The following is a 57,671-nucleotide window of genomic DNA, read 5'->3' on the forward strand; positions in this document are numbered from 1 at the left end:
CAACGCGGCGTCCGGGTACGGGTGTTGGGCGACGAGCGAGGCGAGGGTCGCCCAGGCCTCGGCGTCGGCGAGGAGGGTCTCGCCGTGGCGCTGGGCCTGCTTTGTGTCGATGTAGGAGACGTCCTTGCCGGTGTAGACCGGGTTCATGTCCCGGGTCTGCGGGGATGCCTTGCGGCCCTCCTCGTCCAACTGGGCGCGGACGGCGGCGAAGAAGTCCCGGGGGATCGCGCTGACGAAGCGCGGCGAGACGTAACGGGCGTTCCAGTCCCGGTGGATGTCCATCACCCAGCGGCACGGGGGCGCGTAGTCGCCGCCGACCGGGAGCAGGACGTTGCGGGTGAGCGCGACCTTCTTCAGCCCCCGGAAGAGCTTCAGCGCCGCCGACTCCGCCTCGGGGAGCGTGGGCGCGTTGTCGATGGCCCAGCCGGCGCCGTAGTGGTTGACCATGTAGGCCGTGAGCAGCCCGCGCCCGGAGGGGGCGATCCAGCTGAACTCGGCCGGGAACTGCATGCGTTGGGGGTCGCGCGGCTCCTCGCCGAACACGGACAGGGTCGGGCCCCACTGGTGGAACGGTCCACGCGCCCATGAGCTGGAGGACACTCCCGCGTCCGCCATCAGTCCGGGGAACTGTGGGTCGTGCCCGAACGCGTCGAGTTGCCAAGCGGTTTCAGGGGTCGCACCCAGGATGCCGCGCTGGAAGCCGTCCCCGTACAGGGCGTTGCGTACGGTCGCCTCGGCGCCGGTGAGGTTGGTGTTGGGCTCGTTGTAGGTGCCGCCCATGATCTCGACCCGGCCGGTGCGGATCAACTCCCGTAGGAAGGCCCGCTCTTCGGGGAAGGCGTCCCAGTACGGCTTGAGGTAGTCGACCTCGGCCAGGACGAAGGTGTACGCGGGGTCGCGGCGGGCCAGGTCGCAGTGGGCGCGGACGAGGGTCATGCCGGACTGGCCGCGGGAGTCGAAGGTGCGGGCCGGGAGGCCGGTGGAGGCGGGGTCGGCGGCCACGTCCCAGGTCTCGGTGTAGGCGCCCTGGGTGTTCCACCAGACGGGGTCGTAGTGGAAGTGGCTGACCATGAACATGGTCCAGCCGGGTTCCGTGGCCGTGAACTCGGCGGTGAGCGTGGCCAGTTGGTCGCCGTCGGTCGCCGTCACCTCGATCGCGCACCGTTCGCCGGGCGCGAGGTCCGTGGTCACGGGTATCTCGACGTGCGCGGTGCCGTCCTCGCCCACGGTGGTCTCCGCGGTGCCGTGCAGGCCGGGGCCCTCGACCGTGAGGCGGACCGGCCGGCCGGGGACATGGGCGAGTTCGGCGGCCACCACCTGGAGCGGATGCTCGGCGGTGCCGACGAACAGCTCGGTCGACAGGGCAGCGGTGACGCGCATGGGTCTCCTACCAGAGGCTCGGCGGAGCGCCCATCCTGACACCGCGAAGATGATTCAAACAACCATCTCCGCGTAACTTCGGTGGTTCATCCATGCAGACTCGGCCGAGATCACGACCCGGTCTCGGCTCGGATCACCGACCCCTGCGGGACTTCACCGTGTGCTCCCCGGCGATGTGGTCGGTGAGGGCCAGCGAGGCGCTCGCGCGCTGGTAGGAGAGCTGCGCGATGCGGACGTAGAGGCAGTCGATGAGGACCAGGACGGAGTGGCGGGCGCCGATGATGCCGGTGGGGAAACTGGTCGCGGAGGACGAGGAGATGAGCCGGATGTCGGCGGCGCGGGCGAGCGGGGAGCGCGGGTCGGAGGTGAGGGCGATGGTGGTGGCGCCGCGCTCCTTGGCGAGTTCGAAGGGCTCGATGGTCTCGCGGGTCGAACCCGAGTGGGAGATTCCGATGGCGACGTCCGCCGGGGTGAGCAGGGCGGCGGAGGTGGCGGCCGCGTGCACCTCGGTCCAGCCGCGCACCGCGCAGCCGATGCGGAACAGCCGCGTTTCGGTCTCCTGGGCGACGGCCCCGCTGCCGCCGATGCCGTAGACGTCGATGCGCCGGGCGCGGGCGGCGGCCGTGGCCGCGCGCTCCACCGCGTCGAGGTCGATCCGGTCGATCGTCTGCTGCACCGCGCGGAGGTCCGCGCTGCCCACGACCTGCACGACCCGTTCGAGATCGTCGTCCGGGGAGATGTCCGGGCCGATCTCGGCGGTGCCCCAGTCGGAGACCTCGCCGCGACCGCGCTCCTGGGCCAGCTCGATCAGCAGATGCTGGTACGAGTCGAGGCCGACCGCCCGGCAGAACCGGGTCACCGTCGCCTGCGACGTGCCGGTGCGGCGGCCCAGTTCGGCGGCCGAGCAGTGGGTGACGGCGGCCGGATCCTCCAGGATCAGCTCGCCGACCTTCCTCAGTGAGCCGGCCAGCCGGGGCAGCTCGGTGCGGATGAGGGTGGTGACGTCTGTCGGGGGCATGTGCAGAAGGTATCAGCCACCCCAGAGGCCATCGATTGAATACCAGGACCGCATGTGATTTATTGATTCATTGATCTAGAAAGAACAGGTGGTTTGATCCACCGGTGGGGAGAATCGAGTGTCCGCCGAGTCCGTAAGCGCCGAGACCTTCGCGCGCGAGAGCCTGGCCGTCCTCCAGCACATCACCGAGTCCAGCCGCGACACCGTGTCCCGCGCCGCCGAACTGATCGCGGACTGCGTCCGCACGGACGGCGTCATCCAGGCCTTCGGCACCGGCCACTCCCAGGCCATGGTCCTCGAACTCGCGGGCAGAGCCGGAGGTTTGGTGCCCACCAACCGCCTGAGCATCGCCGACCTCGTCCTCTACGGCGGCGACCCGCCCACCGTCCTCGACGACCCGCTGCTGGAACGCCAGGCCGGGGTCGCCGAACGCCTCTACGACCTCGCCGCGCCCCGCCCCGAGGACCTCTTCGTCATCATCTCCAACTCCGGTGTGAACAAGGTGATCGTGGAGATGGCCCTGCGGGTGAAGGAGCGCGGCCACCGACTTCTGGCCATCACCTCGCTCGCCCACACCCGTGCCGTCCCGGCCGGTCACCCGAGCGGCAAGAAGCTCGCCGACCTCGCCGACGTCGTCCTCGACAACGCGGCCCCACGCGGCGACGCCCTCCTCGAACTCCCCACGGGCGGTGCCGTTTGCGCCCTGTCCACCCTCACCGGCGCGATGCTCGTCCAGCTGTCGGTCGCGGAGGCGGCGGCGCAACTGCTCGCCTCGGGGGAGCGGCCGCCGGTGTACGTCTCGGCCAATGTGCCGGGCGGCTTCGAGGGCAATCTGGAGCTGGAGAAGCGGTACGAGGGGCGAATTCGCCGTACCGCGAGCTGAGTTGACGTAGAGGTGGAGTGGGACGAGCGGCCGGAGCCCCCGGAACCGGGCCGCGGCCGCTCGTCGTCGTCACGTCCCCCGTCAAGGCGTCTCCCGTCAACGCGCAGGAGTCAGACGGGAATTGCTGGAATCACCGAGTGATGCTAGGCGCGGTGAATGCATCATTCAATGGGGGTTAGCCGGTACTCGGCCACTGGGGGGCGGGAACTCAGCCCGTGCGGAGCACCGCCGGGCCCTCCTCCGCGATGCGGTCGACCACGGCCAACGGCAGGCCCACGTCGGTCACGACCGTGTCGAGCCGGTCCAGCTTCGTCACGTTGAACCGCTCCACCGTGCCCCACTTCGTGCTGTCGGCGAGCAGCGCGACCGAGCCGGCCGCCTCCATCACCGCCTGCTTGAGCAGCACCTTGTCCATCGAGAAGCTCGTGATGCCGTGGGCCAGGTCCCAGGACCCGGCGCTCAGAAAGGCGAGGTCGAGATTGAGCGTGCCGACCGTCCTGGCCGCGAGGGGCCCGCTGCTCGAACCGCTCGACACGTCGACCTCGCCGCCGGTGTGGACCGTGTGCACGGACGGCAGTTCCGCACAGCGCCAGTACGGCGTGAAAGTCGTTGGTGACGACGGTGAGGTCCTTGCGGCCGACCAGGAACGGCACGACCGACTGGCAAGTCGTCCCCGCGTCGAGGAACACCACCATGCCGTCCTCGACGAGCTCCGCCGCCCGCGAACGCGTCCGCGCCCGGGACCGGTCCAAGTTCGCTGACTGGGACACGTTCTGGAAGACGGCCGGGGCGAACGAGTGCCAATGGGCGGACGGGCGGCGGGTGGTGTTCGACAACCGGTCCGACGGTGTCACGGCGGACGCGGTCGCCCGCGCGCTGGAGAGTCTGTCCTGACCTTCTGCGTCATGGCTCAGTCGCGCCGCGCCACCAGCCGGTACGCGTTCGACACCCCCAGCCGGTGCGACAGCCGCCTCACCACGAACCGGTCCAGGAACGTTCCAAGGAGCAGCGCCGGGATCCCCGCGATCAGCACCGCCGCGCGGCCCGTACGGGCCAGTCCTGACGGCGGCTTCGGCAGCCACGGGAGGTTGTCGCGGGGCGCGGCCGTGTCCAGGGCGAGCCAGGTGCCGGCGAGGAGGTCGACCGGGTCGTGGGGCTCCGCGTGCTGTTCGGCGACGACCGTGAAGCCCAGGTCGGTGAGTCGGCGGCGCAGGTTCTCGACCGGGATGAAGTGCAGGTGCTGCGGCTGGAGCCACGGCAGCCACCAGCGGCCCAGGAGGCGGGAGTAGCGGCTGTCGGGGTCCGGGACCTCGATCAGGAGGTGGCCGCCGGGGCGCACGGCCTGGTGCGCGGCGGCCAGTTCGCGCTCGGGCTCCGTGCTGTGCTCCAGGTAGTGGAACATGCTGACCACGTCGTAGTGGCCCGCGAGGTTCGGGGCCAGGTCGGGGAAGCTGCCCCGATAGCCGCGCTCCACCCGCCCTGCCTGCTCGGCGAGTTCGGCGCCGTCCGTGAAGTCGAGGCCGTCGAAGGTGGTGTCGGGATACACCGTGCGGGCCGACTCGCAGAAGTGGCCGTGGCCGGTCCCGACGTCGAGCCAGTTCTTGGGGGTCGGGGAGTGCGGGAGGAGTGACTCCGCGCGCTGCTCGTACATCTTGGTACGGGCCGCGAACGTGTTGCCCAACTGCTTCTCGCCCAGGCCGTCGTAGAAGTCCCGGTAGTAGAACTCCAGCCCGGCCGGGCTCAGTCGGGGGTTCTGGAACGTGTGCCGGCAGGCCTCGCACTGGTCCAGGACGAACGCGCCCGGCTTGTGCTGGATCAGGTCCTTCGTGCGCAGCCGGGTCCGGAGGCGAGGCGAGTCGCACCAGGGGCAGGTCGCGCTCCGGGGTTCGAAGAAGCGGTCCAGGCCCTTGGCCAAGTCGGCCTGGTAGGTGGGCCGTAGGGCCGCCACCTGGTCGTTGCGGTTCGGGGGCTTGGGGTCGTCCTCGTTGCTCACGGGGTCTCCTTGAGGGACGCGCCGGTGGCCAGCCGCTCCAGATGGGTCGCCGCCGCGCGGGTGCCTCCGGCCGCGCGGAACGCCGTACGGATGCGGCCGGCCGCGGCGCGGTGGTCGGGTTCGTGGAGTACGGCGTCGATCGCCGCGCCCAGTTTGGGGGCGGTGACGCGGCCGAAGCGGACGCGGATGCCGGTACCCGCGCCGGTGACCTGCCCGGCGATCACCGGCTGGTCGTCGCGGATGGGCGCCACGACGAGGGGGACACCGTGCCACAGCGCCTCGCACACCGTGTTGTGCCCGGCGTGCGAGACGACCGCGTCCGCCCGTTCGAGGAGCGGGAGTTGGGGGATCGACGGCAGGATCAGCAGGTCTTTGTCCTGTTCGTCCGATGCACCCAGCGTGTTGCCGGGGTCCGCGATCACCGCCTGCACACGGTCCGTTCGCGCCCGCAGCGCCGTCACGCACTCGGTGAGGAAACGGGCGCCCACATCGGTGTTGGCCGTGCCGAGGCTGACCAGGACCAGGGACCGGGCCGGGTCCAGCCAGTCCCAGGGGAAGTCCGGCGCCGCCGGGCGGGGCGCGATCGACGGGCCGACCCAGCGGATCTGCTCGCCCTGCCGGGCCTCGGGGCCGACGAGTTCCGGGGTGCTGAACGCGAGGACGAGGTGTGGGGAGAAGCGGGGGTCGGCGGTGCCCGACGGGTCGCCGATGTCGGTGCGGAGTCCGTGCAGCAACTCGTCCAGCCACAGGGCGACTTTGGGCATGCCCGCCAGTACGTCCGTGAACTCGGCCGAGGTCGTCGCCGAGGTCGCCCACGGCACGCCCAGCCGCTCCGCCACCAGGCCACCGGCCAGGGCCTGTTGATCGGCGACGACCGCGTCCGGCCCGAACTCCTCGACGGCAGCCGCGACTCCGGGCGCCATCTGCTCGGCGAGCGGCGCGAGGAAGGCCTCCCACAGGAACTTCAGCGCCTCGGGGCCACGGAGGTCGGGCGGGCGTACGCCCTCGCCCTCACCCGGTACCGGCCCGGCGCAGGGGAACACGCGCGCCGACTCTCCCGCGAGCCGCCGTACGAGAGCGGGGTCGGCGCAGACCCACGCCAACTCGTGGCCCCGCGACGCCAGTTCGGCCGCCACGCCCACCGCCGGGTTGATGTGGCCGACCAGCGGCGGGACGACGAACAGGAACCGGCTCACCGGGCCGCCACCTCGGCGGCCTCCGGTGCACTCGCCTGGATCAGGGAGAGGATGTGCCCGCCGACCGTGCCCGCCGCCTCGACCAGTACGGAGTGCTCGTGGCCGGGGACGACGACGGTCCGGCAGTCGGGGAGCACCGACTCCAGCCACGGTGCGAGCAGGGCGAGGTCCGAGTCGCCGCCGTAGATGCCGAGCACCGGGCAGTACACCGCGCGGATCTGATCCTCCGTCAATACACCGCTGGCCGGGATGTCTTGGGAGAGGGAGGTCTCCCGGGCCAGCCGGGCCGCACCCTTCGCGAGGCGGGCGGTGTTGTGGCCGCGGTTCGCGCTGATCCAGGCGATCGCGTCGTCCTCGTTGTGCGCCAGCTCGTGCAGCACACGGTCCAGGATGCCGCCGAGCTTCGGCGCCCAGGCCGTGGTCGCCGGTTCCGACTCGATGAGGGAGACGCTGGCGGCCCGCTCCGGATGGCGGGCCGCATAGCCGAACGCCACTGTCCCGCCATAGGAGTTGCCGACCAGATGGACCGGTCCTGTCACCTCCAGGCGGTCGAGCAGCGCCTCCAGGTCGTCGATGTTGTCGTCGAGCGTGTAGCCGGTGGCCGGGCGTCCGCTGCGGCCGTGGCCGCGCAGGTCGTACATGACGACGTCGATGCCGGCCAGCGCGAACGGCGGCGCGATGGTGAAGTAGTAGCTGGCCAGGCTGTCGGTGAGCAGGCCGTGCACGAGCACCGCCGTGGCGGTGACCGGGCGGCCGTCGGGCGGGCTCATACGCTGTACGTGCAACCGGAGTTGACCGGTGTCGACCATCGCCATCGCTCAGCCCGCCTCGGCTGCCTTGAGGCTCTGCACGACGTACTCCACGAGCCGGCCGACGGTGAGATCGATGATCTCGTCGAACTCCATCCCGGCCAGGAACTCGGCGAAGTTGACCTTCGTCCCGTAGTGCTCCTGGAGCAGACCGGCCAGGGTCACCAGGTCGATGCTCTCCAGCTCCAGGTCGCGGTTGAAGGTCGTCGTCATGGTGATCTCGACGTCGTCGACGCCGTACTCGTCCTCAAGAAGCGTGGTGAGCATGCCGGTGAGGTCGGCGAGGACGGTGTCCTCGGTGGTGGGGGTCATCGGTCGTACTCCTCTTCGTGCGCGGGTCCCGTCGTCCAGGCCACGACGTAGGTCCTGTCCGGCAGTTTGGGGGGATTGCCGGCCGGCTCGTAGTGCACGGTGTAGGCGCGCTCCAGGCGCCCCGACACCAACAGGCGTGATCCGGAGACCACTTGGAAGACGGCGAAGTCGCGCGGCCGTCCCCGGAAGCCGGTGCCTTCCGCCTTGGCGACCGCCTCCTTCGCCGCCCAGAAACGGGCGAACCACAGCGCCTCGGACTCGCCGGTGGCCGTCAATTGGGCGCGCAGGAGCGCCAGTTCCTCCTCGCCGAGGGCGGTGGTGAGGGTGCTCGGGGGGCGTTCCACGACCTCCTCGATGTCGATGCCGGGGCCGGGGCCAGGGGCATGCGGCCGTACGATCGCGACCGCCGCCTCGGCACGATGAGCCAGCGAGACGTCCAGCGGGGGCAGCGTCCGGCCGTGCAGACCGGTGACGTACGGGCGGCCCGACTCGTCGTTGTGGACCCGGATCTCCGCCGGGAAGACCGGCCCCTCGCCATGGCTCCACAGCCACTGCCGTACCGCGTCCTTCACCGCGATCCGGCCCAGCAGCCACTGCCTGCGCCCGCGCGGCGGATGCTCGGCGTACTGCGAACGCTCCACGCTGCTCAGGGAGTTGCGCATGATCAGGTCGCGCGAGGCGAGGTCGGGCCAGCGCTCGTTGAGCAGGGTCCGGCCGCCGGGGCGGGCCTCGGAGAGGGTGTTGCGCTCCGGGAAACGCTCGACCGGCTTGGTCTGCGGGTCGTTGTCGAAGCGCCGGTCCTGCCAGCCGGTCAGCTCCGCCCACACCTCGTCGTCGACCGTGAGTTGTACGTCGGCTTCGAGCGTGGTGTCGGTGAGCGAGGTGATCCGCACCAGGCACTCGACCTCCGTGCCGGGGCGCGGATGAGGGCCGTAGAAGCGCATCTCGCGCATGCCGACCGGGAAGACGACGGTGCGTTCGGTGCGGGTCGCCATGATCCAGTAGCCGAGGATCTGGCCGACGTTGTCGAGCAGGGCGCCCGGGGCGGGGGGTGTGGTGATCACGCCGCGTACGTGGCGGTCGCCGATCGCGGTGAGTTCGGTGACGCCCTGGAACGCCGGGCCGTGGAACATCCAGCGCTCGTCGTAGAGATGGGCCGCGGTGTGCTCGGGGACGCGTTCGGTGGTCGGGTCCGGGCGGGGGTGCGGTGGGGGCGATATGCCGTGGGCGGGGGCCAGTTCGACCACACCGCGCGCGTGCGGGCCGAAGGAGACGGCGAGTCGGTCGGGGGTGTCCGCCACCACCCGCACCGGTACGTCGATCGACGGCGTCGCCGTCAGCCACCGGTCGAACCGCGCGTCGTGCACGGCGACCGCGCGCATGCCCGGGGCGGTGCGTTCCGCCGCCTCGATGATGTGCTGGACGATCGTGGTCGCGGGGACCACCGGCCAACGGTCCGCCACATCCGGCCAGTTGGGGCGTTGCGGGAAGAAGCAGTGGTCCATGAGGTAGGGCATGGACTCGGGGGAGACGTGGACCGTGGTCTGCCATTCCCTTGGGGGAGTGGGGAGTTGGGGTGGGGGAACGGGAGCGGGCGCCCGGGGCGCGAGTGTGGGGGCGGTCGCTACAGTACGACGGCTGCCCGCGCTGATGAGCTGGGCGGCCGTGTCCGCGGTGTCGCGCATGAGCGCGTGCAGTTCGGCGGCGGCCGGGAAGCGGTCGGTGAGGGCGTCGAGGGGGGACAGCGCGGCGAGGGTCGGTGTGGTCGCGGCGGCCGGTGTGCGTAGTTCCGCCCGTAGCTTCACCAAGGTCGGGGCGTCGAGGGACACCAGTGCGCCGCCCAGGTCGAGCCGTACCGGGGGCCGTTCCCGTCGTGGAGCCGGTTTCTGCGGGGCCAGTGTCGTCGGGTCCACCATTGCGCCCGCCGACCACAACGCCGTGGCCACGCGCCGGAGTTGGGCCAGTCCGGTGCGGTGGGGCGAGTTGGCGGCGACGACCAGGTGGTCGCGTCCGCCGAGCGTGGCGTCGATGAGGGAGCCGAGTTGGCCGGTGCCGACCTGGACGAAGGCGCGGTGGCCGGCGGTGTACATGGCCTCGACGAGCTGGCGGAAGCGCACGGGCTCCAGCAGGTGCCGGATGAAGAGTTCGCGGACCGCCTTCTCGTCCGCGGGGTACGGCGAGGCGGTGGTACCGGACCACAGGGGTACCGTCGGCGGGTGGAGCCGGAAGCGGTTCGTGGCCTCTTCGATCGGGGCGAGGTAGGGCCTCAACATCGGTGTGTGGAAGCCGGATTGGAACGGGAGGACCTGGCTCAGGACGCCCTGCGCGCGGAAGGACCGCACGAACGCGTCCACGGCCTTGTCCGGTCCGCACACCATCGACTGGCCCGGCGCGTTGTCGTGGGAGAGCACGATCCCGGCGTCCGGCCAGTCGGCGGCGAGCGCCGAGAGCACGCGCTCGGCCGGGGCTCCGATCGCTCCGAAGGCGAGGCCGGGGACCGTCACCGAGTCGGGGTCGAACGCCTCCATGAAGTCGCTGACCTCGTCCGGCGAGTACACCCCGGCGGCCGTCATCGCGGTCCACTCGCCGACACTGTGTCCGGCGACCGCGTCCGGGACGACGCCCATCTTGCGCAGCGCGGCGTCCAACAGCCGCCCGACGCCGACCACATCGAAGCCGTGACGGCCAACGTCCCCCACTTGCGCGGGGGTTGCGGACCGGTTCTCACGGAGTCCGAAGTGCGCGGCGACATCCCCGACCCGGGGCGTGAAGTCGCCCTCCAGGCCCGGGAAGACGAACGCCAGCTTTCCCGCGCCGGGCCCGATCAGCGGGCTCGGCGTGAACCACACATCGCTACGGCCCTGCCACGCCCGCCCCTTGGCGACCGCCCGGCGTGCCAGCGCGAGCCGCTTGGCGTCCGGGGCGACGATGCCGAGCCGGGAACGGCCCGAGGCGGCAGGGGTGTTGTCCGCGGCCAGGAGGGCGGAGTCGTCCGCGTCCAGCAGCGCGGCCAGGGCCTCGGGGCTGTCGGCGGCGAGCATCAGCACACGTTCCGGTTCGGCCACGGAGGCCGTGCGAGCGGGGGCGTTGGTGCGTTCCGGTTCGTCGACGACCACCGCCGAACGTGACGCGCGCGCTCCCGGTGCCTCCTCCAGCACCACATGCGCGTTGATGCCGCCGAACCCGAACGCGTTGACGGCCGCCCGGCGCACGGGTTGTTCGGTAGTGGTCTCCCAGGGCGCCGCCTTCTCCAGCGGACGGAACCGGGTCGCCGCGAGCGCCGGATGCGGGTCGTCGCAGTGCAGGGTCGGCAGGAGCATGCCGTGGTGGACGGCGAGGGCTGCCTTGACCAGGCCGGCGACTCCGGCGGCCGGCATCGTGTGGCCGATCATCGACTTCACCGAGCCGATCACCGCACGGCCCCGGGATGTCCCCGTGTCCCCGAACACCTCGGCCAGCGTGGCCAGTTCGGCCGAATCACCGGCGGGCGTCGCCGTGCCGTGCGCCTCCAGCAGACCGATGGAGTCGGGCAGCGCGGGATCCAACCCCGCCGCCTGCCAGGCCTGGCGTACGGCGTGGGTCTGGCCGGTCGAGTCCGGGTTGACGAGACTCGCGGCACGGCCGTCGCTGGACACGCCCGTACCGCGGATGACGGCGTAGATCCGGTCGCCGTCGCGCTCGGCGTCGGCGAGGCGCTTGAGGACGACGACTCCTGTGCCCTCGCCGATCAGGATGCCGTCGGCATCGCGATGGAAGGGGCGGATGCGCTGGCTCGGGGAGAGCGCGCGCAGTTGGGAGAACACACTCCACAGCGTGATGTCGTGGCAGTGGTGGACGCCCCCGGCGAGCATCAAGTCACAGCGCCCGGAGGCCAGTTCGGTGACCGCCTGGTCGACCGCGATCAGCGAGGACGCGCAGGCCGCGTCCACGGTGTACGCCGGGCCGCCCAGGTCGAGGCGGTTCGCGACGCGGGACGCCGCGAGGTTGGGGACCAGACCGATGACCGACTCGGGACTGTCGGGGCCGAGCCGTTCGGTGAACGCGGTGCGGATGCGGTCGAGTTGGCCGGGGTCCAGGGCGGGCAACAACTCGCCCAGGGTGCGGACGAGTTGGCCCGCCGTGCGGACCCGCTGGTCGAGGCGGACCAGGCCCGGGGTGAGATAGCCGCCCCGGCCGAGGACGACACCGACGCGCCGCCGGTCGGGCAGGCGGGACTCGCCGCCCGCGTCGGCGAGGGCGGCGGCCGCCACGTGGAGGGCGATGAGCTGGTCGGGTTCGGTGCCGGGCACCGAGTTCGGCATGATGCCGAACCGGGTGACCTCGACCTCGGCCAGCGCGTCCACGAAACCACCGCGCCGGCAGTACACCTGGTCGGCCACCGCCGGACCGCTCGCGGAGTCCGGCCGGTAGTAGTCCGCGTCCCAACGCCCGTCCGGCACCTCGCTGATGGCGTCCGTGCCGCCCAGCAGATTCCGCCAGTACGCGTCGAGGTCGGCGGCGCCGGGGAGCAGCACCGACATACCCACGATGGCGACCGGCACTTGACGGTCCGTCATGGCTACCAGCCCGAAGCGGTGTAGACGACGGCCCCTGCTGACTCGTCGCCCCAGGCGAGCTCGCGCAGCAGGGCCGCGGTGCCCTCCTCGGGGTCGATCAGCGAGATGCCGCGCCGGGCGTACTCGCGTCCCAACTCCGGGGTGACCATGCCGTGGTGACCACCGGTGGGCGCCCAGGGACCCCAGTGCACGGTCAGCGCGCGGTGCCCGGTCCGGGCGGCCCAGGCGGTACCGAGGCTCTGGAGCGCGTCGTTGGCGGCGGCGTAGTCGACCTGGCCCCGGTTGCCGAGGACGGCGGATATGGAGCCGAACAGGACGGCGAAAGCAGGGCCGTTGGGGAGTTCCTCCAGGGCCGACAGCAGGGTCTCGGCGCCGTGCGTCTTCGTCCCGTAGACCCGCTGGAAGGACTCGGTGGTCTTCTCGGCGATCAGCCGGTCCTCGATGACGCCGGCCGCGTAGACGACACCGTCGAGGCGGCCGTGTTCGGCGTGGATCTCCTTGACCGCCTGGAGTGCGGCGTCCGGTTCGCGGAAATCGACGGAGTGGTAGCGGGCCTGGCTGCCGAGGGCGGTCAGTTCGTCCAGGGTGGCGGTGATCTCCCGCTGGGCGAGCAGGAGTTCGGCGGTGCGGTTGATCGCGGCGGGCGTGAGTCCACCGCCCTTCGCGGCGAGGGCGGCGCGCAGTTCGGCCGGGGTGCGGGCACCCGCGGTCGCCGGGTCCTCGGGCCCTGCCGGTGCGGCCGTCCTGCCCAGCAGTTCGATACGGCACCGGGAGGCCGCGGCGAGCGCGACGGCGAACTTCGCGGTGATACCCCGAGCGCCGCCCACCAGCAGCACCACCGAGTCACGGTCGAGCCCGATCGCCGAGGCTTCGGCGACTCCGTCACCGGCTGGTCCCGCACCGTTCGTCGCGAGCGCGCCGAGCGGTGTCTCCGTCAGCTCAAGTCCGTGTCGTCCGGCGGCAGTTCGCAGGACGACCGGCTCGATGTCGGGTGCGAGCAGTTCGGCGATCACCGCGTCGGCGACGGCGTCCGGCGCGGTGTCCGCCGGCTCGACGACCCGGGCGACGGTGTCCGGGTACTCGCGCGCAACCGTACGGAACAGCCCGTGCAGCCCCGCCGATCCACCGTCCGCGCCCTGTACCGCGAGGAGTTGGCGCGGGCCGCGCCGCAGAGCGGCCTGGAACACGGGGAACGCGTCCGGCAGCACCGGGGCCGACGCCGTGAGCGGCGCGAGATACAGGACGCCGTCCACCTGGCCGTCCGTGTCGGTGAGTTGGTGCTCGGGGCCTACGGTCACCGTGTCGGCGCCGTACGAGGAGAGCCGCGCCGCGACCGCCTCCGAACTGCCGCTGTCACCGTCGCCGTAGAGGACGAACCGTCGGCCGCCCAGCACGGACGCCGGGTCCGCCGGGTTGTCGCCGTCCTGGTGCGCCAGCAGTACCGGCCGCAGTTGGAGCCGCTTCGGGGCGGCGCCGGTGACCTCGTCCTGCGGGGCGCTCGGGGAAGTGACCTGGGGGGCGTTGGCACTCGGGGGAGTTTCGTCCGTCGCCGCGGGTTCCGTCAGCCGTGCCGACAGCCAGCCCGTGACGGAGGCCGCAGTGCGGGCCTTCGCCAGGTCCTCCAACTCGGCGTCGTCGAGCGTGGCGACGTCCATCCCGCCGCCGATGCCCAGCCGTTGGGCCAGTTCACCGGCGATCTCGGCGCGCTTGATGGAGTCGATGCTGAGGTCCGCCTCCAGATCGAGGTCGGGCTCGATCATGTCGACGGGGTAGCCGGTGCGTTCGCTGATGATCTCCAGGACGACCCGGAGTACGTCGGCCTCGGTGACGGCCTCGGGGGCCGCCGGGGTAGCCGTCAACTCCTGTGCTGCTGTGGGCTGTTGAGTTGTCGGAGTCGCGGCCGCGGGCAGGGCGGGTATCTGCGGCAGCGCCTCGATCACGGCCGGTGCCGGTGCCGGAACCCACGTTCCCTGCGGCACCGCCCCCTGCACCGCGCCGAAGTACGTCATCAGCACATCCCGTTGCGCGGCCACCATCTCCCGGCTGGTGCGCAGGAATTCGGAGATGAGCGCGTCCCTGTTCGCCTCGACGGGGACACCGTCCTGAGGGTTCGTCGTCACAGTCGTCTCCACAACGCGTCGGGCCGGTGCGAGGGCACCGGGCAGGAGTGCTCCGGCGGCGGTACGGACCAGCTGTCCGTCGACCGTCCAGCCGGGTCGCGAGGGCACGGGGGTCCGGGCCGCGTCGACGGCGTCGCGCCCGTTGAAGAGCCATCCGGTGCGCACCGGCAGCCCGGCGACGGCGAGTTGGGCCAGCGCGTCGAGCCAGCCGCGCAGCCCGCTGTCCTGCCGGGGCTCGCACGCGACCGTGCGGTGCGGGCGGTCGCCGAGGATCTGGTCGACCAGCCGGGTCAGTACGGAGCCGGGACCGGCCTCGACGAAGACCCGGGCTCCCGCCTCGTACATGGCCTCGATCTGCGCGACGAAGCCGACCGGCGAGCCTATCTGCGCGGCGAGTTCGGCCCGGACGGCGTCGGCGCCTTCGCCGTACGGGGCGGCCGTGCGGTTGGACCAGACGGGGAACTCGGGTGTGAGCACCGGCCGTTGGGCGAGGGCCTGTGCGAACCGTTCGCCCGCCCCCGCCACCAGCGGGCTGTGGAAGGCGCAGGCCACGGGGATGCGCTTGGCGCCGAGACCGGCGTCGCGCAGGAGCCGTACGGCTGTGGCGACTGCCTCTGTAGGGCCCGAAATCACTGTCTGGCGGGGCGAGTTGTGGTTGGCGACGACGACGGAGTCGGGTGCGTCCGCCGCCTTCAGGGCCTGCTCGACGTCCTCGGCACCGGCCGCCACCGCGGCCATGGTTCCCGGGTCGTCCGCGCCGGTGGCCTCGAGGATCGCCGCCGCGCGCTCGGCGCTCAGCTCCAGCAGGGCCTCCGGCGCGATCGCACCGGCCGCGCACAGGGCGACCAGCTCCCCGTAGCTGTGCCCGGCCGCCATGTCGGGCCGTACGCCCGCCTCGGTGAGCAGGGCGTGGGCGGCCAACCCGGCGATGCCCAGGGCGGGTTGTGCGACCCGGGTGTCGGTGAGGCCTGCCTGCTGGCGGTCGCGGGCGGTGTCGTCGAAGGCGGTGGGCGGGTAGAGCGCGTCGGCGTGGTCGCGGCCGAGGTGCAGATAGTGCTGCAGCTCGGGGAACGCGATGAAGACGTCGGCGAGCATGCCGGGGCGCTGACTGCCCTGGCCGGGGAAGAGGAACGCGACTTTGCCGGTGCTGGTGCCCGTGCCGGCCTGGGTCGCAGCCCCGGACTCCGGCTCGGTCCCCGTCTCCGCCTCTGCGAGATGGACACCCCCGGCCGGATCATGCTCACCTGCCAACGCCCGCCGCAACTGCCCGACCAGCCCCTCCGCATCCCGTGCCACGACCGCCACCTGCACCGGCTCCTGCCGGGCGTCGGAGCGCCGCGACGCGCTCAGCGCGAGGTCGCGCAGCTTCCAGTGCCCGGCCTCCGCGAGCTTCAGGATCTCCTCGATGCCCCGTCGCACCGCCGCCCGGTCCGCTCCACGGAAGGTCAGCAACTCGGCGGGCCACGCGTCCAGACCCTGCGCCGGCGGAACCGCCTCGCCGTAAGCCCCGATCACCGCATGGAAGTTGGTGCCGCCGAAGCCGAACGCGCTGAGGCCCGCGACGCGTTCCTCGGCGGGCGCCGCCCACGGCCGGGGCCGGGCGTGGAAGACGAACGGGCTGCTGTCCTCCTGCCAGGCCGAGTTGGGCTGCTTCATGTGCAGGGTGGGCGGCTTCACGCCGGTGTAGAGGGACAGCACGGTCTTGATGAGGCCGGCGAGTCCCGCGGCGCACTTCGTGTGCCCGATCTGCGACTTGACCGAGCCGAGCGCACAACTGCCCCTCTCCGCACCGGACTCGGTGAACACCTCGCTCAGGATGGAGAGTTCGGTGCGGTCGCCGACGACCGTTCCCGTGCCGTGCGCCTCGACCAGGCCGACCTCGGCGGGGGAGACGCCCGCGTTGCGGTACGCCCGTTCCAGCGCGGCCCGTTGGCCCTCGGGCCGGGGTGCGGTCAGGCCCAGGGAGCGGCCGTCGCTGGAGCTGCCGACTCCCTTGATCACGCCGTAGATCCGGTCGCCGTCCCGCTCCGCGTCCGCGAGCCGCTTGAGGACCACGCACGCGACGCCCTCGCCGAGCGCGATGCCGTCCGCCGAGCTGTCGAAGGCGCGGGAGCGGCCGGTGGGGGAGAGGGCGTGCACGGAGGAGAAGAGGACGTAGTCGTTGATGCCGTTGTGGAGGTCGGCGCCCCCGCACAGCACGACATCGCTGGTGCCGCCCACGAGTTCCTTGCAGGCGACGTCGACGGCGGCCAGCGAGGACGCGCAGGCCGCGTCGACCGTGAAGTTGGCGCCGCCGAGGTCGAGCCGGTTGGCGATACGGCCCGAGATGACGTTGGAGAGCATGCCGGGGAAGGAGTCCTCGGTGAGCGTGGGGAGTTGCTCCTCGACGCCCTGCGGGATCTTCCCGTAGTACGAGGGCAGTACGGCGCGCAGCGTGGTCGCGTTGGACAGGTCGCTGCCCGCCTCCGCGCCGAACACCACGGAGGTGCGCGCACGGTCGAACTCCCGCCCCCGGTCCCCGTATCCGGCGTCCTCCAGCGAACGCCGGGCCGCTTCCAGGGCCAGCAGCTGCACCGGTTCGATGCTGCCGAGGGAGGCCGGCGGGATGCCGTAGCGCAGCGGGTCGAAGGGGATGCGCGGCAGGAAGCCGCCCCACTTCGACGGGGTGGCGCCGGTCTTGTCGGCGGAGTAGTGGACGGCGGGGTCCCAGCGGTCCGGCGGGACCTCGTCGACGGAGTCGCGCCCGCCGAGGATGTTCGCCCAGAACGTGGGGAGGTCGGGCGCCTGCGGGAACATGCACGCCATGCCGATGACAGCGATGTCCAGCGGGGCCGGTGCCTCCGGCTCGACGGTCTCCTCAACTCCCAGGCGGGCGCGGGCGGTTCGAGCGCTCTCGGCCAGGAAGCCGGCGGCCTCCTCGGTCACCGAGCGGTGCAGGGCGTCGATCGTGGTGGTCGCCGAACGCAGCACGGCGACCTCGCCGGCCATGAACATCCCCTCGGCGAGCTGGCGTTGCTCGTCCACGGCGGTCAGCGCGCCGTCCGCGTCCCGCTCGACGCCCTTGCTGGCGATGCGCAGCCGGCCGACGTTGAGTCGTTCCAGCTTCTCCCAGATCTGCCGGTCGGGTACGCCCTGCTCACGCAACTGGGCTTCGAAATCGAGGTAGTTGTCGCTGAACGGGCTTGGCACACAGCGGGTGGCGTGACCCGGCGCGGTCTCCAGCAACGCGGTCCGCGTGGCCCGGACCACCTGCTCCTGGAACAGGGGTTGGACCGCTCCACGCGTCACCGCCTCCTCCGTGAACAGGTAGGCGGTGCCCATCAGTACGCCGATGGCGGCGCCGCGTGCGGTGAGTGGTGCGGCGAGGGCGGCCACCATCGCCGCCGAGCGCTCGTCGTGGACGCCGCCCGCGAAGAACACCTCGATGTGTTCCGCCGTACCCGCTGCCGCTGTCTCCAAGAAGTCGTCCAGGACGGCGAGTTGGGCCTCCCACAGCGCGAAGCTGCCGCGCGGTCCGACATGGCCGCCGCACTCGGAGCCCTCGAACACGAACCTGCGGACACCGGCGTCCAGGAACTGGCGGAGCAGTCCCGGCGAGGGCACATGGAGGAAGGTGGAGATGTTGGACCGTTCCAACGCTTCGGCCTGGGAGGGGCGTCCGCCCGCGATGATCGCGTGCGTGGGCCTCAACTCCCGTACGGCTTCGAGCTGGGCGTTGCGCATCTCCTCGGGCGCGAAGCCGAGCACCCCGACACCCCAGGGGCGCCTCCCGACGGCGGCGCGGGTCTCGGCCAGCACCGCCCGCGACTGCTCGCCGCTCGACAGCGCGAGCGCGACGAACGGCAGGGCGCCGCCCTCGGCGACGGCCGCGGCGAACTCCGCCTGGTCGCTGACACGGGTCATCGGGCCCTGGGCGACGGGGAGTCGGGTACCGAGCGTCCGGCTCATCGGGGAACCGGCGCGCAGCGCGTCGGCCGGGCTCTCGTCCCGCACCGACTCCCGTATGGCGGCGGTCAGTTCGCGCACCGTGCGACCCGCGTCGCCCCAGCGTTCCGCGAAGCGCGCGGCGAGGAAACCGTCCTGGCCGACCGGCAGCAACTGGGTGCGCGGGTCGCGGGCGCCGAGCAGTTCGGACACCCGGTCGGCAGGCACCTGCGGGGCGTCCGGACCGCGTCGTAGGAGCACGCGGTGTCCGGCCACCAGTGTGGTCTCGGAGCCGTCCATCGAGCGGAGCGCGGCGGCCGCCGCCTCCGGCAGGAACGACTCGGCGAGCAGGGCCAGTTGGCTGTCGAGGACGACCCCGGCCGCGCCACCGGCCACGGCCGCCGCGGCCGTACGGGGGCCGATGCCGCCGCAGGCCCAGACCGGGACGTCCACACCGGGCTCGGCGAGCAGGCGCTGGAGTAACACGAAGGTGCTCAACTCGCCCACCCGGCCGCCGCTTTCGGCGCCCCGGGCGATCAGCCCGTGCGCACCTGCGCGGACCGCGGCCAGTGCCTGGTCCGGGTCGGTGACCTCGACCAGCACCCGGTGCTGTGCCGCGACCTCGTCGACCTGCCAGGCGGCGTCCGCGGTGAGGACCACGGTGTGCGGGACCGCGCCGGCGCCCGTCGTCAGGTCGGCGGGACCGATCCGGCAGTGGGGTCCGACCCGTACCCCGAAAGGGCCAGGGGACCAGCGCCGGATTCTCGCCAGAGTCTCTCTTGATCTTCGGTCGCCCATTCCCAGGTCAAGTACGCCCAGGCCGCCGGCGCGGCTGACGGCCGCCGCGAGTCGGGCATCCGGTTCATGGAACGGAGTGATTCCAATGATCATTGCTTCGGCGCGCGCGACAGGCGTCATGATTCTCCGAATAAACGGTGAAACTGCACGGTGGGGGGTTTCGGCAGGGGCGCCGATGTAATCGCAGAGGCGCAAGAGGGCTGATGGAAAGCTAGCCCCCCGGTTACTCGTCGGTCAACAACGGCAAGGCAAGCAATTGGTTGACGGCAGTGATCCGGCCAGCCGGAAACGGGTCCCCAAACAACCGAAAACCCTGCCAATTTCCTTCAGAGGGCACACCACTCGGACCGCAGTGGCTCAAGCGGTCCAAAAGCCCCCGATATTCATCCGGGGCTCACAGTCCCGAAACACCACTGACGGCGGGGCGGAATTATGTAAACGTTGGGTGTCGCTGCCTCCTCGCATAAGCCGCGCTAGGTTGGCACCTATGAGCACACCGCGGGACCTGATGATCGTCGCCATGGATGTCGCACCCGACCGCCCCGTCGAGACGGGTGATCTGTCGCTCGCGCTCGCCGGAGCGGAGGTGGTCGACCTCCTCGCCGCCGAAGCCGTCGTGCTGGACGGCGACCTGATCGTGCCGAACCCCCAACTCCCCTTGGCGGACGGCCTGTTGGACCAGGCCGCGACCGCGCTCGTGCGGGAGACGCCGTACGAGTCGGTCGAGGACTGGCTGTGGCGGCGCGGGCGCAGCCTGTCCTCCGCCTATCTCGCCGCGCTGGAGGCGGAGGGACTGGTCGCCCGGCAGCGCGGGCGCTGGATCCCGGTCCGCACCGGCCGGACGGCCCTGGTCGACTCCCCGGCCCGCAGCCGCGCGGCGGACCGCTGGGCCCAGGGCGAACCCGTCCTCGCCCAGCTCGCCGCGGCCGCCGGGATCCGCGAGGTGTCCGACGAGGACTCCGCGAAGGTCACCGACGAGTCGCTGGACACGGTCATCGCCGTGGTCCACGACGCGGTGACGGAGCTGGAGGCCGTGCGGCAGCGGAAGAGTGTCGAGGACGCGGCCTACGACAACGTGTGGCGCGGTATGTGACGGTGACCTCTCGGCCTTGAAGCACGACAACTGCCGATGAAACAGAGCCAGTTGATGGTCCTGAGCCTCAGGTGACGCCACGTCACCCATGGTAGGCACAAGGCCGTCGCTGAGCTAGACCGAGCGGGGGCGCACGCTACCCGCGTTCACCGGGACGAAGCCGCCCCCGACAGGAACCTCACCGGAACGAAGCCGCCCCCAACGGGATCGTCACCGTGAAAACCGTCGCGCCGGGCTCGGACGTCAGCTCCACGGTGCCGCCGTGCGCCTTCGCCAGCGACCGGGCCACCGCGAGGCCCAGCCCGCTGCCGCCCCGGTCCCGGGTGCGGGCCTTGTCGACCCGGTAGAAGCGGTCGAAGACCCGGGCCCGGTCGTCCTCCGGGATACCGGGGCCCGCGTCGGCGATCCGTACGGATGCCGTGCCGGCGGCGACCGACAGCGACACCGACACCTGCGTCCCGGCCGGGGTGTGCACGGCCGCGTTGGTCAGGAGGTTGTCCAGCACCTGGCGGATGCGGACCGGGTCTACGCGCAGCCACACCGGGGACTCGGGCACCGACACCGTCAGCGGGTGGTCCCGGTGCCCGGCACGGAAGGCGTCCGCCGCCTGCCCCACCAGGTCCACCAGGTCCGCGTCCTCCGGCCGTAGCGGCGTCTCCACGTCCGCCGCGTCGAGGCGGGCCAGCAGGAGGAGGTCGTCGAGGAGGACGCCCATGCGGGCGGCCTCGGCGCGCAGCCGGGCCAGGTGCTTGTCGCGCTCCTCGGGGACGTTCGCGGCCGCGTACTGGAACAGGTCCGCGTAGCCGCGCACCGACATCAGCGGGGTCCGCAGCTCGTGCGAGGCGTCCGCGACGAACCGGCGCAGCCGCTGCTCGGCCTCCGCGCGCACCGCGAGGGAGTCGTCGATGTGCTCCAGCATCGTGTTGAACGCGGTGCGCAGCTCCTCCACCTCGGGCCCGCCGTCGCCCCGCTCGGCGCGCAGCGGCAGCCGGGCCGCCGACTCGGTGAGGTCGTGCGAGGCGATGCCGTGGGCCGTCGTCGCCATGTCGCTGAGGGGGCGCAGCCCGCGCCGCAGCAGGTTCCGCCCTATGACCACCAGCACCAGCAGCGCCAGCGCGAACGCCACCACCTGGACCGTGACCAGCTGCCGTACCGTGCCCTGCACGTCCGCCAGCGGGGCCGCGCTCACCAGGACCACTCCGGGTTCGACCTCGCAGGCGCGCAGCCGGTAGGTGCCCTCGCCGTCGATCGTCACCGTGCGGGAGATCTCCGTCTTGGAGTGCGCCATGGTCTTGGCGAGGGCGGTGAGCGCGCTGGTGTCGTCCGGTACGTCGGAGGGCTCGCGCAGTTTCGGGGTCGTGCCCTTGACGTCGTAGACCGCCGTGTACCAGCCGTAGTACGGCTTGCGCTCGACGATGCCGTGCACCTGGGCGTCCTTGGACTGGACGACCTGGGCGAGCTTCATCTGGTCGGTGACCTGGCGTTGCAGATAGTCCCGCATGTACATCGTCAGGGCCGTGCCGACGACCGCGAACACGATCAGCGAGAGCACGCCGACGCCCAGGGCGAGGCGGGTGCCCAGGCGTACCCGGCGCCAGTTGTGGCGCAGTCGTCGGATCATTCGGCGGCCTGCCGGATCACATAGCCGAAGCCGCGCACGGTGTGGATCAGCGGATCGTGCCCCCCGTCGAGCTTGCGGCGCAGGCGGCTGACCACCAGCTCCACCACATTGGAGCGGCCGCCGAAGCCGTACTCCCACACATGGTCGAGGATCTGCGCCTTGGTGAGCACGGTCGGCGACTTGCGCATCAGATAGCGCAGGACCTCGTACTCGGTCGGGGTGAGCGTGAGGAGACGGTCGGCGCGGCGCACCTCGCGGGTGTCCTCGTCCATTGTCAGGTCGGCGACCCGCAGCACCGAGCGCGGGAAACCGGGCCCGGCGCTGCGCCGCAGCACGGTTCGCAGCCGGGCCATCAGCTCCTCCACCGCGAACGGCTTGACCAGGTAGTCGTCACCGCCCCGCGTCAGCCCCGCGACCCGGTCGGCCACCGCGTCGCGCGCCGTGAGGAACACCACGGGCACCATCGTCCCGGAGTGCCGCAGCCGGTCCAGCACACCGAAACCGTCCAGGCCGGGCAGCATCAGGTCGAGCACCACGATGTCCGGTTTGAACTCGGCGGCCACGGTCAGCGCCTCCTCACCGGAGTACGCGCACGCGGCCTCCCAGCCCTCGTACCGGGCGACCGTCGCGACAAGATCGGCGATCGGCGGGTCGTCGTCCACGACGAGGAGTCGTACTTTTTCCACCTGCTCATAGTGCTTCACGCACCGGTGGACGCCAGACCCGCGGCACCGCCACACCCGCATCGATAAGCACTTGAAAGGTGGCCGACAGGAAAACGACAGCCCCCCGAGGTCAAGCTCGTCTCCCAGGACCCGATCAAGGAGCTGCCGTCCGTGACGACCGTCCAATCACCCCCTGCGCCCCCCACGGCGATACGCCCCAGGGTGGTGGCCCGCACGGGCCTGTACGCCGTGCTGGCCGCGAACGTCGCCGTGGTGACCGTCTTCTTCGCCCAGGCCGGATTCGCCTCCAACGCGCTCATCGTCATCGGCCGCCTCCTCGGCCTCTACGGCGCGCTCGTCATGGCCTTCCAGCTGCTGCTGGTGGCCCGCCTGCCCTGGCTCGACCGCCGGATCGGCATGGACCGGCTCACCAACTGGCACCGCTGGACCGGCTTCGCGCTGCTCTGGACGCTGCTCGGGCACCTCGTGTTCATCGCCTTCGGCTACGCCCAGGGCACCGACACCGGCCCCGTCGGCGAGGTCGTCGACCTCGCCGAGACGACCGAGGGCATCCTGCGCGCGCTCGTCGCGTTCGCCCTGATCCTCGTCATCGGCGCGACCTCCGCCCGCTACGCCCGGCGCCGGCTCGCCTACGAGACCTGGCACTTCATCCACCTGTACACCTACGTCGCGGTGGTCCTCGCCTTCACCCACCAGGTCGCGGTCGGTACGACGTTCACCGCGTCGTCCGCCGCCACGACGTACTGGTACGCGGTGTGGGGCGTCGCGCTCGGCTCGGTGGCCCTGGGCCGGCTCGTCCTGCCCCTGTGGCGCAACCTGCGCCACCAGTTCCGGGTGGAGGCGGTGGTCCCCGAGTCCGACAACGTCGTCTCGATCTACATCACCGGCCGCGACCTCCACCAACTCCCGGCCCAGGCAGGGCAGTTCTTCCTCTGGCGGTTCCTGACGAAGGACCGCTGGTGGCAGGCCAATCCCTTCTCCCTCTCGGCCGCCCCCGACGGCACCCGCCTCCGCCTCACCGCCAAGACCGCGGGCGACGGTACGGCCGCCCTGCGCCACCTGAAGGTCGGCACCCGCGTCTTCGCCGAGGGCCCCTACGGCGCCTTCACCACCCTGCACCGCACGAAGCCGGAGTCCCTGCTCATCGCGGGCGGCGTCGGCGTCACCCCGATCCGCGCCCTGCTGGAGGACCTGGAGGGCCACGCGGTCGTCATCTACCGCGTCGCCACCGACCGCGACGCCGTCCTCTACGACGAACTGGCCGAACTGGCCCGGGCCAAGGGCGCCCAGCTCCACCTGGTCACCGGCCCGCCCGTCCCCGACAAGCTCGCCCCGCGCGAACTCGCCCGCCTCGTACCGGACATCGCCGACCGCGACGTCTTTCTCTGCGGACCGCCGCCGATGATGAACGCGGTGCTGCGCAGCCTCGGCGACATCGGCGTGCCCAAGCAGCAGATCCACTTCGAACGCTTCAGCCTGGCGGGATGAGAGACATATCGTGAAGCGAGTCATACCTGTCCTGGTGCTGTCCGTCGCGGGGCTGATCCCCGTGTGGCGCTACGAGCCGTCCATCGGGACGACGACGAGTTCGACGAGTACGACGACCACGGAGGCGGTCTCGACCCCGACTCCGACCCCCACGGCCACCTCCTCGTCGTCGGGCTCCGCGTCCACGCCGTCCGCGTCCTCGAAGAAGGTCGTCCAGGGCACCGCGATCAACACCTCCAAGGGCACCGTGCAGGTGCAGGTGACCTTCGAGGGCGACAAGATCAGCTCCGTGAGCATGCTCCAGCAGCCGGACCACCCGCAGACCACGGCGGCCGTCCCGGTGCTGATCGAGGAGACCCTCAAGGCGCAGAGTTCGAAGATCGACACGGTGTCCGGCGCCACGATCACCAGCGACGCCTACGTCCAGTCGCTCCAGGCCGCGATCGACGCCAAGGGCGCCTGAAATGAACCGCGTTGAGCATGTGATGGGGTTCCCGGTGTCGCTGCGCGTCGACGACGAGGGCATCGGGGACGAGACGGCGGACGCGCTCTTCGCCTGGCTGCGCGAGGTCGACGCCCGCTTCAGCCCATTCCGCCCGGACAGCGAGGTCTGCCGCTACGACCGCGGCGAGCTGCGACTCCCGGACCTCAGCGCGGACTTGACCGAGGTGCTCGACCTCTGCGAGCGGTACCGGGTCGCGACCGGCGGCGCCTTCGACGTCCGCCTGCCCGGCCGGCCCCTCGACCCCTGCGCGGTCGTCAAGGGGTGGTCGGTGCAGCGGGCGGCGGAACTCCTCACCGCCGCCGGCGCCCGGCGCTTCATCCTCAACGCCGGGGGCGACGTGGTCGTGGCCGGCGGCCCATGGCGGGTGGGCGTACGGCATCCCGAACACGCCGACCAGCTGTGCACGGTCCTGGAGTTGACCGACGGGGCGGTGGCGACCTCCGCGCGCTACGAGCGCGGCGACCACATCGTCGACGGACGCACCGGCGAACCCGCGACCGGCCTGCTCAGCATCTCCGTCGTGGCCGCCTCCCTGACGGAGGCGGACGCCACGGCCACCGCGGCCTTCGCGATGGGTCCGGAGGGCGTCGACTGGGCCGCCGCCCGGCCCGGCTGCGAGGTGTTCGCGGTCGACGCCGGGCGGCGGGTCCGCCGTACACCGGGATTTCCGGTCGCGACGGTCGCCGCGTAGGCGCACGCGACAAACCCGGCGACGTCGGCGGTCGTCCCCGGGATACTGATCGCCCATGGATGAGGTCGAAGTCGTCGTCGCCCATTCCGAGCGCGCGACCCTGCGCGTCGGCGACGTGTTCCTGAAGGTGGACGCCGACCAGGCGCGCATCGACGCCGAGGTCGCGGCGATGGCCCTGGCGCCGGTGCCGACCCCGGAGGTCCTGTGGCACAAGCCGCCCGCGCTCGCGATCACGGCGGTCCCGGGGACGACACTCGGTCGCCTCGGCGGGCCGTCGACCGGATCGCCGGCGGCGTGGGCCGCGGCGGGTGCCGCCATCCGGAAGCTGCACGAGGCGCCCCTGCCGCCCTGGCCCGGCCGGGGAAAGGGCCTCGACGCGTTGAGGGCGGAACTCGACGCCGAGTGCGAGTCGCTCGTGACGAACGGCGTCCTGCCCGCCGACCTGGTCACCCGCAACCGCCAGGTCGCCGAGGCCGCGCTCCGGCCCTGGACTCCGGCGTTCACGCACGGCGACCTGCAGATCGCGCACGTCTTCATCGACGGCGACCAGGTCACCGGCATCATCGGCTGGTCCGAGGCGGGCCCGGGCGACGCCCTGTACGACCTCGCCACCTTCACCCTCGGACACGAGGAGCGCCTCGGCGACCTCCTCGCCGGCTACGGCACCGACGTCGACCTCGACGTGATCCGCGGGTGGTGGTCGTTGCGAAGCCTGCTGGTGGTCCGCTGGCTGAGCGAGCACGGCTTCGACCCGTTCGCGCCGGGCTGTGAGGTCGACGTGCTGAGATCCCGGATGTGAGGCAGTACGGGCCTGTTGCTACGCCCTTCATCGTGCGGATGCGGACGGGCCGCCGGGGTTACCGGCGGCCCGTCCTGTCGGGAAATGTGGCTGGGGATGTTGCTCAGCTGACGTCGGAGGCGTCCAGGCGGTACAGGCCCGTGCTGGTGGAGCTTGTTGAACTGGTGCTGTATGCCGAGGACTTGACCGCCGTGCCGTGGGCCTTGACCCAGGCCGTGATCGCGGAGTTGGTGCCCTGGCCGCCGTCGCTGCTGACGATGATGTAGTGCAACTTGCCGGACTTCACCAGGGACTTGAGCTTGGCGAGGGTCATCGCGTTGTCGCTGCCGGACCAGCCGCCCATGGAGATCACGGGCTGACCCGACTCCAGGATGATCGAGGACGCCGTCTGGTCGGTGGAGACCGCCAGCAGCCAAGTCGCCCCGTCCTGGTGCTTCTTGAGGTACGCGATCATCTCGGACGAGACCTGGGAGCCGCCGCCCATACCGCCACCGGCCTGCTGCGCACCGGACTCGGACGTGGACCCGGACGTGGACCCGGACGTGGACCCGGACTTGGTGCCCGAGGGAGCCGTACCACCTGACGGCGGCGTGCCCATCTTGCCGGAACTTGAGCCCGAACCGCTGGGCGCGCTGCCCGTCTTGCCGTTGGTGCCGCTGGAGCTGCCGCTCGGTGCGCCGCCCATGCCGCCACCGCCGCCACCCATGCCGCCACCGGTGCTGGGACCGGCCGTCGGGTTGGTGCCGTTGGTCGAGGAGGTCGCCGCCGAGACCGAGTAGGCCGCGGGACCGGCGAGGAGGGCGACGACGGCGGCCAGCGCCGCGAAGCCCATCAGACGGTGGCGCTTGGTGAACCGGCCCACCAGCAGGCCGAGTACGGAGGCGATGCCCGCCACACCGACCACGGTCTCCGCGACCGTGTACACCGTGCCGGAGCCGGAGACCCGCTGGAGCAGGACGACCGCCCAGACGGAGCTGGCCGCGATCGCCGCCGGCAGAACCCAGGCCCACTTGGCCGCCGAACCCTCACGGAAGGCGCGGTACAGCAGCACTCCGCCCGCACCGGCCAGGGCCGCGATACCGGGCGCCATGGCGGTGACGTAGTACGGGTGGAACGTGCCCTCGGCGAGCGAGAACGTCAGGAAGTGGAGGACGAACCAGCCGCCCCAGAGCATCAGCGCGGCGCGCTTGGCGTCCGTGCGGGGAGCGCGGCCGCGCAGCACCAGACCGCCGACGAGGGCGATCGCCGCGAAGGGGATGAGCCAGGAGATCTGGCCGCCCATGATCTCGTTGAACATCCGGTACAGGCCCGAACTGCCGCCGAAACTCGCTCCGTTGCCCTGCGAGCCGACCGAGGAGCTGGCGCCGAAGATCCGGCCGAAGCCGTTGTAGCCGATGACGAGGTCCCACACCGTGTTGTCGGTGGAGCCGCCGATGTAGGGGCGGGAGGACGCGGGGATCAGGTCGACGATCACCATCCACCAGGCGCTGGAGACGACCAGCGCGACGGTGGCGACAGCGAGGTTGCGGACGCGCTTGCCGAGGGAGACGTTCGTGGCCCAGAGGTAGACGAGGAAGAACACGGGCAGGACGACGTACGCCTGCATCATCTTGGTGTTGAACGCGAAGCCGATCGCGACCGCCGACCAGACCAGCGGCATCAACTTCCCGTTGCGGACGGCCTTCATGAGGGCCACGGCGCCGAGCATCATCAGCAGGACGAGGATCGGATCCGGGTTGGTGTCGCGGGTGATGGCGACCGTGATCGGGGTGAGGGTGAGAACCAGGGCGGAGATCGTGCCCGCGACCGGACCGAAGTCCCGCTTGATCTGGCGGTAGAGGAGAGCGACCGAACCCGTGCCGGCCGCGACCATCGGCAGCATCAACTGCCAGGTGCCGTAACCGAATACGCGGGCGGAGAGGCCCATCACCCAGAGGGCGAACGGTGGTTTGTCGACCGTGATGAAGCTGCCGGAGTCGAGTGCGCCGAAGAAGAACGCCTTCCAGCTTTTGGTGCCGCTGTAGACGGCCGCGTCGTAGAAGGTGTTGCCGGTGATCGAGGTCAGGTTCCACGCGTAGAGCGCCGTGGCCAGCAGCAGGATGCCCCACAGGGCGGGGCGGGCCCAGCGCGGGTCGTCCTCCGGGCCCGTGAACAGCCTTCTGGCGCGGGCGGCGACGCCGCCGTCGGCGGGCGGGCCCGCCCGGTGCGAGCGCCGGGCGTCTTCCTGGCTGGGGGGCGGGGCGAGGGTCGTCATGACGCGTACTCCAGGTGTTCCGCGGAAGAGGCGGGCGCCCCGACGGGCAGGACAGGGGTGGTGGTGCGGGTGCGGCGGGGTACGGCGGCGATGCGGGCGCGGCCGGTGACGGTCTGCTTGAACATCCGGTGCATGCCCTTGAGGTCGTCGAGGGCGGTGCGGACGATGTCGACGCGGCTGTCGGGGTCGTCGATCCAGTCGACCGGGACCTCGTGGATACGGAGCTTGTTGCGCTGGGCGAGGACGAGGAGTTCGGTGTCGAAGAACCAGGCGGTGTCCTCGATGTGTGGGGCGAGTGCCCGGAACACCTCGGTGCGGACGGCCTTGAAGCCGCACTGCGCGTCCGAGAAGCGGGCCGCGAGGCCTGCCTTGAGGAGGAGGTTGTAGGAGCGGGAGATGAACTCGCGCTTGGCGCCGCGCTGTACGGCCGACTGCCGGTGCAGGCGGCTGCCGATCGCCACGTCGCTGTGGCCGGACAGGAGCGGGGCGACCAGGGGCAGGAAGCCTTCGAGGCCGGTGGACAGGTCGACGTCCATGTACGCGACCACGTCCGCCTCGGACCGGCTCCACACCTGCTTCAGCGCGCGGCCCCGGCCCTTGGCGTCGAGGTGCACGGCGTGCACGTGCGGCAGCCGCTGGGTGAGGCCGAGCGCCTCCTGCCAGGTGGCGTCGGTGCTCGCGTTGTCCGCCACGGTGATCGTGAACGGGAACGGAAAGGACGTTTCGAGGTATGCGTGGAGACGGCCGACACTGCCGGCGAGGACGTGCGCCTCGTTGTACACCGGCACCACGATCTCGACCGACCGCTGCCGGACGCCTCCCGCGTTCTGTTCGTTCATGACGGTGACTTTCCGGTCCCCGTCTGTGCCGTTGCTGAGCCTTCACTGAGCGGCCGATGAGAATCAGCGGACTCACAGGTCGCGCACAGCGTCCTCAGGTCTGACCCCAATGCTGGGGCCCGGAAAGGCAGTTCGGACGGGGTGCCGGGGGCTTCGGTGGGCGTCTTCAGATGGGCTGCGGCTCGAAGTCCCAGCCGGGTGGTTCCTCCGCTCCGGTCGCGAGCGCGTCCTCGCAGGCCCGTACGAGCGGGTGGTCGGGGCCGACGGCGGCGCGGGCCCGTAGCAGGGTCTCCCGGCGCAGTTCGGCCGCCTCCTCGGGCCGGCCCGACAGCCGGCGGACCGCCGCCGCGTTCAGGGCGCAGCCCAGGGTCCACGGATGGTCGGCGCCCACGGCGTTCGTCATGCCCCGCAGCGCCTGCTCGATCAGCCGGGCCCCGGCGGCCCGGTCGCCGGCGAGCCACAGCAGCAGGCCGCGGTTGCCGAGGACGCCCACGGTGTACGGGTGATCGTCGCCGAGGAGATGCCGGTAGCCGTCGGCCACCGCGTCCGTCAGCTCGGCGGACTCGGTGGGGTCGCCGTGCGAGCGCAGGAAGGAGGCGTGGTCGGCCTGGACCATCAGGGTCATCGGATGCCGGACGCCCTGGAGGTTCCGGCACCGCTCGACCAGGCCGCGCAGCAGATCGGCGGCGGCCGGTACGTCGCCCGAACGACGCAGGCACAGCGCCTGGTTGTGCTGGGCTGCCAGGGTCTGGGGGTGGTGGTCGCCCATGGTCTGGCGGTGCAGGAGGGAGTTGGTCTCCTGGAGCGCGGTGGCGTCCTGGTGGCGGCCCAGGAGGCGCAGCGAGCGGGCGTAGGTGAGGCCGCTGAGCAGGGTGGACGGATGGTCCGAACCGAGCGACTCCCGCCGTAGGAGCAGGAGTTGGGCGTGCACGTCGGCCGCTTCCTGATAGCGGCCGAGGAGGCCGAGGGCGACGCCGAGGTTGTTGAGGCAGGCCTGGGTGCGGGGGGCCTCCGGTCCGTCGAGGACGTCGTAGGCCCGCCAGACCTCCTCGAAGAGCTGGTGGGCCTCCTTGAAGAGGCCGAGGGCCATCAGGGAGCCGCCGAGGCCCGCCTCGGCCCGCAGGAGGTCGAGGTCGTCGGAGGGGCGTTCCTCGGCGAGCTGCTCGACGACGGACCTGCCCACGGCCTCCGCCTCGCGGTAACGGCCGCAGCGGCGCAGCATGTTGGCGTGCTGGTGGACGAGGACCAGCATCGACGGGTGCGTCGGGGCGAGCCTGATCCGCCAGCGGGCCAGGACCTGTTCGCACAGGGTGAGTCCGGTGCTCTCCTCGTCGCGCAGCCGCAGGTACTCGATGCAGTTGAGCACCAGGTCGCGCACCGCGTCCTCGGAACTCTCCAGGGCGCCGGACGGGTGCAGATGGGGCAACAGCTCCGCGTACACAGGCCAGTTGGCGACCTCGGACGGCGACCGGGGGTCGGCGGAGACCAGCACCCGGCAGGCGACCGCCGAGAGTTCGTCGCGTTCGCCGGGGGTGAGGGTGCGGCGCAGGAAGCGGTGGTAGAGGCGGTGCATCTCCACGCTGTCGACATAGCCGACGCTGTCCGAGGGCTGAACGTAGTCCATCCGTACGGCGGTCGACTCCGAGAGGCGACGCAGCGCGCCGAGCCAGCGGGCCGGGTCGACGGCCAACTCGGCCAGCAGCGTGGGGAGATCGCCGGGACGGGCCCGCTGGAGCTGGCGTACCGGGATCGAGCCGGGGGAGAACATGGCGAACAGGCGCAGGAGTTCGGTCGCCTCGGGGCTGTCCTGTTCCAGGGAGTCGAGGGTGAGGGCCCAGCTGGTCTGGAAGCCGATCGGGTAGTCCGGCAGGGTCTGGATGCCGATCTCGTCAGCATCGCCCCGGCGCAGCAGCCCGATGTACTCGGCCGCCGACATCCGGTTGGCGTCCAGCCAGGCCGCCGTCTGGGCCAGCAGCAGCGGGAAGTCCTCGACGGCGTCGGCGAGTTGGTCGGCCTCTTCCTCGGTGAGCCGCTCCACGTGCCGGCGGGCGTAGCTGATGCTCTCCGCCCGGGTGAAGCGCTCCACCTGGACCTCCGCGACCCCGCCGGACGCCGTCCAGCCCTGCGTCACGGTCGTCACCGCGACATGGCCGCCGGCCTCGGGGAGCAGGTCGTAGACCTGTTCCAGGTCGTCGGCGCTGTCGAGGACGAGGAGCCAGCGGCGGTGCGGGCGGCCGGTGCGCAGGGCCTCGCGGACCGCGCGGACCCGCTCGGGCAGGGCGCTGCTGTCGGCGAGGCCGAGCGGTTCGGCGAGGTCGGCGAACTGCTGGCGGGCCGTGGCCCGGAAGCTCGCGCTGATCCACCAGACCACGTCGTACTCGTTGGCGAACCGGTGGGCGTACTCGATGGCGATCTGGCTCTTGCCGACGCCCGAGATGCCGCGCAGGGCCACCCGGGCACCCGTGGGCGGGCCGTTCTCGAAGAGGGCGCGGAGTTCCTCCAGGACCGTGTCGCGGCCGGTGAAGCGGAAGTTGCGGCGCGGCACGTTCCACACCGCGGGCGGCGCGTCCGGGAAGCGGGGCGCGACGGACTCGTCCTCGGGTTCCGGCCGGGCGTCCTGCAGATCGAGGGTGGCCAGCAGCCTGCGCAGCGCCTCGGCCGGGTCCAGCTCCCGCAGACTGACCGGACCCAGTACGGCGGTCGCGGCGGGCAGGGTGCGCGCGGAGAGGTCCACGGCGGCGAACCGGTCGGGGTCCGCGGCGACCACCGAGCCCAGCGCCTCGCCCCATTCCAGTTCCGTGCGCTGCCCGAGCCGCAGATACTCCTCGTCGAGCAGCAGCAGCACCCGGCCGGGGGCGCCGAGGAGATCGGCCAGCAGCCGGGCCAGCGGCACCCCGGGCGGCGGGTCCCAGCGCAGCAGGAACGTCTGGCAGCCGTGCCGCTCCAGCTGCCGCGCCGTCCACACGGCCCACGCGCGGTCGGTGCCGGCGTAGCTGACCGTGATGTGGTGCGGCGACCAGACACCGGACACCGGACGCCGTCCGACGCGCTGCCCGGGGACGGTGTGCTCGGCCGGCAGCGTGGCGGCCCTGCCGTTCAGCGCGGGCACGACGACATGCCCCTGTCCCACGACGGCGTCCGCGACGATCTCGCTGGGCAGCTCGACGGTACGGACCGGAACACCCCAGCGGTTGCTGATGGTCAGCCAGATCGTGCCCGGTCCCGGCGCCAGGCCCGCCTTGATCACGAAGCGGGCCGGGCCGTAGGTGCCGCCGAAACGGTGCAGGACGACGCTGGGTTCGTTCACGGCCTCGCACACGAAGCGGCGGGAGCCGTCCAGGGAGACGCCGAAGTCGAACTCCTCCTCCTCGTACGGCCAGTCCTCGGGCGCCGCCGGGCCGTTGAGGTCGACGGTGACGAGATAGCTCTGCCCCGCCTGGGCCCTGCGGGGCCAGCCCACGAGGGGTTCGATCATCAACGCAGCGGGATCGCCGCTCATGTCCTCGCCTCCTGCGCCCGGACGCTGAGCCGGAGCGTGGTCAAGGGGTGTCCGAAGTAGAGGAACATGAAGCTGTAGAGGATCGGCAGAATCTCCCGCTGCCCCTCGGCGTCGAACGCGTCGTCGTCGCCGTGGACGAACGGCAGCGGATCGGGCAGCCGGGCCACGGCCGCGGCCCGGAAGTCGCGCAGGGCGCGTGCCACGGGGAGTCCGGGGTCGGCGCAGAGCCGTCCGACCAGTTCGCGGATCAGGGTGTGCGCCACGTCGTCGCCGACCTTGCCGGAGGTGGCGATGCAGCCGCCCGCTCCCTTGCGGAGGAAGAGCTCGGCGAAGCCGCGCAGGGCGTTCTCGCCGAGCAGCTGGTTGTTCACGAACCGTGCGGAATGGCACGCGTTCAGGCACACCAGGGTGCTGCGGCCGTCCAGCGCGGACATGTCCAGGCGGTTGAGTTCGTTCCAGGTGACCGTGCCCAGCTTGAGCTTGAAGAGGTTCGGGCCGTGCGTGGCGTGACAGCCCATGTAGACGAGGCCGGCGCCGAGGCCCGGGCGGGCGAGTTCGGTGAGGAAGGTGCGGGTGGTGCCGAAGTGACCGCGGTGCTCGAAGTTCTCGAACACCGTGGCGTCGCGGCGCATCTCCTCCGCGTAGTAGCCCAGCACATGGCCCGAGCAGACCGCCGGTTCCCTGAACGGGGTGCGGCCCGCCTCGCGGATGGTGGTCCAGCGCACCACGGTCACCAGCGCGCCCAGGATCCCGTCGGCGACGCCGTCGGGGCCGCCGGTGAGGCGCAGCATCTCCCACGGGATGTCGTAGTCGGTGTCGTCCCAGATGACGAGGTGCAGTTCGGTGCCGAAGCGGGCGCGCAGATCGTTGATCCAGCGCACGACGTCTTCTTGGTGGCCGGACCATTCGGCTACCGCCCGGAAGATCTCGGTGGGCGGGAAACCGTCGGGACGGAGATTGCTGAGCGCCAGTCCGCTCGGGCGCAGGCGGGTGTCCTCCGAGTCGAGGGACAGCTCCAGGTCACCGCTGTGGCCTGTCAGCCAGAACACCTCTTGCCCTCGTTCGTCGTAGGCCCTGTTCACCGCCAACTTGGCGAAGCCGACGGGGAGTTGGGCGTTCGGGTCTACGGGGGTCGCGGCCAGCGGCACGGGTTCGTAGGGCTCTACCACGTGTTCGGGGATGCCGGCTGTTCGCGGGGCGGTGAGGGGCTCTGGGGCGGGGCGGCGGGCCGGGGTTCCTGGTCCCAGGGGGACGGCTCCGCCGAGGGGGCGGGGGCCGGGGAGGTCAGCGGGCACTGGTCACTCCCCGCGTCGTGCGGCCCGCGACCGTTACGCCGCCCAGTGCGTCCGCCAGGAGGAAGGGCAGGTCGGGGTGCGGTTGGCGGGCCGCGTCGATCACCACGGAGTGCAGCCGCATGCGGCCCATCGCGCCGATGCGGGCGGCGGCCGTGATCGCGTCGTCGATGCCTGTGCGGCGGACCGGGCCCAGGAGGCGGCCGCCCGCGCTGGCGTCCAGCGGGACGTTGCCGCGGCCGTCGGAGACGACCACGAGCCATGCCTCGACCAGGTTGGAGCGTTGCTGGAAGGCGCGGCGCAGCAGCTGGTCGGTGAGGGTCAGGCCGTGGGCCAGGGGGCTGCTGCGGCCGGGGCGGCGGTGCAGGGCGCCGCCGACCCTCGGGTCCAGGACGCTGCGGGCGATGAAGTGGTCGGCCCGCAACTCGTGGGCCGCGTCCTTGCTGCCCACCTCCACCAGACAGACCGAGGCCCGTCCCGTGTAGGCCCACTGGAGGTAGGGGGCGAGCGCCGGTTGCCAGTCCCAGCCGCGTCGGCAGGTGTGGTCGAGGAGCAGTACCAGCATGCGTTCGGCCACCGGCAGGCGGGCGTAGCTGCGGAAGTCGCCCGGCAGGACGACCAGTTGGCCGTCCCCGTTCGCGCGCAGCGCACGTCGGCCGGGCAGGTTCTGGTGCTTGGCCGCCTCGACGACGGTCGCTACGACGGCCAGGTCGCGCAGGGTCGTGGCGGACCTGACACCTATCACCGGACCCCGTGCGGAACTCGGCTCCGGACGCCGTTGCCAGGGGATGCGCAGGGGCGCGAACTCCCGCAGGAACCGTGCGTCGTCCTCCGGGAACGGCGAGCCCGGCCCCTCTCCCGTGTCGGCCGTGAAGGTGTCCAGGGCCTCGGCCGGCCCGGCGGGGAGCGCCATCGCACCGCCCGGCTGACCGGTCGACGCGGTGTCCTCGGGGAGCGGCTCCGCCTTCGGCTGCTCGGGTGGCGGAGGCCGGCCGTCGGTGTCGTCGCCGGTGGCGAGAGAAGTGCCGTTGGCGGAGCGGCCGTTGCCCGTCGGGGAAGTCAGGGGCGCGGCCACGCCCAGCAGCCGGGCGGCCTCGTCGACCCGGTCGGGGCCGCAGGTCTCGGCGCCGTTCACCACGGCCAGCACCCGCGCCAGGCGGGCCAGCCCGATCGCCCGCCGACCGCTGGTGTCCCCGCGGAACAGCCCCACCGCGTGCGCCGCCGCCTCCTCGGTCAACGTGCACGCCGGACGCGTCCGGGCCGCGAGCGCGCTGCGCCAGGACGGCGGCAACTCGCCGAGACCCGGCTCGGGTTCACGTCCGTCGAGGGCGTCGAGCACCCGGTCGGGGCCGCTGCTGGTCCGCCGTAGACCGGCCGCGTTGAGGCGGATCGGGAAGCGGTCCAGGAGGTGGGGGGAGAGGCGGCCGATCTCCGCCTCCTGGCAGGCGGCCAGCCAGCGGGCGCGCGGGCGCCAGCGGGCCCGGAAGCCGGACCGCTCGACCGCGGCCACGTCCGCGCCAAGGAGCTGTACGGCCGCTCGCATGCCCGGGAGGCTGAGGCGGACCAGGTCGGGGACCACGACGACCATCGCGGAGTCGGGGGCGCTGTCCACCAACGGGCCCGGTGCCAGAGAGAAGTTGACGCCGTTGCCGTCGTGGCGCAGCGTCGGCCGCAGCCACAGTTCGTCGTCACCGGTGACCGAGCCGAGCGTCGTCCGCCGTACGGGACGCTGCTCGCGGAGCTGGAGCAGGCCGGCGAACGCGTCCGTCACCGGGGCGACCATCTCCGGCTCCAGGTCGAACAGGAGCACCCCGTCGAGGCCCGGGCCCAGCGCGGAGCAGGCCAGGACCTGTAACAGGCGCTGCCGGGGTCCGACCGGGCGGGCGTCGGCGGGCGCGCTCATCCCAGCAGCCCGTCGAGCAGCTCCGACTCCTCCGCCGTCCACTCGACCGGACCGCCGTGCGCCGCCTCCGGCCGCCGGTGCCGCAGGGACAGCGGGACCACCCGGCGCACATGGTCGGCGGTCACGGCGTCCGCCTCCTCGAAGGCGGCCAGCGCGCGGGCCGCCCACGCGGTGACGACCTCGCCGCGATGGCCCACCGCCCGCAGCCGGGTGGCGACGTCGGCGCACAGCTTCGCGATGTCCTCGCTGAGCCGTACGTCCTGCACACCGTCCCGGGCCCGGTCGAGCCGCTCGCGCAACTCCCGGTCCCGGTCGAGGCCTTCGGCCAGCCAGGGGGAGTCCGTACCGGCCGCGTCGTCGAAGCGGAGCACGGCCAGCACCATGGCCCGGCGCTGCTCCTGGTCCAGCTCGGACACGGCGACCATCAGACCGAACCGGTCGAGCAACTGCGGCCGCAGACCGCCCTCTTCGGGGTTCATCGTGCCGACCAGACCGAACGCGATGTTCCGTACCGTGTCGATGGCCTCGCGCTGCACGGACAGCACACCGGTGGAGACGACGTCCAGGATGATGTTGACGATGTGGTCGTCCAGCAGGTTGACCTCGTCGATGTACAGCATCCCCTTCTCACCGGCCTCCTCCAGCAGCCCCGGCTGGGTCCGCGCCTCGCCCCGCATCAGCGCGTCCAGCTCCCAGCCCCCCAGCACCCGGTCGTCGGTCGCGTTGATCGGCAGGGTGACCGGCAGCTCGCCCCCGGTCAGCAGCGAGAAGGCCCGCACCACCGTCGACTTGGCGGTGCCGCGCTGCCCGCTGATGAGGACACCGCCGATCCGCGGCGCGATGTAGTTGAGTTCGAGCGCGAGCTTCAGCTCGGCCTGCCCGACCACATGGCTGTACGGCAGGATGTGCACGTCCGAGCCGTCGACCGCACCGGTCACGACGTGCTGCCCGGTGTCCAGCGGAAGGTCACCTGGAGCTGCGCCTCGGCCCCCGACTTCACCAGGAACGCGCCGAGTTCGGCGTCGAGCTTGATGGACAGCTGCAGTTCCACCTCGTCGGGGGTCAGCCCGTCACCGAGGTCGTGGAGCCGGCCGGCCGCCTGCCGGGCGCAGTGCCGGGCCAGTTCCAGACCGTCGCCGTAGACGTCCCGGGCCACCGCCAGCACGCGCTCCGCGGCGTTCTCCCGGGTGTCGATCCCGTCGTAGAGGCCGTCGAGGCCGCCCGGCGCGAGCGGGGTGTCGACCTCCACGTAGATCGGCACCTGGTGGTCCTGGCCGTCCGCGGCCGCCCTTGTCACGATCGCCATGCGCACTTCCCCCGTTGGAGAGCCGGAATACTCCCCTTACCTTCCCCAATTCTGGCGTGCCATCAACAGCCTTGTGGTCAAAGGGCGTTGATCGGTCCGCGCGGGAAGTCGGCGTCGGCGGCGCTGCGCACCCGGCGGGCGATGTGCGGGATGAGGAGGTGCAGGTCGGCGCAGTACACGGACGGGTTGAGGAATCCCTCGACCGGACGGTAGCGGTGCGCGTAGTTGCCGCCCCCGCACACCTCCGCGAGCGGACAGGTGAGACAGGTGGGGGAGAGGGCGTCGGTGCCCAACTGCCGTGCCACCACGCCCGGATGGTCCAGGACGTCGTCGAAGGAGTGGCCGAAGACGTCGCAGCCCGTCGCGGGCGCACCGGCATACGCGGTCTTCAGCGAGTCGACCTGCTCGATGGTGCCGTCGGTGTCGACGACGACGGCGACCACGGGCGCGTTGCCGACCGCCTCGGCACGGCAGGGCACGCCGAGCAGCAGGGCGATGATCTCGTGGAACAGCCGGACGGGCACGGCCCGTTCACCCGCGTCGAACCACAGGTCGAAGAGCCGGACGAGCCAGTCGCCGTAGGGGTGCGGGCCCTTCGCGGCGGGCGGGAACGCGTGGTTGGCGTGCGGCAGCAGCAGATCCATCGAAGGGGGCTCGAACGCCGTCAACGACGTGTAGACCTCGGCGGGATCGGAGTCCGGGTCGATCACGCTGAGGATCCCGGCGTACGCCTCCGGGCGGCCGCGCAGCACCTGGAGCCCGGCCTCGGTCCTCGCCCACGAGGAGCGGCCCGCGTGGTCGAGCCGGTGCCGGTTGAGCCAGGGGGTGCCGCCGTCCAGGCTCACCCCGATCCGGACGCCCGCGTCGGCGAGTTCGGCCACCGCGTGCTCGGTGAGGAGCGTGCCGTTGGTCTGCACGGAGGCGTCAACAGTGCAGCTTCGGCCACAGCGGTCGCGGACCGCCTCGCGCACGGCGTTGACCTGGGCGACGAGGTTCGACACCCCGGCCAGCAGGGGCTCGCCGCCGTGCAAGTTGATCTGCAGGGAGGTGAGTTGATGGGTCGCCGCGTGCTCGGCGATCCGCGTCGCGGTGCGTTGCACGACGGCGGGGGAGACCCGGTTGGGGCGGTCCCGCCAGCTGCTGTCGGCGCCCTCGTAGACGTAGCAGTAGCTACAGGCGAGGTTGCAGCGGCCGTTGACCTTGAGGACGAACTGCCGGAAGGGCACGGCCCGCAACCCGGACCGCCGTAAGGCCGCGACGTCGAGTTTCTCAAGGGGCCACAGGGCGGTCACAGTTGGTAGGGGCCGTCCTCGTAGAAGGCCATCGCGGGTTCGCCGCGCAGCATCCGGGGCAACAGGCCGCTGGCCACCGCGGCGAGCACCGGATGCGATGACTGACGGGACAGGGTCCTCAGATCCAGATCCGCGAAGTCGGGCAACACGCCGCCCGGCCCCCGCTCTCCCAGCCTGGAGGGGCCGTCCCCTTCTCTTCCCCGCACGATCTACCTCTCAGGAAGGCCGAAGTCCCCCTTGGGCTACGGAACTCGGCCATGCTAGCGGCCCTGGGACCCCGGTGACTCCCGTTGCGGGTGGGTCCGCGGGAGTCACGTCGTCAGGGGCTCGAAATCCCAGTACGGACGTTCCCTGCGGCGCACGGACAGGGTGTGCGGATGCTGTGGCCCGAGGGTGTCGGAGAGCTGCTGGAGCGCCTCGTTCTCCAGCTTCGTGGCCTCCTGGCCGCGGCGCAGCGCACGCTGGTCACCGGCGAGGGCGGCCTTGCAGGACAGGGTGAGTGGGTGGGTCTCGCCGAGGGTGGCGCGCGCCGACTCCAGGACGACACGGCTGAGTTGCGCCGCCCCTTCCTCGTCACCGGCCAGGCTCCGCGCACCGCTCGCGTTCAACGCGGCGCCCAGCGCCCACGGATGCGTGGAGCCGACCGCCGCACGCATCCGCGTCAGCGCCTGCTCGGCGATCCGCAGCGCCTCGTCGCGCTCGCCGTACTCCCACAGCGCGAGCCCGACATTGCCCAACGTGCCCACGGCGTAAGGGTGTTCGGGGCCGACCAGGCGGGCGTAGTCCTCGGCCACCGTGGTGGCCATCTCCCGGGCCTGTTCCAGATTGCCGTGCTCGCGGTTGAAGGTCGCGAAGTCGGCCTGCACCAGGAGCGCGTCGGGATGACGCGGCCCCTGCCGCTGCACGAAGCGTTCCACCACGCTGCGCATCAGCGACTCGGCGCCCAGCAGATCACCGGTGCGCCGCATGCACAGCGCGAGATTGTGCTCGGCGAACAGGGTCTGCGGGGTGAACCGGTCCATCGCCTGCCGGTGGGCGCGGACGTTGAGCTCCTGCCGCGAGGTGGCCTCGGCGTACCGGCCCAGCAGCCTGAGCATCCAGGCGTAGAACATGCCGGAGCGCAGGGTGAGATGGTGGCGCGGGTTGAGCAGCCGCTCCCGGATCAGCAGGATGTCGCGGTGCAGCAGCAGCGACTCCTCGTACCGGCCCAGGAGGCTGGTGACGACGGCGAGGTTGCCGCGGTCCTGGAGGGTGCGCGGGGCCTCGGCGCCCAGGGTGTCGGAGTACGCGTGGACGCACTCCTCGAACATCTGGTGGGCCTCGTCGTAGCGGCCCAGCGACACGAGTGTCCCGGCCAGGCCGTTCTTGGCGCGCAGCAGATCGGGGTCGTCGTCGGCGCGGGTCTCCGTGAGCTGGTCCAGGACGGCCCGGCCGACGGCCTCCGCCTCGCGGTAACGGCCGCTGCGGCGCAGCATGTTGGCGTGGTCGTGGGTCAGGACGAGCATGTCCCGCTCGTCGGGCTGGAGCCGGGTGCGCCAGCGGGCGACGGTCTGCTCGCACAGGCGCAGGGCGGCCCGGTTCTCGCCCCGCACCCGCATGTAGTCGATGCAGTTCAGGACGAGCTGCCGGACCACGGGCTCACGGCTGTCCAGCGCGCCCGCGGTCTCCAGGTGCGGGATCAGCTCCGCGTACCGCGTCCACTCACGGGTGTCGTTGGGCCGGCGCGGGTCGGCGCCCGCGAGCAGCGTGCAGGCGATCGTGGACAGCGCCTCGCGGCGGTCCTCGGTCAGGGTGCTGAGCAGGAAGCTGTGGTAGAGGCGGTGCATGGACACGCGGTCCACGGCCGGCTCGGCCTCCGAGGACTCGACGTAGTCCAGCCGGACCGCGGTCGACTCGGAGAGCCTGCGCAGCGCCGTGTGCCAGCGGATCGGGTCGCCGGCGAGCGCGGCCAGATGCGCCGGCAGGTCGGACGGGTGGGCGGCCTGCATCAGCCGGACCGGGATGGCGTCCGGCGAGAACAGCGCGAACAGGTGCAGCAGCTCCACCGCTTCGGGGTTGTTCTCCTGCAGCGTGTTCAGAGTTATCGACCAACTGGTCTGGAAGCCCATCGGGTAGTCCGAGGAGATCCGGATACCGATCTGGCTGGCCTCGCCGCGCCGGATCATCGCCACATAGTCCTTGGCCGGCATGACGTTGGCGTCCAGCCAGGCCGCCGTCTGCGCCAGCAGCAGCGGCAGGTCCTGTACGGCGTCGGCGAGATCGTCGGCCTCGGCCTCGGTGAGCCGCTGGGCGCGGCGGCGGGCGTAGGCCACGCTCTCGGGGCGGCGGAAGGGCTGCACCTCGATCTCCGTGACGCTGCCCGAGGCGGCCCAGTCCTGGGTGAGGGTGGTGATCAGGACATGGCCGTTGCCCTCCGGGAGGAGGTCCTCGATCTGCTCCATGTCGTCGGCGCTGTCCAGCACGAGCAGCCAGCGGCGGAACGGCCGGCCGGTGCGCAGCGCCTCGTGCACCGCGCGGATCCGCTCGCCCAGCTCCTGCCCGACCGGCAGTTCGAGGCGCGGCGCCAGCTGCGCGAACTGCTCACGCGCCGGCGCCCGGAACCGCGCGCCCACCCACCACACGATGTCGTAGTCGTTGCCGAAGCGGTGCGCGTACTCGATGGCGATCTGGCTCTTGCCGACGCCCGAGATACCGCGCAGCGCGACCCGGGCACCGCCGCGTCCGCCCTCCTCGAAGCGGGCGTGCAGCTTCTCCAGGATGGCGTCGCGGCCGGTGAAGCGGACATTGCGGCGCGGTACGTTCCACACGGCAGGGGGGTCGTTCGGGAAGCGCGGCGCGGTGCCGCTCACCGGGCCGGTCGCGGTGGCCGCGTCCAGGTCCAGGCGGCGCAGGATACGGCGCCGGGCCTCGCGTGAATCGAGGTCGCGGAGATCGACCGGGCGCAGCGGGGCGGCGGTGGCGGGCAGTGCCCGGGTGGCCACACTGACCGCCGAGAACCGGTCGACGTGCGGCGGCACCACCTCGTGCAGCGCCTGCGTCCACTCGGCGTCGGTGCGCGGGCCCAGCGAGAAGTACCAGTCGTCGAGGACCAGCAGCACCCGGCCCGGCGCCTGGAGCAGATTGCGCAGCGCGTCGGCGAGCGACATCTGCCTCGGCGGGTCCCACCGCAGCAGGGTCGTCTCGTGCCCCAACTGCTCCAGCTGGTGGGCGATCCAGGTGGCCCACGGCCGGTTGAATCCCGCGTAGCTGATGGTGAAGTGCTCGTGGGACTCGGCGCCCTTGGACCTGTCGGTCATCCGACCGTCTCCCCTTACACCGAAATGGACTCAATGACTACGTTTAAACCGTCTCGCGTGATTTCGCGTGCACCCTAGTCGATACGCGGTCGGTCCTCGGGCATTACGGCACTCAGCCGTCGGGCCGCGTGCCGGACCAGTTGTTCCAGATCCGCGCAGTAGACGGAAGGGTGCAGGAAGCCCGTCCCGGCGGAGTACCGGTGCCCGTAGTTGCCGCCGCCGCACACTCGCCCGACCGGACACGCCCGGCACTCGTCCGAGAGCCCCTCGACGCCGAGTTGACGGGCCACGATCCCGGGATGGTCGAGCGCCTCGTCGAAGCTGTCGCCGAAGACGTCGAACCCGGTGGCGGTGGCGCGGTCGTAGGCGAGATTGAGGGAGTCGATCTGCTCGACGGCGCCGTCCGTGTGCACGACCACCGCGCAGGTCGGCGACAGCCCCACGGACTCGGTGGCGCTGGGGACGCCGAGCAGCAACGCCACGATCTCGGTGAACAGCCGCACCCGCGGCTGCGTCCCGTCCGGCGGACCGTCCCACCAGAGGTCGAAGGCGGTGGCCAGCCAGTCGCCGTACGGCGTGGGGACGCCCCGTTGGGCGCGCGCGTCGCGGGGCGGACGGGCGGCCAGACCGGGCGGGGGACTGGACCAGTTGGCGTGCGGCAGCAGCAGGTCGAGACGCGGCGGGCGCAGCGCGGCCAGCGAGGAGTACACGTCCTTGGGATCGCTGGTGATGTCGATGGCGCACAGGATGCCCGCGTACAGCTCGGGCCGGTCGGCCAGCAGACGCGCGGCCCGGGCGGCGGCCGGCCAGGAGGAGCGACCCGCGTGGTCCACCCGGCGCCGGTTCAGTACGGCGGTGCCCCCGTCCAGGCTCAGCCCGACCCGGATGTTCGCGTCGGCTAGCCGGTCCAGGGTCCGCTCGGTGACCAGCGTGCCGTTGGTCTGCACGGTGGTCCGCAGCGCGGTGCGCGAGGGTAACGCGGCGCGCACGGCGGCCGTGTAGGCGAGCGCGGCATCGGGCCCGGACAGCAGAGGTTCCCCACCGTGCAGATCGATGCGCACCTCGGACAGCCCGTGTGCGGAGGCGTGTTCGGCGATCCGGCGGGCGGTCTGCCGCATCACGTCCGGACTCACCCGGGCCGGCCGGTCGCGCCAACTGGCGTCCTGGCCCTGGTAGATGACGCAGTAGGTGCAGTCGAGATTGCACCGCCCATGCACTTTGAGCACGAACTGCCGGAAGGGGAAGGCCCGTTGTCCCGCGCGCCGCAGGGCCGCCACGTCGAGCACGGCATGCGGCCACGGCGCGAGTTCCCGGTCCCTGGCCGTCCGTAAGGTGTGCTCCGGTGCCCTGTGCACAGCATCGCCTCCCGTCGGCCGGCGCTCTGCCGCCCCTATCGTTCTGCCCCGGGGGAGTCCTCGTGATACGCGACGAGACCCCCGTCGGCACTGCAGGACCGGGCCAGCAGGGTGGCGAGCACGGCGCCCAGCACGGGGTGGTCGACCTGCGCCCGCAGCGCGGTCAGGTCGACGCCGGTGTAGTCGGGCAGCGGCCCGCGGTCACCGTCCGCGTGCCCCTCGGGTCCGCCCGGCTCGTACCGCACGGCGGCCGGGGCTGCCACCCCGGGCTCCTCCACGTCACGGCGCGTCAGCTCCACCACCCCGTACTCGGGCACCCCGTACTCCTCCACGTCGTAGCGCGCCAAGTCCGCCACCCTGCACTCCTCTACGTCGTCGTCCCGAGCGCGGTCATGCGCTCGAACGTGGACTGTGCCTGCGGTCCCTGCGCCGCCCCGGCGCGCTGCCACAACTCCCAGGCGGCCTGGTACGACTTGAGCGCCCGCGCCGGACCGGCCGTCCGTTCCAGCACCGCGCCGCGCTGGTGGTGCGCCTGTGCGGCGAGCAGCGGTTCGGCGGCCCGGAGCGCGCTGCGTACGCCGTGGTGGTACGACTCGGCCGCCAGGTCCAGCCACTCCGGTGCCCCGGTCGAACCGGCCAGCGTCAGCAGCACCTCGCCGCGTTCCAGCCAGGCCAGTGCGGCCGTACGGTCGGTCCGTGCGCCGCGGGCCGCGCGGGCCAGGATCCACTCGGCCTCGTGCAGGTCGGTCGCCGCCCCGCCCGCCGTGTGGTGCCGGCGCAGCGCCCTGCCGAACAGCAACTGCCGTTCCGCAAGCCGGGGTTCGCCGCCCGCGGTCAGGGCCAGCGCCGCGCGCAGTTCCCGTACCGCCTCGGCGGCCACCGCCAGTCCGCCGCCGTTCTCGACCCGGGCCAGCAGTACCTCGCCGCGGCCCGCCAGCAGCTCCGCCCGGACCGGGTCGTCGCGCTGCACCAGATCCTGCGCCTGGGCGAACACCCGGTCGGCGGCGTCGAGTTCGGCCGGGTCGGCGGTGTAGCGATAGCGGGCACTGTGCGCCTCGGCGAGCCTGCGCAGGGCCAGCGCCCGTAACTCCGGGCTCACGTCCCGGACGTCCGCCACCGCCTCGTGCAGCGCCTCCAGCACCCCGGTCGCCCCGCTGTCCGCGGCCGCGACCGCCCGCGCTTCGGCCAGGTCCAGCAGGGCCCGGCAGCGTACGGCGGAGGTGGTGCCCGCGCCGCCGGTGAGCCGCACGCCCCGCTCTAGATCGGCCGCCGCCCGCAGGGCCAACGTCCGCGCCTCCTCGGTCGAGTCGCGGATCCGCGCGTCCCCGGCGAGGGCAAGGAGTTTGCGTCCCCGGGCGAGCACGGCGGCGTCGGAGGGGGACGTACCGCCGTTCGTCACGTCGCGCTCCTCGTCATCGGACGGTCGGATGCGTGCGTTATGCGTGCTTCATGCGGTCAAGAAGGATCGAGCAGGATCGAGAAGGGTCCGGGACAGTCAGGTCACCGTCCATGACAGTACGCGGCTACCGACCGGTCAACAGCGCTTTCCGGCCGCCGCCGACCGATCACGACCGGTCACACCGAGTCGGATCCCGCCAAGTTCCCGCAACACTCGCGGTCTAGACTCTGCCCCCAGTGGCCTGCGACCGTGGCCGAGAACGGGCAGTTTCTGCCAAACCCGAAGGGTATTCGGCGTTTTGATACGGATAGATTCAGTCACCAAGCGGTACCCGGACGGCACGGTGGCGGTCGACCAACTGTCCTTGGACATACCGGACCGCTCGATCACCGTCCTCGTCGGCCCCTCCGGCTGCGGCAAGACGACCACCCTGCGCATGATCAACCGGATGATCGACCCCAGCGAGGGCACGATCTCCCTGGACGGCGCGGACATCACCAAGCAGCCGGTCAACACGCTGCGCCGGTCGATGGGTTACGTCATCCAGAACGCCGGGCTCTTCCAGCACCGCACGATCGTCGACAACATCGCGACCGTGCCCCGCATGCTCGGCTGGGGCAAGGAGAAGGCCAGGGCGCGGGCCACCGAACTCATGGCACGGGTGGGCCTCGACGCCGCCCTCGCCAAGCGGTACCCCTACCAGCTCTCCGGCGGCCAGCAGCAGCGCGTCGGCGTCGCCCGCGCCCTCGCCGCCGACCCGCCGGTGCTGCTGATGGACGAGCCGTTCTCGGCCGTCGACCCCGTCGTCCGCAAGGGTCTCCAGGATGAACTCCTGCGCCTCCAGGAGGAGTTGGGCAAGACGATCGTCTTCGTCACCCACGACATCGACGAGGCGATCAAGCTCGGCACGATGGTCGCGGTCCTGCGCACCGGCGGCAAGCTGGCCCAGTTCGCCCCGCCCGCCGAGCTGCTCTCCGACCCCGCGGACGCCTTCGTCGAGGACTTCCTCGGCACCGACCGGGGCATCCGCCGCCTCTCCTTCTTCTCCTCGGCCGGTCTCGACCTCAAGACCTCCCCGATCATCGCCGTCGACTCCACCGCCGAGCAGATCGCCGAACGCACCACCCCCGACGTGCCATACCTCCTCGTCACTGACCTGGACGGCAAGCCGCTGGGCTGGAGCGAGCCGGGCGCACTCACCGCGGGGCAGATCGATCCGGCCCAACTCCTTGCCCACGGCCGCCCGTTCGAGGCCGGCAAGGACTCGCTGCGGGCCGCGCTGGACGGGGCGGTGCTGTCGCCGACCGGGTGGGCGGTCGGGGTGGACGGGACCGGGCGCGTGGTCGGTGTGGTGTCGCAGGGGGCTGTGGGCGAGGCGATCCGCAGCGCCCACGCGGCGGGTCGCAGCGGCGCGAAGGTCGCCGGATGAACGACTGGTTCCGCATCCCCAGCGACCTCCAGAACAGCTACCTCGGTCTGATCGGCCTGCACCTGCGCGAGGCCGTCATCCCGGTCCTCGTCGGCCTGGTGGTGGCGCTGCCCATCGCCCAACTGTGCGTGCGGCTGCGCTGGTTGTACCCGCCGGTGCTCTGGGTGACGACGGTGCTCTACGCGATTCCCTCGCTGGCGTTCTTCGTCGTCCTCATCGACTACACCGGCCAGACCGAGACCACCGTGATGATCCCGCTCGGCGTCTACAGCCTCGTGGTGTTCGTCCCGGCGATCGTGGACGGCGTCCGCTCGGTGCCCCAGGAGACCCTGGACGCGGCCACCGCGATGGGCCTCGGACCCGTACGCCGGTATCTCCAGGTGCAGTTGCCGATCGCCGTGCCCGCGATCATCGCCGGCCTGCGGGTGGCGACCGTGTCCAGCATCTCCCTGGTCAGCGTCGGCATGCTGATCGGCAACCAGGGCGCGCTGGGCAACCTGCTCAACGACGGTCAGATCTACCACCAGCCGCGGCTGATCTGGCTCTCCGTGATCACCACGGCCGTCCTCGCCATCGTCGTGGACGCCGTCCTGGTCGGCGTACGCCTGCTCCTCACGCCCTGGATGCCGCGCGGCACCCGCAAGGCCCGCCCCGCCGAGGACCGGCCGGAACCGGCCGAACTCGTACTGGAGGACGCAGCCCGGTGAACGTACTCCACTACATCAACCTGTTCTTCAGCGACAGCAGCCACTGGCACGGCTACGACGGCATCCCCACCCGTCTCGTCGAGCACGTCCGGTACTCGCTGATCGCGCTCGCCATCGCCTCCGCCATCGGCCTCCCGATCGGCCTGCTGACGGGCCACACCGGACGCGGCGGCAACACCCTCTCGCTCATCGCCACCGCCGCCCGCGCCCTGCCCAGCTTCGGCCTGCTGGTGCTGATGTTCGTGCTGATCGGCTTCGGCCTGGTCCCGGTGATGATCCCGCTGGTCGTCCTCGCCGTACCGCCGATCCTGGTCACCACCTACGAGGCGATGCGCTCCGTCGACCCGTCCCCGGTCGACGCGGCCCGCGGCATGGGCATGAACGAGGCGAACGTCCTCTTCCAGGTGGAACTCCCGGTCGCCCTCCCGCTGATCCTCAGCGGCCTGCGCTCGGCCGCCATCCAGATCGTCTCCACCGCCACCATCGCGGCCTACGTCAGCCTCGGCGGCCTCGGCCGCTACATCATCGACGGCCTCTACCAGCGGAACTACGAGAAGGTCGTAGGCGGTGCCACCCTCGTCGCCGGGATGGCACTGGTGACGCTCGGACTCTTCTGGGGCATCGCGCGACTCGCGGTGTCGCCGGGGGTTCGTAGGAGCAACTGAGCCCCGCTGAACGCACAGTTGGGGGGAGCGGCCACAGGCCCTCCCCCCAACTCTCGTTCCACCGCCGTCAGTTCTCCGTGCGCGCCAGCGCCAACTCCAGCACGACCAGCAACGCGTCCCGCACCGAGCCGCGTTCGCGCGCGTCGAACGCGAGGACCGGGACGCGCTCGTTGACGTCCAGGGCCCAGCGGACCTCGTCCAGAGAGTGCTCGATCTTGCCGTCGAAGGCGTTGAGGGCGACCGCGAACGGGATCTGCTTGTGCTCGAAGTAGTCGACCGCGGCGTAGCAGTCGTCGAGGCGCCGGGTGTCGACGATGACGAGACCGCCGACCGCGCCCTCCACGATGTCGTCCCACATGAAGCCGAACCGGTCCTGCCCGGGCGTACCGAAGAGGTACAGCTTCAGCGTCGGGTCGATGGTGATGCAGCCGAAGTCCATCGCGACCGTGGTGGTGGTCTTGCGCGGGGTGTGGGACAGGTCGTCCACGCCCGCCGCGACCTCGGTGATCGCGGCCTCGGTGGTCAGCGGCTCGATCTCGGAGATCGCGCCCACGGTGGTGGTCTTGCCCACGCCGAAGCCGCCCGCGACGACCATCTTCACCGGAAGCGGCGGTCGTACGGCGGTCTGCGCAGCCGCACCGCGGGCGACCGGTTCAGTCGGTGTCACGGAGTACTCCCCGGGAGTTGGGGATGGCGCGGAGGCCATCGATGACCCTTCGCAGGACGGTTGCGTCATGGGTGATGTCGGAGTTGGGCACGTGCACCGTCAACTGCCCGGCGGCACGCAGGTCCTCGGCGAGGACCCGCACCACGTTCAGGTGCAGCCGCAGCCGGGCCGCGATCTCCGCGAGGGACTGCGGCTGCCGGCAGGCGGCGACGATGTCGTGCTGCTCGAAGGAGAGCCGGTCGAGCACCTCAAGACCGGCGGCCGTGGCCACCACCTGGGTCTCGACCGGGATCGGCCGCCCGGTGGCGGCCGCATCCGCGCCCGCCACCCGGCCCGCGGTGACCAGGAACGGCCGTACGGCGGAAGGCGTGCGCACCGGATCGCGACCCGGGGGTGTGGCCCCGTCCGCGCCGGCACCGCTCGGAGTGCGGCCGTCGGGCATGAGTGGCTGTTCCTCTCTCGACCGGTCGGGGACCGGTCACCGAGCCGAAGCGGCGCCGACGCTGTTCTTCAGCTGGAGCACCAGCTGGGGGTTGAGCGCGGAACCGGCACGGTTGGCGAACAGCGTCATCTCGTAGGCGATGTTGCCGAGCTTGGCCTCCTTGTCGGTGACGACGCCGAGGACGGCGCCGCTGCCGATCGCGGAGACGAGGACGTGGCCGCCCTCCAGGTCGATGATGACCTTGTTCAGGCCACCGAGACCGTAGTTGCCGGAGGCTCCGGCGGCGAGGCTGGTGATGCCGGAGACGATGGCCCCGAGCCGCTCCGAGTGGGCGTGCTCGCGCAGTTCGGCCACGGCGATCAGCAGGCCGTCGGAGGACACCGCGATGGCGTCGACGACACCCGCGGTCTCCGTCGCGAAACGGTTGAGCAGCCAGTTGAAATCGGCCGCGGCTGCCTGCAGATCGGCCGGCGTGGTGCCCCCCGTGGGAGTGTCACCTGTCGACGTACTCACTGCTCCGCTCCTTTCGGGAGGTGGTTCGGGTCGTGCGGGTGGTTCGCGTCCGGGGCGCGCAGGCCCGTGAGGGTGTCACTGTCGCGATGCGCTTGCTCTACGGCGGCCTCGAACTCTTCGAGGGCCGAGCGGACGGCGTCCGCGTCGGCGGGCCGGGGGGCCTGCCGCGCGGCTTGCTGGGCGGCGGCGTCGGCGCCCGTACGAAGGGTGGCACCCCGGACCCGCCGACGCAGCGGCCGGGAGCCTCCGGCGTCGTCGTCAGGGTCGGTGGCGGACTCGTCCGCCGGGGCGTGGTGGGTGACGGGCGGGGCCGCCGCGGCGGCTCTCGGCGCCGTCTCGTACCGGGAGACCCTGCGGGGGAGCGGAGTGGGCTCGTCGTCATCGGCGTGCATGTGCTCGGGTGTGCTCGGCTCGGGCCTGCTCAGGGTGATCGACGGGCGCGGTCCGGAGTCCGAGGCGGCCCAGGAGGGCGCCGGACGCTGGTCCTGGTTCTCCGGACGGTGGTCCTGGTTCGAGGAGGCGGACGGCGCAACGGCCACTCCAGTACCGGTAGTTGAGCCCGCTCCCGACCCCAACTCCGTGTATCCGGTGTGGGAGGAACCGGTGGAGGCCAGCGCGCTCATGCGGAGCAGCAGCGTCGCCGGGATGGTGATCTCGGACGTCACACCGCCGCCCGGCGTGCGGGCCAGCGTGACGTCGATGTCCCAGCGGCGGGCGAGCGTACCGACCACGAACAGGCCCAGCACCTTGGTCGGCACCAGGTCGAGGCGCTCGCGGCGGATCAGCCGGGCGTTCTCCTCGGCGATGCGCTCGGCGCTCATCCCGAGACCGTGGTCGGCGACCACGATCAGCGCGTCGTCGCCGTCGGTCCGTACGACCACCTCGACGGGGCTGCCCGCGGGCGAGAACGAGACCGCGTTCTCCAGGAGTTCGGCCACCATCAGCGTGAGGTCGCCGATGATGTCGGGCTCCACCATGACCTCGGTGTCGGCCCGCAGACCCACCCGCTGGAAGCCCTCGATCTGGCCGAGCGCGGCGCGTACGACGTTGGTGAGTTCGGTGGGTCCGCCGTCCAGCACGGTCTCGCGGATGCCGGCCAGCAGCATCAGGCTGTCCGCGTTGCGGCGCAGGCGGACGGCGATGTGGTCGATGGAGTAGAGACGCTCCAGCAGTGCCGGGTCGGTCTCGCCGCGCTCCACCGCGTCGATCAGGGCGAGTTGACGGGTCGTCAGGTTGCTGACGCGGCGGCCGACGTTGCCGAACATCTCGGCGACGTTGCGCCGGCTGACCACCTGGCGGGCCAGCAGCGCGGCGGCCGTGGTCTGCACGTGGTTGAAGGCCTCGGCGAGATCGCCGATCTCGTCCTTCGCGGTGACCGGCATGTCCCGCAGCAGCGGCGGCCCGTCGTCCTCGGCGTCGTCGTCGGCGACGCGGGCGAGCTCACGGCCCGCGACCTCGGCGACCTGCTTCGCGGCCCCGGTGAGGGCCTGCACGGGGCGGACCACCGAGCGGCGCACGATCACCACGAAGCCGAGCCACAGCGCGAAGCCGAGCAGCGAGAGGCTCAGCAGCAGTCCGGCGCGCCAGGAGGCGGCGGAGGACGCGCTGTCGGCGCGGACAGCGATCTGGTCGATGAGTGAGCCGGTGATCTTCAGCCGGCCCGCGGCCTGCTGCGGGTAGGAGGGGTAGTCGCTCATGGCATCCGCGAAGGCCTTGCGGACGGCGCCGGGCGTCTCGGCCTGCAGCCCGCTGGGGTCGATCTGCAGCTCGGCGTAGGCCTCGGCGATCAGCCGCTGTGCCGGGGTGTGCTCGATGCCGGAGAGCTGGTCGGCCTGGTCCTCGGTGGCGAACCGGGCGAACCTGGCGGCCTGGTACGTGTAGAGGTCGTAGGCGCCGACCGCGTTGTTGAACTCGATGAGCGCGTTGCTGTCACCGGTCGTCGCGGAGAACACGCTGGTCTCGAACGAGCTGTGGGCGGCATCGGCCCGCAGCACGGAGTCCAGCAGGTTGCCGGTGAAGGTGGTGGCGAGGTTCGCGTTGTGTTCGAGGTCGAGCCCGTCGATCAGACCGTCGGAGGCGCTGGTGTACGCCGGGTCGATGTTGTCGGCGGGCAGATAGCTCTGCTCGACGGTGTCGCGCAGCGTCTCCAGGCCGTTGATCTCCTTCAGCGCCTGGGCCTCGCTGGCCGGCAGCCGGTCGCCGAAGGTGTCGCGCACCTTCTCGACCTGCTGGTCCACGGCCGACTGGGACTTGCGGTAGGCGCTCTGCGAGGGGGTGCCGCCGTCGTTGGTGGCCTCGAAACGGACGGAGAGCAGGATGGCCTGCTGGTGCTCCGCCTCCACGAGGTTCACCAGCCTGGCGACCTGCCCGCTGTCCCGCACCAGCTGCGCCGCGTCGCTCGCGTCCGTCGACTGCCCGATCTCGTCCGAGATGAGATACGCCAGCAGCACCGCGACCACCGCGAGCGGCACGCCGACGAGCAGATTGAGCTTGCGCCTGAAGGGCCAACGGTCTGCGAAGCCCCGTATGGACACCAGGCCTCCTTCGTGGGGTGTTGTCACGATACGCGCAACGGCGCGTGTGACTGTTTTTGATCGAAGCGGCCCCCGCACACCGCTGTGACCGACGCCAACTCCGGGGAGACTACCGCCTCTTTGAACGATCAAGTGCGTCGCCCTACGTCAAGAATCAATTACAAAGCGACCGTGTTCGTGACCGGTCCGTTTACGTTGCCTTCACAACTGGGCACTCATTGAGGCCAATCGGTGACCAGACTTCTCTTGACTGACCGAGAACCGGCTGGATTGGATCAGCGGAGTGCGGAGTTCACGCCCCGCGCGTGGACGCCACAGCCATGCCTGCACGCCTGTGCCAACATCCAAACCCGGAACGGGAATTGTGACTTCTAAAGCGAAGAACAGCTGGTCCAGCACTAGGTACCCCGGCGCGGCCGCCATCGCGCTCGCCGCGACGGCTGCGCTTGTCACGGGATGTGGTTCGTCCTCCGACAGCAAGTCCGACGACCCGCTCTCGGGCGGCAAGGCCGGCGGCGACACGGTCGTCGTCGGCTCGAACAACTTCGCCGAGAGCATCCTGATCGCCGACATCTACGGCGAGGCGCTCAAGGCCAAGGGCGTCAAGGTCACTTACAAGCCGAACATCGGCAGTCGTGAGACGACGTACGGCCTGCTCAAGAACGGCACGATATCCGTGCTGCCCGAGTACAACGGCGCGCTGCTGGCCTACCTCGACCCGAAGGCCACCCCGGCGACCCTCGCGGCGACCACGGCCGCGATCAACGCCAAGCTGGACTCCAAGCTGACGCTGCTGGACCCGGCGGCCGCGGAGGACAAGGACACGGTCACGCTCAACGCGGAGACCGCGAAGAAGTACAGCCTCACGTCCGACTCCTCCATCGCGGACCTCAAGTCCATCGCCAAGGACCTGGTCATCGGTGCCTCGCCGGAGTTCCAGACCCGGCAGCAGGGCCTGGTGGGCCTGAAGTCCGTCTACGGCCTGGAGTTCAAGTCCTTCAAGGCGCTGGACGCGGGCGGCCCGCTGACGGCGGCCGCGCTGAAGAAGAACACGGTGCAGGCGGCCGACCTCTTCAGCACGGACCCGACCATCGTCAAGGAGAAGCACGTCACGCTCCAGGACCCGAAGAGGCTCTTCGGCTTCGAGAACGTGCAGCCCCTCGTCTACAAGAGCGGCCTCTCCGCGGCCGGTGTCGCCGCCCTCAACGCGGTCTCCGCGAAGCTCGACACGGCGACCCTGCTGGACCTCGACACCCAGGTCCAGTCCCAGAACAAGGACCCGCTGGACGTGGCGAAGGCCTGGCTGAAGACGGCCGGCCTGAGCTGACCTTCTCCGGCGACGACGCGGGTGCCTCCGTTTCTCCGGGAGGCACCCGCGTCGTGCTCAGTACCCGACGTGGAAGGTCGCGTCCTGCTGATCCGTCGTTGTCGAGATCGGGTCGATGCGCAGGACGTAGTTGGAGTGCCGGATGTAGCGCGTCGGATTGTTGTACGACCGGAAGGACGCCCAGGTGGAGTCGGCGAGCCCCGCCGTCCGGTAGAACGTGGCGTCCCCGGCGAACGTCGACGTGCCGTCGTTCACGTCGAGTTGGAGCGCGTAGTCGTAGTGCCGCAGATAGCGGGTCGGGTAGTTGACCGACTGGAAGGACACCCCGGTCGAGTCCGCGAGGCCCGGGACCAGCGTCCACTGGGAGTCGGTGTAGGGGTCGAAGGCGTACTCGTCGATCCGCCCGACGAAGTTGGAGTGGCGGACGTAACGGGCCGGGTAGTTGTAGGACTTGAGCCTGTTCCAGGCGGGCGTGCCCCACTTGGCGATCAGGTTGTTGTGCTCGGCCGTGGTGATCGGCTGGATGCCGCAGTGCTTGGAGTTGAGCGGCTGCGTGTAGAGCTTCTGGTCGACGGCCGTCCAGGTGCCGGCGGCGAGACTGCTGGTCTGCCAGGTGTAGAAGACGCCGTTCGGATCCCAGGTGTCACCCCAGAGGTACCAAGTCGCGCTGGACGTAAGGGACTTGACCAACGTCGGTGCCTCGGTGCCGTTGTGCGAGACCGCCGTGCTGAACTCGGTGAAGCTGCCCGGGTCCAGTGACGTGGACTTCGCGCCGACCAGCGTCGAACTCTTCTTGAAGTAGAGGTAGTTGACGCCGTTCACGCCGACCGCGAGGTCACCGTCGATGACGTCGTACCCGGGGTCGAAGAACACCTGAGGATCACCGGCGGTCACGAAGTCGCTGGTGTAGTTGACCATGATGACGTTGTGCCCGCTGTCGTTGACGGCGGAGTAGATCACGCCGTACTGCCCGCGCCCCGCGTCCCAGAAGGACTCCGGCGCCCAGGCGTGGGTGTCCAGGTCGTGCACCTTCATCCGCCGGTAGCCGGTGAAGGTACGCAGATCGGCGGAGTCCCAGACGTGGATGTACTGGCTGACGTACGTCCAGTCGGTGCCGTTGAGGTCGGTCGCGAGGACCACGAACGTGCCGTCCTGCTTGCGCAGGATGAACGGGTCGCGCAGGCCGAGGGAACCGGCGGTGGGGGTGGCGACGGGGGCGTTCTGGTTGAGCGGGGTCCACTGCAGACCGTCGGGACTGACGGCCAGGTGCAGGCCGTAGTTGGCGCCCAGGAACGTCGGCGACTCGGTGAAGTAGCACATGACATAAGCCGAGTTGGTGGCGGCCTGCGCGCTGCCCGCGCCGAGCGTGAGCGCGCCGGTGGCCGCGAGCGGGACGGTCGCGGCCATGCCGAGGAACAGGCGGCGGGACGGGTGGGGGAGGGGAGGGACAGCCATGTGTTCTCCAGGGGGTACGTGCGGCCCATTGATTCCTGTCGTTCGACATCCCGAACCAGGTTCGGTAAGTCGATCAGAAGGTAGAGATGTGGCGTGTGCGCGTCAATCACACGGTCGTGCTTGGCCGGTACTCGTCGTTCACGTAGGTGTCCGCTACGAGCCTCCTGTGTGGATCAGGAGTTCCGCCCGTGCCCGGGCCGCCGCCCCGACCGCCACCGCGTCCCCGCCCAGCCGCGCCGGCAGCACCCGTACCGGGTGACCGCTCACCGGCGGCTCCAGGGCCAACGTCTCCTGCACGGCCGACTCGACCAGCGCCCAGGACCGGCTGACACCCCCGCCGATCACACACGTCGTGACATCCAGCAGCCCCGCCGTGATCAGCAGCGCACGGGCGACACCGCGCCCCACCGCCGCGTACACGTCCCGTGCGTCCGGATCGCCCGACCGGGCCGCCTCGGCGACCTCACGGGCCGTGAGCGCACGCCCCGTCCGTTCCCCGTACCGCGCCGCGATCGACCGCCCCGACGCCAGCGTCTCCAGATGCCCTCTTCCCCCGCACGTGCACGGCAGTTCACCGAACCCGGGCACATGACCGATCTCGCCCGCCGCCCCGCGCGGCCCGTCGTAAAGGGCGCCATTCAGCCACAGTGCGCCACCCACCCCCGTGCCGAGCGTCATCCCGAGCACGTTCTCCGCACCCGCGACCGCACCCTTCGTGACCTCCCCGCGCAGAAACGCGTTCACGTCGTTGTCGAGGAACGCCGGTACGCCCAGGGCCTGTTGGACGGTCGCCGTCACCTCGAACCCGGCCCAGTCCCGAAAGGAGTCGCTCGCCACGAGGATCCGCCCGGCCCGCACATCCACGAGCCCGGCCGCACCGACCCCGACCCCGAGCAACCGGGCGGGCGTACGGTCCAGCAGCAGCCGTAGCGCGGAGAGCGCGGCACCGACCATCGCCGCCCCGCCCTCGCTCGCGGGTGTCGGTACCTCCGTCCGGTCCAGGACGTCGAGTCGGGGCGTGCACAGCACGACCTGGGTGGTCGTGCCGCCGATGTCGACGCCGACGACCACTTGGGGAGCGTCGATCACGCGCCGGCCCCCGTCCCCAACGCCAACCGACGCTCCCTGCGCTCCCGTTGGAGCACCGGATCGGGCACGGGCACGGCGGCGATGAGCCGGCGCGTGTACGCGGTCTCCGGGTGCAGCAACGTCCTCATGGTCGGCCCCTGTTCCTCGACCCGCCCGTCCCGCATCACGACCACGCGCCCGGCGAACTGCTGCACCACGGCAAGGTCGTGCGACACGAAGAGACACGCGAACCCGAGTTCCGCCTGCAATTCGGCGATCACTTCCAGCACGGTCTGTTGCACACTCACATCCAGCGCGCTCGTCGGCTCGTCCGCGACCAGCAACCGCGGTTCGAGGACCAGCGCCCGCGCGAGACTCACCCGCTGCCGCTGCCCACCGGACAGCTCACGCGGCCCGCGCCGCGCCAACTCCCGTGGCAGCCGCACCAGTTCGAGCACCTCGGCAACCCGCTCGCGCCGTTCGGCGGCGCCCATCCCACGCCGGTGCACCCGCAACGGCTCGGCCACACACTCCGCGACACTCATCCGCGCGTCCAGCGAGGCCACCGGATCCTGCAACACCACACCGACCCCGGCCAAGAGCGCCCGTCGGGCCCGCCCCCGCGCCTTGCGCAGATCGGCCCCGAAGAGCGAGACGCCCCCCGACTCCGGCGAGACCAGCCCAAGCGCCACCCGGGCAGCGGTCGACTTGCCCGACCCGGACTCACCGACAAGCCCCACGGTCTCACCGGCCCGCACGGTGAGCGACACCTCCTCCAGCGCCCGTACGGCACGCGGACCCCGCCCGAACTGCACGCTGACGTCCCGCAGTTCGACCACAGGAGCAGCCGTCTCGACATGCTCGCGTACGGCAGCACCCGCCGTCCCGCTCACCGCCAGTCGAGGCACAGCGGCCAACAACCGCCGCGTGTACTCATGCGTCGGCCGCAACAGCACGTCCTCCACCGCCCCGGTCTCCACGACCTCCCCCTCCAGCATCACGGCGACCCGGTCGGCGAAGTCGGCGACGACCCCCATGTTGTGCGTGACCAGCAGCACCCCGGTCCCGGAGTCCACGGCCAACGCCCGCAGCAGATCCAGGATTTCGGCCTGCACGGTGACGTCCAGCGCGGTGGTCGGCTCGTCCGCCACCAGCAACCCGGGCGAGTTGGCGATGGCCATGGCGATGACGACCCGCTGCCGCTGCCCGCCGGACAACTGGAACGGAAAGGCGGAGGCCCGCCGTTCAGGCTCGGGAATCCCGACCCGGCGCAGCAACGCGACAGCTTCGGCAGCAGCCTCCTGCCGGGAGACGTCCCGATGATTCCGTACGACTTCCGCTATCTGCCTGCCGATTCGGGTCAGCGGATCCAGTGCGGTGGCCGGCTCCTGGAACACCATCGAAGCCGTACGCCCCCGCAGTCGCGCGAGTTCGGCCTCACCGGCCCCCACGACATCCGTACCGCCGACCGAAACGCCCCCGGAAGCACGGGCGTTGCCGGGCAACAGCCCGAGCGAGGCAAGGGCCACCGTCGACTTCCCGGACCCGGACTCACCGACGAGGGCGAGCGTCTCCCCGGGCTCCACCCGCAAGGACACCCCACGCACGGCGGGCACATCACCGCTCTCGGTGGAGAAGGTGACACCCAGATTCGCTATCTCCAGGATGCTGTTCATCCCCGTCCCCTCACGTCGAAGGTGTCGCGCAGCCCGTCGCCGACCGCGTTGAACGCGCACACGACGAGGATGATCGCGAGACCCGGTGGCACGATCAGCCACCAGCGTCCCGAGTAGGCGGCCGTCAGCCCGGCCGAGAGCATGCCGCCCCAGTCGGTCGACGGCGGCTGAACTCCCAGCCCCAGATAGGACACATAGGCGACGAGCAGAATCGCGTCGGCGACCTGGAAGGTGGCCGCGACGACGATCGTCGACACCGAGTTGGGCAGGATGTGCCGGGTGATGGCCCGGCTGTGGGAGCCGCCGATGGCCCGCAGGGTCAGCACATAGTCCCGGCTCTTCAAGGTCAACGTCTCCGCCCGCACCAGCCGCGAAGGCACGAGCCAGGACACCAGTCCCAGAATCACGATCAGCCCCGGCACACCGGGCGTGGTGATGGCAGACACGACCAGCAGGATGAAGAGCGCGGGGATGGCGATCCCAGCGTCCACGACCCGCATCATCACCGCGTCGACCCACCCACCTGCATACCCGGCGACGGCCCCCCAGACCGTCCCGATCACGGTGGCGAGCACCCCGGCGGCAAGCCCGACGAGCAACGAGACCTTCCCGCCGTACATGAGCCGCCCCAGCTCGTCATGCCCGACGGCATCGGTACCGAGCCAATGCGCCCCGCTGGGCCGGAGATTGACCTGCGTGAGGTCGGTGTGGATCTGATCGGTGGAGTAAAGGAGCGGCCCCACAAAGCAGAACAGGAAGAAGAGGACAACGACTACGAGTCCGGCCACGGCAAGCTTGTTGCGCGCGAAGCGCGCACTCAGGGGCGCGGGGCTCTTTCGATTCGCGGCTCCGCCGCGGGGCGCGAGCAACCCCCACCGCCT

General features: G+C 71.4%; 43 protein-coding genes and 1 pseudogene (1 of these 44 running past the window's edge). 11 read left to right on the top strand and 33 right to left on the bottom strand.

The features are described 5' to 3' along the window. Positions 1 to 1,380, bottom strand: the 5' portion of a protein-coding gene (locus tag OG496_RS41745; RefSeq protein WP_405974558.1) for an NEW3 domain-containing protein. 2,865 nt of this gene lie to the left of the window's left edge; 1,380 of the gene's 4,245 nt are visible here — the first part of the coding sequence; it begins with the start codon at positions 1,378 to 1,380; its stop codon lies beyond the left edge, outside the window. A gap of 133 nt (positions 1,381 to 1,513) precedes the next feature. Then, positions 1,514 to 2,398: a MurR/RpiR family transcriptional regulator gene (locus OG496_RS41750; protein WP_200685371.1), complete on the bottom strand. Its 885-nt coding sequence runs from the start codon at positions 2,396 to 2,398 to the stop codon at positions 1,514 to 1,516. 118 nt (positions 2,399 to 2,516) lie between these two features. Between OG496_RS41750 and OG496_RS41755 the strand changes: the two genes are divergently transcribed. Then, complete coding sequence (locus OG496_RS41755) at positions 2,517 to 3,281, top strand: sugar isomerase domain-containing protein (RefSeq protein WP_405974559.1); 765 nt, start codon at positions 2,517 to 2,519, stop codon at positions 3,279 to 3,281. 208 nt (positions 3,282 to 3,489) lie between these two features. On the opposite strand, the gene OG496_RS41760 is transcribed toward OG496_RS41755, so the two are convergent. Next, positions 3,490 to 3,849 (bottom strand): hypothetical protein, encoded by a 360-nt coding sequence (locus OG496_RS41760; protein WP_405974560.1) that lies wholly within the window; start codon positions 3,847 to 3,849, stop codon positions 3,490 to 3,492. A 73-nt stretch (positions 3,850 to 3,922) separates the two neighbouring features. Beyond that, positions 3,923 to 3,976 (bottom strand): annotated as a pseudogene (locus tag OG496_RS41765) (hypothetical protein); the annotation flags it as partial. Here OG496_RS41765 and OG496_RS41770 point away from each other — a divergent pair. After that, positions 3,975 to 4,175: a hypothetical protein gene (locus OG496_RS41770; RefSeq protein ID WP_405974561.1), complete on the top strand. Its 201-nt coding sequence runs from the start codon at positions 3,975 to 3,977 to the stop codon at positions 4,173 to 4,175. The pseudogene OG496_RS41765 and the gene OG496_RS41770 sit on opposite strands and share 2 nt — an antisense overlap. Before the next feature lie 16 nt (positions 4,176 to 4,191). Here the strand turns inward: OG496_RS41770 and OG496_RS41775 are convergent, their stop codons facing one another. Genes OG496_RS41775 through OG496_RS41800 form a run of 6 tightly spaced genes read right to left on the bottom strand, consistent with a single transcriptional unit; the run spans position 4,192 to position 19,109 of the window. Next, entirely contained in the window at positions 4,192 to 5,274 is a 1,083-nt protein-coding gene (locus OG496_RS41775) for a class I SAM-dependent methyltransferase (protein WP_405974562.1), read from the bottom strand. Beyond that, the gene (locus tag OG496_RS41780; protein ID WP_405974563.1) at positions 5,271 to 6,470 is read right to left on the bottom strand and encodes a glycosyltransferase; all 1,200 of its coding nucleotides are present in this window, start codon (positions 6,468 to 6,470) and stop codon (positions 5,271 to 5,273) included. Before OG496_RS41780 ends, OG496_RS41775 begins: the two co-directional genes overlap by 4 nt. Next, on the bottom strand, positions 6,467 to 7,285 hold the full coding sequence (locus tag OG496_RS41785) for an alpha/beta fold hydrolase (protein ID WP_399393459.1): 819 nt from the start codon (positions 7,283 to 7,285) through the stop codon (positions 6,467 to 6,469). Before OG496_RS41785 ends, OG496_RS41780 begins: the two co-directional genes overlap by 4 nt. A gap of 3 nt (positions 7,286 to 7,288) precedes the next feature. Beyond that, positions 7,289 to 7,591: an acyl carrier protein gene (locus OG496_RS41790; protein ID WP_405974564.1), complete on the bottom strand. Its 303-nt coding sequence runs from the start codon at positions 7,589 to 7,591 to the stop codon at positions 7,289 to 7,291. Continuing rightward, on the bottom strand, positions 7,588 to 12,147 hold the full coding sequence (locus OG496_RS41795) for a beta-ketoacyl synthase N-terminal-like domain-containing protein (protein WP_405974565.1): 4,560 nt from the start codon (positions 12,145 to 12,147) through the stop codon (positions 7,588 to 7,590). The genes OG496_RS41790 and OG496_RS41795 overlap by 4 nt, the downstream gene beginning before the upstream one ends. Before the next feature lie 2 nt (positions 12,148 to 12,149). After that, positions 12,150 to 19,109: an SDR family oxidoreductase gene (locus OG496_RS41800; RefSeq protein ID WP_405974566.1), complete on the bottom strand. Its 6,960-nt coding sequence runs from the start codon at positions 19,107 to 19,109 to the stop codon at positions 12,150 to 12,152. Between the two features lie 367 nt (positions 19,110 to 19,476). Between OG496_RS41800 and OG496_RS41805 the strand changes: the two genes are divergently transcribed. Further along, positions 19,477 to 20,082, top strand: a complete 606-nt coding sequence (locus OG496_RS41805; RefSeq protein WP_405974567.1) for a GPP34 family phosphoprotein — start codon at positions 19,477 to 19,479, stop codon at positions 20,080 to 20,082. 178 nt (positions 20,083 to 20,260) lie between these two features. Here OG496_RS41805 and OG496_RS41810 read toward each other — a convergent pair whose 3' ends face one another. Together OG496_RS41810 and OG496_RS41815 are read right to left on the bottom strand one after the other, a co-directional pair. Continuing rightward, positions 20,261 to 21,703, bottom strand: coding sequence for a sensor histidine kinase (locus tag OG496_RS41810; RefSeq protein ID WP_405974568.1), 1,443 nt, complete (start codon positions 21,701 to 21,703; stop codon positions 20,261 to 20,263). Continuing rightward, on the bottom strand, positions 21,700 to 22,389 hold the full coding sequence (locus OG496_RS41815; protein ID WP_405974569.1) for a response regulator transcription factor: 690 nt from the start codon (positions 22,387 to 22,389) through the stop codon (positions 21,700 to 21,702). Before OG496_RS41815 ends, OG496_RS41810 begins: the two co-directional genes overlap by 4 nt. Before the next feature lie 150 nt (positions 22,390 to 22,539). Here OG496_RS41815 and OG496_RS41820 point away from each other — a divergent pair, with 150 nt between their 5' ends. The 4 genes from OG496_RS41820 to OG496_RS41835 are packed head-to-tail and all read left to right on the top strand — an operon-like array spanning position 22,540 to position 25,872. After that, the gene (locus OG496_RS41820; protein WP_366493138.1) at positions 22,540 to 23,877 is read left to right on the top strand and encodes a ferredoxin reductase family protein; all 1,338 of its coding nucleotides are present in this window, start codon (positions 22,540 to 22,542) and stop codon (positions 23,875 to 23,877) included. 10 nt (positions 23,878 to 23,887) lie between these two features. Continuing rightward, positions 23,888 to 24,340: an FMN-binding protein gene (locus tag OG496_RS41825; RefSeq protein WP_399393450.1), complete on the top strand. Its 453-nt coding sequence runs from the start codon at positions 23,888 to 23,890 to the stop codon at positions 24,338 to 24,340. A gap of 1 nt (position 24,341) precedes the next feature. Continuing rightward, positions 24,342 to 25,073, top strand: coding sequence for an FAD:protein FMN transferase (locus tag OG496_RS41830; RefSeq protein WP_405974570.1), 732 nt, complete (start codon positions 24,342 to 24,344; stop codon positions 25,071 to 25,073). Between the two features lie 55 nt (positions 25,074 to 25,128). Next, complete coding sequence (locus tag OG496_RS41835) at positions 25,129 to 25,872, top strand: phosphotransferase family protein (RefSeq protein WP_405974571.1); 744 nt, start codon at positions 25,129 to 25,131, stop codon at positions 25,870 to 25,872. A gap of 103 nt (positions 25,873 to 25,975) precedes the next feature. Here OG496_RS41835 and OG496_RS41840 read toward each other — a convergent pair whose 3' ends face one another. The 13 genes from OG496_RS41840 to OG496_RS41900 form a co-directional block, all read right to left on the bottom strand. Continuing rightward, positions 25,976 to 28,126, bottom strand: coding sequence for an ArnT family glycosyltransferase (locus OG496_RS41840; protein WP_405974572.1), 2,151 nt, complete (start codon positions 28,124 to 28,126; stop codon positions 25,976 to 25,978). Beyond that, positions 28,123 to 28,965, bottom strand: a complete 843-nt coding sequence (locus tag OG496_RS41845; RefSeq protein ID WP_405974573.1) for a dolichyl-phosphate beta-glucosyltransferase — start codon at positions 28,963 to 28,965, stop codon at positions 28,123 to 28,125. Before OG496_RS41845 ends, OG496_RS41840 begins: the two co-directional genes overlap by 4 nt. Positions 28,966 to 29,131: 166 nt before the next feature. Beyond that, on the bottom strand, positions 29,132 to 32,464 hold the full coding sequence (gene fxsT, locus OG496_RS41850) for an FxSxx-COOH system tetratricopeptide repeat protein (RefSeq protein WP_405974574.1): 3,333 nt from the start codon (positions 32,462 to 32,464) through the stop codon (positions 29,132 to 29,134). Then, complete coding sequence (locus OG496_RS41855; protein WP_366493131.1) at positions 32,461 to 33,759, bottom strand: CHAT domain-containing protein; 1,299 nt, start codon at positions 33,757 to 33,759, stop codon at positions 32,461 to 32,463. The genes fxsT (OG496_RS41850) and OG496_RS41855 overlap by 4 nt, the downstream gene beginning before the upstream one ends. After that, a complete protein-coding gene (locus OG496_RS41860; protein WP_366493130.1) occupies positions 33,749 to 35,659 on the bottom strand; it encodes a magnesium chelatase in 1,911 nt (636 codons plus the stop codon). Before OG496_RS41860 ends, OG496_RS41855 begins: the two co-directional genes overlap by 11 nt. Further along, complete coding sequence (locus OG496_RS41865; protein WP_328677358.1) at positions 35,656 to 36,597, bottom strand: AAA family ATPase; 942 nt, start codon at positions 36,595 to 36,597, stop codon at positions 35,656 to 35,658. The genes OG496_RS41860 and OG496_RS41865 overlap by 4 nt, the downstream gene beginning before the upstream one ends. Further along, entirely contained in the window at positions 36,594 to 36,965 is a 372-nt protein-coding gene (locus tag OG496_RS41870; RefSeq protein ID WP_366493129.1) for a CU044_2847 family protein, read from the bottom strand. The genes OG496_RS41865 and OG496_RS41870 overlap by 4 nt, the downstream gene beginning before the upstream one ends. Before the next feature lie 77 nt (positions 36,966 to 37,042). After that, positions 37,043 to 38,257, bottom strand: coding sequence for an FxsB family cyclophane-forming radical SAM/SPASM peptide maturase (locus tag OG496_RS41875; RefSeq protein WP_366493128.1), 1,215 nt, complete (start codon positions 38,255 to 38,257; stop codon positions 37,043 to 37,045). Beyond that, positions 38,254 to 38,463, bottom strand: coding sequence for a YxD-tail cyclophane-containing RiPP peptide (locus OG496_RS41880; protein ID WP_329349086.1), 210 nt, complete (start codon positions 38,461 to 38,463; stop codon positions 38,254 to 38,256). Before OG496_RS41880 ends, OG496_RS41875 begins: the two co-directional genes overlap by 4 nt. Before the next feature lie 105 nt (positions 38,464 to 38,568). Beyond that, the gene (fxsT, locus tag OG496_RS41885; RefSeq protein ID WP_405974575.1) at positions 38,569 to 41,553 is read right to left on the bottom strand and encodes an FxSxx-COOH system tetratricopeptide repeat protein; all 2,985 of its coding nucleotides are present in this window, start codon (positions 41,551 to 41,553) and stop codon (positions 38,569 to 38,571) included. A 74-nt stretch (positions 41,554 to 41,627) separates the two neighbouring features. Then, positions 41,628 to 42,908, bottom strand: a complete 1,281-nt coding sequence (locus OG496_RS41890; protein WP_405974576.1) for an FxsB family cyclophane-forming radical SAM/SPASM peptide maturase — start codon at positions 42,906 to 42,908, stop codon at positions 41,628 to 41,630. 35 nt (positions 42,909 to 42,943) lie between these two features. Then, positions 42,944 to 43,264, bottom strand: a complete 321-nt coding sequence (locus tag OG496_RS41895; RefSeq protein WP_405974577.1) for a YxD-tail cyclophane-containing RiPP peptide — start codon at positions 43,262 to 43,264, stop codon at positions 42,944 to 42,946. 11 nt (positions 43,265 to 43,275) lie between these two features. Next, positions 43,276 to 44,307: a hypothetical protein gene (locus OG496_RS41900; protein ID WP_366493125.1), complete on the bottom strand. Its 1,032-nt coding sequence runs from the start codon at positions 44,305 to 44,307 to the stop codon at positions 43,276 to 43,278. A gap of 298 nt (positions 44,308 to 44,605) precedes the next feature. Between OG496_RS41900 and OG496_RS41905 the strand changes: the two genes are divergently transcribed. The 3 genes from OG496_RS41905 to OG496_RS41915 are packed head-to-tail and all read left to right on the top strand — an operon-like array spanning position 44,606 to position 47,108. Beyond that, on the top strand, positions 44,606 to 45,736 hold the full coding sequence (locus OG496_RS41905; protein ID WP_405974578.1) for an ABC transporter ATP-binding protein: 1,131 nt from the start codon (positions 44,606 to 44,608) through the stop codon (positions 45,734 to 45,736). Then, positions 45,733 to 46,443 carry an ABC transporter permease gene (locus OG496_RS41910; RefSeq protein WP_019062812.1) on the top strand — a complete coding sequence of 237 codons (711 nt, stop codon included), beginning with the start codon at positions 45,733 to 45,735 and terminating at the stop codon, positions 46,441 to 46,443. The genes OG496_RS41905 and OG496_RS41910 overlap by 4 nt, the downstream gene beginning before the upstream one ends. Next, positions 46,440 to 47,108: an ABC transporter permease gene (locus OG496_RS41915; protein ID WP_405974579.1), complete on the top strand. Its 669-nt coding sequence runs from the start codon at positions 46,440 to 46,442 to the stop codon at positions 47,106 to 47,108. Before OG496_RS41910 ends, OG496_RS41915 begins: the two co-directional genes overlap by 4 nt. 67 nt (positions 47,109 to 47,175) lie before the next feature. Here OG496_RS41915 and OG496_RS41920 read toward each other — a convergent pair whose 3' ends face one another. From OG496_RS41920 to OG496_RS41935, 4 genes are read right to left on the bottom strand one after another with little or no spacing between them, the layout of a single operon-like run. Then, positions 47,176 to 47,775, bottom strand: a complete 600-nt coding sequence (locus OG496_RS41920) for an ATP/GTP-binding protein (protein ID WP_366493122.1) — start codon at positions 47,773 to 47,775, stop codon at positions 47,176 to 47,178. After that, on the bottom strand, positions 47,762 to 48,217 hold the full coding sequence (locus OG496_RS41925; protein WP_366493121.1) for a DUF742 domain-containing protein: 456 nt from the start codon (positions 48,215 to 48,217) through the stop codon (positions 47,762 to 47,764). Before OG496_RS41925 ends, OG496_RS41920 begins: the two co-directional genes overlap by 14 nt. A 36-nt stretch (positions 48,218 to 48,253) precedes the next feature. After that, complete coding sequence (locus tag OG496_RS41930; protein ID WP_019062808.1) at positions 48,254 to 48,730, bottom strand: roadblock/LC7 domain-containing protein; 477 nt, start codon at positions 48,728 to 48,730, stop codon at positions 48,254 to 48,256. After that, positions 48,727 to 51,264 (bottom strand): ATP-binding protein, encoded by a 2,538-nt coding sequence (locus tag OG496_RS41935; RefSeq protein ID WP_405974580.1) that lies wholly within the window; start codon positions 51,262 to 51,264, stop codon positions 48,727 to 48,729. The genes OG496_RS41930 and OG496_RS41935 overlap by 4 nt, the downstream gene beginning before the upstream one ends. 364 nt (positions 51,265 to 51,628) lie before the next feature. On the opposite strand from OG496_RS41935, the gene OG496_RS41940 reads away from it, so the two are divergent. Further along, positions 51,629 to 52,591, top strand: a complete 963-nt coding sequence (locus OG496_RS41940) for an ABC transporter substrate-binding protein (RefSeq protein ID WP_399393422.1) — start codon at positions 51,629 to 51,631, stop codon at positions 52,589 to 52,591. 57 nt (positions 52,592 to 52,648) lie between these two features. On the opposite strand, the gene OG496_RS41945 is transcribed toward OG496_RS41940, so the two are convergent. The 4 genes from OG496_RS41945 to OG496_RS41960 form a co-directional block, all read right to left on the bottom strand. Beyond that, positions 52,649 to 54,046: a glycoside hydrolase family 43 protein gene (locus tag OG496_RS41945; protein ID WP_405974581.1), complete on the bottom strand. Its 1,398-nt coding sequence runs from the start codon at positions 54,044 to 54,046 to the stop codon at positions 52,649 to 52,651. A gap of 153 nt (positions 54,047 to 54,199) precedes the next feature. Continuing rightward, positions 54,200 to 55,135, bottom strand: a complete 936-nt coding sequence (locus OG496_RS41950; RefSeq protein WP_405974582.1) for an ROK family protein — start codon at positions 55,133 to 55,135, stop codon at positions 54,200 to 54,202. Next, on the bottom strand, positions 55,132 to 56,790 hold the full coding sequence (locus tag OG496_RS41955) for a dipeptide ABC transporter ATP-binding protein (RefSeq protein ID WP_405974583.1): 1,659 nt from the start codon (positions 56,788 to 56,790) through the stop codon (positions 55,132 to 55,134). The genes OG496_RS41950 and OG496_RS41955 overlap by 4 nt, the downstream gene beginning before the upstream one ends. Beyond that, positions 56,787 to 57,659, bottom strand: a complete 873-nt coding sequence (locus tag OG496_RS41960; protein WP_399393692.1) for an ABC transporter permease — start codon at positions 57,657 to 57,659, stop codon at positions 56,787 to 56,789. Before OG496_RS41960 ends, OG496_RS41955 begins: the two co-directional genes overlap by 4 nt. Positions 57,660 to 57,671: the final 12 nt, after the last annotated feature.

The organism is Streptomyces sp. NBC_00988 (genome assembly GCF_045162645.1).
Lineage (GTDB): Bacteria > Actinomycetota > Actinomycetes > Streptomycetales > Streptomycetaceae > Streptomyces.

Excerpts from the sequence above, each read along its gene's own strand:
- OG496_RS41870 (WP_366493129.1), bottom strand. The coding sequence starts at position 36,965 with ATGGCGATCGTGACAAGGGCGGCCGCGGACGGCCAGGACCACCAGGTG.
- OG496_RS41910 (WP_019062812.1), top strand. The coding sequence starts at position 45,733 with ATGAACGACTGGTTCCGCATCCCCAGCGACCTCCAGAACAGCTACCTC.
- OG496_RS41795 (WP_405974565.1), bottom strand. The coding sequence starts at position 12,147 with ATGACGGACCGTCAAGTGCCGGTCGCCATCGTGGGTATGTCGGTGCTG.
- OG496_RS41770 (WP_405974561.1), top strand. The coding sequence starts at position 3,975 with ATGCCGTCCTCGACGAGCTCCGCCGCCCGCGAACGCGTCCGCGCCCGG.
- OG496_RS41840 (WP_405974572.1), bottom strand. The coding sequence starts at position 28,126 with ATGACGACCCTCGCCCCGCCCCCCAGCCAGGAAGACGCCCGGCGCTCG.
- OG496_RS41790 (WP_405974564.1), bottom strand. The coding sequence starts at position 7,591 with ATGACCCCCACCACCGAGGACACCGTCCTCGCCGACCTCACCGGCATG.
- OG496_RS41810 (WP_405974568.1), bottom strand. The coding sequence starts at position 21,703 with ATGATCCGACGACTGCGCCACAACTGGCGCCGGGTACGCCTGGGCACC.
- fxsT (WP_405974575.1), bottom strand. The coding sequence starts at position 41,553 with ATGACCGACAGGTCCAAGGGCGCCGAGTCCCACGAGCACTTCACCATC.
- OG496_RS41860 (WP_366493130.1), bottom strand. The coding sequence starts at position 35,659 with ATGAGCGCGCCCGCCGACGCCCGCCCGGTCGGACCCCGGCAGCGCCTG.
- OG496_RS41805 (WP_405974567.1), top strand. The coding sequence starts at position 19,477 with ATGAGCACACCGCGGGACCTGATGATCGTCGCCATGGATGTCGCACCC.
- fxsT (WP_405974574.1), bottom strand. The coding sequence starts at position 32,464 with ATGAGCGGCGATCCCGCTGCGTTGATGATCGAACCCCTCGTGGGCTGG.
- OG496_RS41955 (WP_405974583.1), bottom strand. The coding sequence starts at position 56,790 with ATGAACAGCATCCTGGAGATAGCGAATCTGGGTGTCACCTTCTCCACC.
- OG496_RS41830 (WP_405974570.1), top strand. The coding sequence starts at position 24,342 with ATGAACCGCGTTGAGCATGTGATGGGGTTCCCGGTGTCGCTGCGCGTC.
- OG496_RS41845 (WP_405974573.1), bottom strand. The coding sequence starts at position 28,965 with ATGAACGAACAGAACGCGGGAGGCGTCCGGCAGCGGTCGGTCGAGATC.
- OG496_RS41945 (WP_405974581.1), bottom strand. The coding sequence starts at position 54,046 with ATGGCTGTCCCTCCCCTCCCCCACCCGTCCCGCCGCCTGTTCCTCGGC.
- OG496_RS41925 (WP_366493121.1), bottom strand. The coding sequence starts at position 48,217 with ATGCCCGACGGCCGCACTCCGAGCGGTGCCGGCGCGGACGGGGCCACA.
- OG496_RS41800 (WP_405974566.1), bottom strand. The coding sequence starts at position 19,109 with ATGACGCCTGTCGCGCGCGCCGAAGCAATGATCATTGGAATCACTCCG.
- OG496_RS41750 (WP_200685371.1), bottom strand. The coding sequence starts at position 2,398 with ATGCCCCCGACAGACGTCACCACCCTCATCCGCACCGAGCTGCCCCGG.
- OG496_RS41785 (WP_399393459.1), bottom strand. The coding sequence starts at position 7,285 with ATGGCGATGGTCGACACCGGTCAACTCCGGTTGCACGTACAGCGTATG.
- OG496_RS41835 (WP_405974571.1), top strand. The coding sequence starts at position 25,129 with ATGGATGAGGTCGAAGTCGTCGTCGCCCATTCCGAGCGCGCGACCCTG.